The 57671-nt window shown below is 38.3% G+C and carries 51 protein-coding genes (2 of these 51 cut by a window edge); 45 read left to right on the top strand and 6 right to left on the bottom strand.

Features of this window, described 5'->3' with window-relative positions; translation table 11 throughout:
- The 5 genes from walK to QRX23_RS01370 all read left to right on the top strand — a co-directional run.
- On the top strand, nucleotides 1-1671 hold the 3' portion of the coding sequence (gene walK, locus QRX23_RS01350) for a cell wall metabolism sensor histidine kinase WalK (protein WP_330155671.1). 213 nt of this gene lie to the left of the window's left edge; 1671 of the gene's 1884 nt are visible here — the last part of the coding sequence; its start codon lies off the left edge, out of view; the stop codon is at nucleotides 1669-1671.
- Nucleotides 1658-2986 (top strand): two-component system activity regulator YycH, encoded by a 1329-nt coding sequence (yycH, locus tag QRX23_RS01355; protein ID WP_330155672.1) that lies wholly within the window; start codon nucleotides 1658-1660, stop codon nucleotides 2984-2986. Before walK ends, yycH begins: the two co-directional genes overlap by 14 nt.
- Nucleotides 2987-3808, top strand: a complete 822-nt coding sequence (gene yycI, locus QRX23_RS01360) for a two-component system regulatory protein YycI (protein ID WP_330155673.1) — start codon at nucleotides 2987-2989, stop codon at nucleotides 3806-3808. It abuts the gene before it with no gap.
- Nucleotides 3809-4020: 212 nt separating this feature from the next.
- Nucleotides 4021-4821, top strand: a complete 801-nt coding sequence (locus tag QRX23_RS01365; protein WP_002828716.1) for an MBL fold metallo-hydrolase — start codon at nucleotides 4021-4023, stop codon at nucleotides 4819-4821.
- Between the two features lie 108 nt (nucleotides 4822-4929).
- On the top strand, nucleotides 4930-6147 hold the full coding sequence (locus tag QRX23_RS01370) for a S1C family serine protease (RefSeq protein ID WP_330155674.1): 1218 nt from the start codon (nucleotides 4930-4932) through the stop codon (nucleotides 6145-6147).
- A gap of 398 nt (nucleotides 6148-6545) precedes the next feature.
- Here the strand turns inward: QRX23_RS01370 and QRX23_RS01375 are convergent, their stop codons facing one another.
- Nucleotides 6546-6983 carry a DUF1934 domain-containing protein gene (locus tag QRX23_RS01375; protein ID WP_330155675.1) on the bottom strand — a complete coding sequence of 146 codons (438 nt, stop codon included), beginning with the start codon at nucleotides 6981-6983 and terminating at the stop codon, nucleotides 6546-6548.
- A gap of 104 nt (nucleotides 6984-7087) precedes the next feature.
- Here QRX23_RS01375 and QRX23_RS01380 point away from each other — a divergent pair, with 104 nt between their 5' ends.
- The 11 genes from QRX23_RS01380 (at nucleotide 7088) to QRX23_RS01430 (ending at nucleotide 21850) form a co-directional block, all read left to right on the top strand.
- Nucleotides 7088-8464 (top strand): HD domain-containing protein, encoded by a 1377-nt coding sequence (locus QRX23_RS01380; protein WP_330155676.1) that lies wholly within the window; start codon nucleotides 7088-7090, stop codon nucleotides 8462-8464.
- Nucleotides 8465-8479: 15 nt separating this feature from the next.
- On the top strand, nucleotides 8480-9316 hold the full coding sequence (locus tag QRX23_RS01385; RefSeq protein WP_330155677.1) for a Cof-type HAD-IIB family hydrolase: 837 nt from the start codon (nucleotides 8480-8482) through the stop codon (nucleotides 9314-9316).
- Between the two features lie 79 nt (nucleotides 9317-9395).
- Nucleotides 9396-9989: a DNA-directed RNA polymerase subunit delta gene (gene rpoE / locus QRX23_RS01390; RefSeq protein WP_330155678.1), complete on the top strand. Its 594-nt coding sequence runs from the start codon at nucleotides 9396-9398 to the stop codon at nucleotides 9987-9989.
- 174 nt (nucleotides 9990-10163) lie between these two features.
- Complete coding sequence (locus QRX23_RS01395) at nucleotides 10164-11774, top strand: CTP synthase (RefSeq protein ID WP_330155679.1); 1611 nt, start codon at nucleotides 10164-10166, stop codon at nucleotides 11772-11774.
- Between the two features lie 386 nt (nucleotides 11775-12160).
- Entirely contained in the window at nucleotides 12161-13423 is a 1263-nt protein-coding gene (locus QRX23_RS01400; RefSeq protein WP_330155680.1) for a UDP-N-acetylglucosamine 1-carboxyvinyltransferase, read from the top strand.
- 290 nt (nucleotides 13424-13713) lie between these two features.
- Nucleotides 13714-15252, top strand: coding sequence for a DEAD/DEAH box helicase (locus QRX23_RS01405; protein ID WP_002828707.1), 1539 nt, complete (start codon nucleotides 13714-13716; stop codon nucleotides 15250-15252).
- Between the two features lie 249 nt (nucleotides 15253-15501).
- A complete protein-coding gene (gene alr / locus QRX23_RS01410) occupies nucleotides 15502-17022 on the top strand; it encodes an alanine racemase (RefSeq protein WP_330155681.1) in 1521 nt (506 codons plus the stop codon).
- Between the two features lie 10 nt (nucleotides 17023-17032).
- Nucleotides 17033-17395 carry a type II toxin-antitoxin system PemK/MazF family toxin gene (locus QRX23_RS01415; RefSeq protein WP_330155682.1) on the top strand — a complete coding sequence of 121 codons (363 nt, stop codon included), beginning with the start codon at nucleotides 17033-17035 and terminating at the stop codon, nucleotides 17393-17395.
- A gap of 80 nt (nucleotides 17396-17475) precedes the next feature.
- On the top strand, nucleotides 17476-19761 hold the full coding sequence (helD, locus tag QRX23_RS01420) for an RNA polymerase recycling motor HelD (RefSeq protein WP_330155683.1): 2286 nt from the start codon (nucleotides 17476-17478) through the stop codon (nucleotides 19759-19761).
- Nucleotides 19762-19870: 109 nt separating this feature from the next.
- The gene (trpS, locus tag QRX23_RS01425; protein WP_251939801.1) at nucleotides 19871-20890 is read left to right on the top strand and encodes a tryptophan--tRNA ligase; all 1020 of its coding nucleotides are present in this window, start codon (nucleotides 19871-19873) and stop codon (nucleotides 20888-20890) included.
- A 30-nt stretch (nucleotides 20891-20920) separates the two neighbouring features.
- Nucleotides 20921-21850: a Ppx/GppA phosphatase family protein gene (locus QRX23_RS01430; RefSeq protein WP_330155684.1), complete on the top strand. Its 930-nt coding sequence runs from the start codon at nucleotides 20921-20923 to the stop codon at nucleotides 21848-21850.
- A gap of 764 nt (nucleotides 21851-22614) precedes the next feature.
- On the opposite strand, the gene QRX23_RS01435 is transcribed toward QRX23_RS01430, so the two are convergent.
- Nucleotides 22615-23670: a Gfo/Idh/MocA family oxidoreductase gene (locus QRX23_RS01435; protein ID WP_330155685.1), complete on the bottom strand. Its 1056-nt coding sequence runs from the start codon at nucleotides 23668-23670 to the stop codon at nucleotides 22615-22617.
- 158 nt (nucleotides 23671-23828) lie between these two features.
- Between QRX23_RS01435 and QRX23_RS01440 the strand changes: the two genes are divergently transcribed.
- The 18 genes from QRX23_RS01440 to QRX23_RS01525 all read left to right on the top strand — a co-directional run bounded on the left by QRX23_RS01440 (nucleotide 23829) and on the right by QRX23_RS01525 (nucleotide 43407).
- A complete protein-coding gene (locus QRX23_RS01440) occupies nucleotides 23829-24674 on the top strand; it encodes an NAD(P)H-hydrate dehydratase (RefSeq protein ID WP_330155686.1) in 846 nt (281 codons plus the stop codon).
- A gap of 76 nt (nucleotides 24675-24750) precedes the next feature.
- On the top strand, nucleotides 24751-26169 hold the full coding sequence (gene pepV, locus QRX23_RS01445) for a dipeptidase PepV (protein WP_330155687.1): 1419 nt from the start codon (nucleotides 24751-24753) through the stop codon (nucleotides 26167-26169).
- 273 nt (nucleotides 26170-26442) lie between these two features.
- Nucleotides 26443-27018 (top strand): AAA family ATPase, encoded by a 576-nt coding sequence (locus QRX23_RS01450; RefSeq protein ID WP_002828697.1) that lies wholly within the window; start codon nucleotides 26443-26445, stop codon nucleotides 27016-27018.
- A 6-nt stretch (nucleotides 27019-27024) separates the two neighbouring features.
- On the top strand, nucleotides 27025-27504 hold the full coding sequence (locus QRX23_RS01455) for a hypothetical protein (protein ID WP_330155688.1): 480 nt from the start codon (nucleotides 27025-27027) through the stop codon (nucleotides 27502-27504).
- Nucleotides 27504-28301, top strand: a complete 798-nt coding sequence (locus tag QRX23_RS01460; protein ID WP_330155689.1) for a DUF6681 family protein — start codon at nucleotides 27504-27506, stop codon at nucleotides 28299-28301. The genes QRX23_RS01455 and QRX23_RS01460 overlap by 1 nt, the downstream gene beginning before the upstream one ends.
- 176 nt (nucleotides 28302-28477) lie before the next feature.
- The gene (locus tag QRX23_RS01465; RefSeq protein ID WP_002828694.1) at nucleotides 28478-29212 is read left to right on the top strand and encodes an amino acid ABC transporter ATP-binding protein; all 735 of its coding nucleotides are present in this window, start codon (nucleotides 28478-28480) and stop codon (nucleotides 29210-29212) included.
- A gap of 11 nt (nucleotides 29213-29223) precedes the next feature.
- Nucleotides 29224-30072 carry a transporter substrate-binding domain-containing protein gene (locus tag QRX23_RS01470; RefSeq protein ID WP_330155690.1) on the top strand — a complete coding sequence of 283 codons (849 nt, stop codon included), beginning with the start codon at nucleotides 29224-29226 and terminating at the stop codon, nucleotides 30070-30072.
- A complete protein-coding gene (locus QRX23_RS01475) occupies nucleotides 30069-30722 on the top strand; it encodes an amino acid ABC transporter permease (RefSeq protein ID WP_251939821.1) in 654 nt (217 codons plus the stop codon). Before QRX23_RS01470 ends, QRX23_RS01475 begins: the two co-directional genes overlap by 4 nt.
- Nucleotides 30719-31375 (top strand): amino acid ABC transporter permease, encoded by a 657-nt coding sequence (locus tag QRX23_RS01480; protein WP_330155691.1) that lies wholly within the window; start codon nucleotides 30719-30721, stop codon nucleotides 31373-31375. Before QRX23_RS01475 ends, QRX23_RS01480 begins: the two co-directional genes overlap by 4 nt.
- A 280-nt stretch (nucleotides 31376-31655) precedes the next feature.
- A complete protein-coding gene (locus QRX23_RS01485; RefSeq protein ID WP_251939827.1) occupies nucleotides 31656-33272 on the top strand; it encodes a peptide ABC transporter substrate-binding protein in 1617 nt (538 codons plus the stop codon).
- Nucleotides 33273-33665: 393 nt separating this feature from the next.
- A complete protein-coding gene (locus QRX23_RS01490; RefSeq protein ID WP_150176817.1) occupies nucleotides 33666-34586 on the top strand; it encodes an ABC transporter permease in 921 nt (306 codons plus the stop codon).
- Nucleotides 34587-34600: 14 nt separating this feature from the next.
- Nucleotides 34601-35632, top strand: a complete 1032-nt coding sequence (locus QRX23_RS01495) for an ABC transporter permease (RefSeq protein WP_002828688.1) — start codon at nucleotides 34601-34603, stop codon at nucleotides 35630-35632.
- A gap of 17 nt (nucleotides 35633-35649) precedes the next feature.
- A complete protein-coding gene (locus QRX23_RS01500; RefSeq protein ID WP_251939830.1) occupies nucleotides 35650-36753 on the top strand; it encodes an ABC transporter ATP-binding protein in 1104 nt (367 codons plus the stop codon).
- On the top strand, nucleotides 36753-37706 hold the full coding sequence (locus QRX23_RS01505) for an ABC transporter ATP-binding protein (RefSeq protein WP_002828686.1): 954 nt from the start codon (nucleotides 36753-36755) through the stop codon (nucleotides 37704-37706). The genes QRX23_RS01500 and QRX23_RS01505 overlap by 1 nt, the downstream gene beginning before the upstream one ends.
- Before the next feature lie 328 nt (nucleotides 37707-38034).
- Nucleotides 38035-40029, top strand: coding sequence for a DHH family phosphoesterase (locus QRX23_RS01510; RefSeq protein ID WP_330155692.1), 1995 nt, complete (start codon nucleotides 38035-38037; stop codon nucleotides 40027-40029).
- Between the two features lie 29 nt (nucleotides 40030-40058).
- Nucleotides 40059-40511, top strand: a complete 453-nt coding sequence (rplI, locus tag QRX23_RS01515) for a 50S ribosomal protein L9 (protein ID WP_330155693.1) — start codon at nucleotides 40059-40061, stop codon at nucleotides 40509-40511.
- Nucleotides 40512-40701: 190 nt separating this feature from the next.
- Complete coding sequence (gene dnaB / locus QRX23_RS01520) at nucleotides 40702-42117, top strand: replicative DNA helicase (RefSeq protein WP_330155694.1); 1416 nt, start codon at nucleotides 40702-40704, stop codon at nucleotides 42115-42117.
- Nucleotides 42118-42210: 93 nt separating this feature from the next.
- On the top strand, nucleotides 42211-43407 hold the full coding sequence (locus QRX23_RS01525; RefSeq protein WP_330155695.1) for an MDR family MFS transporter: 1197 nt from the start codon (nucleotides 42211-42213) through the stop codon (nucleotides 43405-43407).
- 110 nt (nucleotides 43408-43517) lie between these two features.
- On the opposite strand, the gene QRX23_RS01530 is transcribed toward QRX23_RS01525, so the two are convergent.
- Nucleotides 43518-43907, bottom strand: a complete 390-nt coding sequence (locus tag QRX23_RS01530) for a YbaN family protein (protein WP_140837169.1) — start codon at nucleotides 43905-43907, stop codon at nucleotides 43518-43520.
- Between the two features lie 143 nt (nucleotides 43908-44050).
- Between QRX23_RS01530 and ispE the strand changes: the two genes are divergently transcribed.
- The 6 genes from ispE to gpmA all read left to right on the top strand — a co-directional run bounded on the left by ispE (nucleotide 44051) and on the right by gpmA (nucleotide 50802).
- Nucleotides 44051-44908, top strand: coding sequence for a 4-(cytidine 5'-diphospho)-2-C-methyl-D-erythritol kinase (gene ispE, locus QRX23_RS01535; RefSeq protein WP_330155696.1), 858 nt, complete (start codon nucleotides 44051-44053; stop codon nucleotides 44906-44908).
- Nucleotides 44909-45087: 179 nt separating this feature from the next.
- Complete coding sequence (locus tag QRX23_RS01540; RefSeq protein WP_330155697.1) at nucleotides 45088-46143, top strand: BMP family lipoprotein; 1056 nt, start codon at nucleotides 45088-45090, stop codon at nucleotides 46141-46143.
- A gap of 289 nt (nucleotides 46144-46432) precedes the next feature.
- Nucleotides 46433-47668: an MFS transporter gene (locus tag QRX23_RS01545; RefSeq protein WP_330155698.1), complete on the top strand. Its 1236-nt coding sequence runs from the start codon at nucleotides 46433-46435 to the stop codon at nucleotides 47666-47668.
- Nucleotides 47669-48119: 451 nt separating this feature from the next.
- On the top strand, nucleotides 48120-48932 hold the full coding sequence (locus QRX23_RS01550; protein ID WP_140837163.1) for an SseB family protein: 813 nt from the start codon (nucleotides 48120-48122) through the stop codon (nucleotides 48930-48932).
- A 43-nt stretch (nucleotides 48933-48975) separates the two neighbouring features.
- Complete coding sequence (locus QRX23_RS01555) at nucleotides 48976-49986, top strand: NAD(P)/FAD-dependent oxidoreductase (RefSeq protein WP_131473885.1); 1011 nt, start codon at nucleotides 48976-48978, stop codon at nucleotides 49984-49986.
- A 96-nt stretch (nucleotides 49987-50082) separates the two neighbouring features.
- Nucleotides 50083-50802: a 2,3-diphosphoglycerate-dependent phosphoglycerate mutase gene (gene gpmA, locus QRX23_RS01560; RefSeq protein WP_002828672.1), complete on the top strand. Its 720-nt coding sequence runs from the start codon at nucleotides 50083-50085 to the stop codon at nucleotides 50800-50802.
- Nucleotides 50803-50954: 152 nt separating this feature from the next.
- On the opposite strand, the gene QRX23_RS01565 is transcribed toward gpmA, so the two are convergent.
- A complete protein-coding gene (locus QRX23_RS01565; protein WP_251939841.1) occupies nucleotides 50955-51338 on the bottom strand; it encodes a winged helix-turn-helix transcriptional regulator in 384 nt (127 codons plus the stop codon).
- 108 nt (nucleotides 51339-51446) lie between these two features.
- On the opposite strand from QRX23_RS01565, the gene QRX23_RS01570 reads away from it, so the two are divergent.
- The 5 genes from QRX23_RS01570 to argH all read left to right on the top strand — a co-directional run bounded on the left by QRX23_RS01570 (nucleotide 51447) and on the right by argH (nucleotide 56995).
- A complete protein-coding gene (locus QRX23_RS01570; protein WP_330155699.1) occupies nucleotides 51447-51953 on the top strand; it encodes a type 1 glutamine amidotransferase domain-containing protein in 507 nt (168 codons plus the stop codon).
- Nucleotides 51954-52309: 356 nt separating this feature from the next.
- The gene (locus QRX23_RS01575) at nucleotides 52310-53641 is read left to right on the top strand and encodes a gluconate:H+ symporter (protein WP_330155700.1); all 1332 of its coding nucleotides are present in this window, start codon (nucleotides 52310-52312) and stop codon (nucleotides 53639-53641) included.
- A 213-nt stretch (nucleotides 53642-53854) separates the two neighbouring features.
- Nucleotides 53855-54172, top strand: coding sequence for a SemiSWEET family transporter (locus QRX23_RS01580; protein ID WP_330155701.1), 318 nt, complete (start codon nucleotides 53855-53857; stop codon nucleotides 54170-54172).
- A 198-nt stretch (nucleotides 54173-54370) separates the two neighbouring features.
- Nucleotides 54371-55594 carry an argininosuccinate synthase gene (locus QRX23_RS01585; RefSeq protein WP_330155702.1) on the top strand — a complete coding sequence of 408 codons (1224 nt, stop codon included), beginning with the start codon at nucleotides 54371-54373 and terminating at the stop codon, nucleotides 55592-55594.
- Nucleotides 55595-55609: 15 nt separating this feature from the next.
- On the top strand, nucleotides 55610-56995 hold the full coding sequence (argH, locus tag QRX23_RS01590) for an argininosuccinate lyase (RefSeq protein ID WP_330155703.1): 1386 nt from the start codon (nucleotides 55610-55612) through the stop codon (nucleotides 56993-56995).
- Nucleotides 56996-57063: 68 nt separating this feature from the next.
- On the opposite strand, the gene QRX23_RS01595 is transcribed toward argH, so the two are convergent.
- On the bottom strand, nucleotides 57064-57264 hold the full coding sequence (locus tag QRX23_RS01595; protein ID WP_251939850.1) for a hypothetical protein: 201 nt from the start codon (nucleotides 57262-57264) through the stop codon (nucleotides 57064-57066).
- Between the two features lie 15 nt (nucleotides 57265-57279).
- Nucleotides 57280-57671, bottom strand: the end of a protein-coding gene (locus QRX23_RS01600; RefSeq protein ID WP_330155704.1) for an AraC family transcriptional regulator. It continues 538 nt past the right edge of the window; the window shows 392 of its 930 coding nt (coding positions 539-930); the start codon falls outside the window, past its right edge; its stop codon occupies nucleotides 57280-57282.

Consider the following 57671-nt stretch of genomic DNA (forward strand, 5'->3'; position numbering starts at 1 on the left):
CATTCAAAGGTGAATCAAGATGTTCATATAATTTTAACGTCAACGAACAATGCTGCTATTTCAGAAATTCAAGTTTTTGATACGGCAGGAGTTCTACGTGGAACGAATGATGTTAATAACCAAGATAAAATTGGGCAAAAGACAACAGACTCAAATATCAAGGCAGCTATTAATGGTAATAAATATAGAAAAAATCCAATCGTTACGGTTAACAGTACGCGTTATCAATTAGTGGTTAAACCACTGGTTAATACGGTAGATGGAGAAAGCAATGTTGTGGGTGTGGTCGTTGTTCGAGCTAGTTTAGAGTCAGTCTATAATAATTTAACAAAGATATCATACATCTATTTTGCATCATTAGTTTTTGCGGTTGTTCTTGGTATTATTATGGCGATTTTTATCTCACGTAGTATTACACGACCAATTGCTGAAATTAGTGCAAGAACGGCTAAGATTGCACAAGGTGATTATTCTGGTGGTATTGTCGTTCGGACAAATGATGAAATTGGTAAGCTCGCACAAGATGTTAACGTGTTAGCAGAACGTATTGAAGAAACGACTAATTCAATGGATTTTGAACGTCGTCGGCTTGACTCTGTTTTGGAGCACATGACTGATGGTGTTATTGCAACGGATCGACGCGGTAATATTAACATTATAAATATTGCAGCTTTACGGATGACTGGGTTATCTGAAAATCAAGAGGCTAATGGTCGCTCAATTTTGGATATATTACGTATTGCAGATCAATATAGTTTACGTGATCTGTTAGATAATCGGCACGAGTTGTTATTAGATTTTAGTACAGATGAACATCCATTAATGATTCGGGCATATTTTAGCCTAATTGAACGCGCATCAGGATTTATTTCAGGATTGGTTATTGTTTTACATGACGTTACTGAACAGCAGCGAACTGAACGTGAACGTCGACAATTCGTTTCTAATGTGTCACATGAGTTACGTACACCGTTAACTTCTGTTAAATCATATGTGGATGCTTTGCAAGATGGTGCAGTAGAAGATCCAGAAGTTGCGCATAATTTCTTGCAAGTTGCTCAAGATGAGACCACACGTATGATTCATATGATAAATGATTTGTTAGAATTGTCACGTATGGATTCAGGTACCATGAAGCTGGAGAAAGAGTATATTAACATTGCGGCATTGTTCAATTATATTTTAGATCGTTTTGATATGATTATTGCCAATGACGATAAACCAGAAAAATATTACACAATTAAGCGCATGATTCCGCAATTACAAATCTGGGTCGAAATTGATACATCGAAGTTTACGCAGGTAATTGATAATATCATGAACAATGCCATTAAGTATTCGCCTGATGGTGGCGTTATTACAGCACGATTAGAAGATCGTGATAGTGAAGTGGTTTTGAGTATTACTGATCAAGGATTAGGTATTCCAAAGTCAAATATGAAGCAAATTTTTGATCGTTTCTTCCGTGTCGATAAGGCTCGTTCTAGAGCGCAAGGTGGTACAGGTCTTGGATTGGCTATCTCGAAAGAAATTATTGAGCGTTTTAATGGTCGTGTATGGGTAGAATCGACTGAAGGTGAAGGATCAACATTCTCGATTGCATTACCATATGAGCCATATAATGAGTTAGACGATGATTGGGATGATGGTGCATGGGATGAAGAAGAATAAGCAATGGCGTGTTAATATAAGATATTTCAGACAACGTTATGGTGTGATTATTGCGCTCATTATTGCGATATTAATTAGTATTTTTTTATCAATCCAATTATGGCGCAGTCCTGGTCAATCGATGAAACAACAAAAAATAACTAATGACACAACCCAAGAAAATGTTAGTGGGGAGAATTTAACAAGTGTTTATAGTATTTCCCAATTAGTATTTAACCAATCAGATAAAGAACTTAGCGTCATTGATTATCGCACGTTATATTCAAAAATTGTTGATCGTGTGAAAGAATGGGATATTGCTTATAAAACAAGTGATGTTTTAAAAAAGACAACTTACCTAAATTCACTTTCTCAAAAAAATACGATTGTGATGAGCTTTCCTGATGCTGTTTCTGGTAATATCATACAGTCCATTTTTGGTAAACGCATTAAGATAGCTGGTAATGCGACAATTAATCATGTGCAAATATCGCAAGATGATAGTAATAAGCTTTTCTTTTACGATGATCGTCATCATAAGAGGTATGCTTACCAGGTATCGAATGCACCGCAAACAGTTCAACATCTAAAGCCTAGCAAAAAAACGGCAACCGTGAACTACCAGTGGGTTGGCAAACATGTCATGGCAGCAACAACAACTTCAGTTAAATTACAAAGTTATAGTTATTTGCTAGATGTTGATAGCACGGTATCACGACTAACAAAACTCTTTTCAGATAGTGGTAAACGTGATGTGAACAATGGCCAGGAAATTTTAACATATTCTAACGGTGATAACCGTCGGATGGCACATAATGTCACGACAGGTTCAATTAATTATGATGCATATAATGTTAATCACAACGCAAATACACTTAATCAGCGGCAACACGAGGGTTATCGTTGGCTAGTTAATTTACACCAAAATTCGGATAATTTATACTACTTTGAAGAACGTGACCAGGGTCAAACGCTGACGTATCGTTTGTTTGTTAATGGATTGCCTATTTTTGGACAAACATCATATGGTTCGGTACAAATAAAGCAATTACCTAATAAACATGCAAGAATTGGTATGTCACAATATTCACTACGAGTACCATTGCCAACAGATCAAAAGAATCAAATTAATATCGAGCCAATGGCTAGTGCGATGGCAGATTTAGAAAGTGTTGGTGTATCGCGGAATGATATCGAACAAATGGCAATCGGCTATCGTTGGCAATTGGATCCAGACAATCAAATTGTTACCTTGGATCCGGGATGGTATTTTGAACAGAATCATGTCTGGCGATCGGTAACGGATCAGGTTAAAAGTGAGCAAGGAGGTCATTAAATGGATTTTAGAAAAGTCTTGGCGGCCTTCTTAGCGGTGTTCATCGCGCTAGATATCTTTTTGGGTGTTCAATGGGTGCGAGAATATCCATTTAGTGATAACCGCACAACAGATCAACAAATATTAGATGAAATGAGTGATGATGGCATTTCGTATGGTTCTTTAGTACAAAATCGTCATTCAGGTTCATATTTAGCTGGTAAAAATGGCAAACAAGTTCTGGTTGATAAACAAAATGAACTTAAGCCCGGCTGGGAAACGTCGTTCTCGGATAATCAATTTGTTGTTATTCCCCAAAAGCCTGTGCAATTAGGTGTGGATGAAGCGAGTGATGTGATGGATTTGGATAAATTTGTTGCAAAAGATAATCAAGTGATTATGGGAAATGAATATCAATATAGTAAAAAAATGACCCAAATCGCACGAGCTAAAGAGAACAAACATACGACATCGAAACTCTATGTTTTCGTGGAAAAAATTCCGGCAGATAATCATGCATTTGTTTCTGACCTTGCACAAATAGTATTTGAAGTTGATAGTAATCATCGACTACAAAAGTATGAACAACAATACGTCAATCAAACGCAATTCTTGCGTGATGATATGCAATTGATTTCTGAAAAACAAGCGTTGATTAATCTTTATCAATATAATGAATTGCCTGATAATAGTACGGTTAAACTATCAAAAATAGGTTATGCGCCACTAACAACGGTTAAAAAAGATATCATCTTTATCCCCGTCTGGCAGTTCTTAGTATCTACTAACAAAGACACAACTTTGATTACCGTTAATGCGATAAATGGTTCGATAATGAAATAAATATGTCATCACGTGGTAGAATATTACTTGTGGTGGCATCATAATGAATAGTGTATGAAACATTGAAGGCATTGAAATAAATAATGCTTGATGTGTCTCTTCCTTTTCGCGGTTGCCCACAATCTCGTAGCATTTTGAGATTGTGGGTTTCTGAATATATTTGACAGTAAATCTGGATCACAACACAAGTTTTAGTTGGTGAGGAGTTAGGAATGGCGAACGATTTTAAAGTATCAATGTTAGCATCTGGTAGTAAAGGTAATGTGACGTTTATTGAAACGCCACAACACAATGTACTAGTGGACGCAGGCTTATCTGGTAAAAAAATAGCTGGTTTAATGGCACAGATAGGACGGTCACTAACAGATGTGGATGCTTTGTTTGTGACCCATGAACATAGTGATCACATTGCAGGAGTTGGTGTTTTGGCTCGTAAATATGGGATGGATATTTATGCTAATCAAAAAACATGGACTGCAATGCAAAATAAAATTGGAAAAATCAATCCGGAACAGGTGCAATTGTTTGAACCAGGGCAAACGAAACTGATGGGGGATTTGGATATTGAGAGCTTTAGTGTGTCTCATGATGCAGCTGATCCGCAATTCTACGCCTTCCATCATGATAATAAAACATTTGCTATGTTAACAGATACTGGTTATGTCAATGATCGTATTATTGGCATGCTTAAAAATTCAGATGCCATTTTGATGGAAGCTAATCATGATTATGAAATGTTGCGAATGGGTAGTTATTCTTGGCCATTGAAGCAACGTATTTTAGGTGATCAAGGTCATTTATCTAATGAAGATGGCGCCCTGGCTTTGACACAAATTCTTGGTAATCGTACAAAACATGTCTATCTAGGACATTTGAGCCAAGAGAATAATCAAAAACCGCTTGCTCATTTAACTGTCCAATCCGTGTTGGAAGAACACGATTTTGGCGTTGATCATGATTTTGGACTATTAGATACGGATCCTGCGGTCGCTACGCAACTGATTCAAATTTAAGGACAATGATTCGCGGTTAAGGCGGTTTAAAGGGGACTATTTTAAAATTGTTTTTACATAGACAAATAAAAAATTAGAACACGAAAACATAAGATATGGGGCATAAATATGAAATTATCATCTGAATCAAAAATTGTGGTAATTGGTGTTGTCGCTGGACTAATCGGTGGGGGTGTTGCTGCTGGTGGTGTGACATATTTTTCACAGGATGATCAGTCATCTGTGACTACTAGTAAAACAACAGCGGTTAAAGTAAAAAATAATAATGTTAAGGGAACTTCCAGTGCAACAAAAGCCTTTAAGAAGGTTTCTGGGGCGGTTGTTTCGGTTATTAATTTGCAAAAACAACAGTCCTTACAATCGGGGATTTATGGGAGTACAACAGACAGTTCTTCAAGTAGTGATTCATCAGATCTTCAAACGGCATCAGAAGGTTCGGGTGTCATTTATAAAAAAGACAATGATACGGCCTATATTGTGACCAATAATCATGTTGTTGCGGATTCAAATGCCATTCAAGTTTTGTTGAGCGACGGAACAAAATTAACAGCGAAACTAGTAGGAACTGATGAACAAACTGATTTGGCTGTCTTGAAAGTATCATCAAGTAAAATTAATGAAGTTGCTGATTTTGCGGACTCTTCTAAGACAGAAGCCGGCCAATCAGTATTAGCGATTGGGTCGCCTTTAGGATCTGACTATGCAACGTCAGTAACGGAAGGAATCATTTCTGCTACAAAGCGACAAGTTGATGCGACCGATGAAAGCGGCAACTCTTTAGGAGAGGCCACTGTTCTACAGACTGATGCAGCGATAAATCCTGGTAATTCGGGTGGTCCATTAGTTAATTTAGCTGGACAGGTAGTGGGAATCAACTCAATGAAATTAGCATCTTCTGAAGATGGTACCTCTGTTGAAGGTATGGGTTTTGCTATCCCTTCAAATACAGTTGTAAGTATTATTAACGAACTTGAGAAGAACGGAAAAATCGAGCGTCCTGCATTAGGTGTTTCAATGGTCGATTTGAGTAATGTTTCTACGAGTGACCAAAGTAATGTCTTGCACTTACCATCTAGTGTATCGGGAGGTGTCGTAGTTGTTGATACTGAGGATAACTCGCCAGCAGCTAATGCTGGATTGACTCAGTATGACGTGATTACCAAAATTGATGGTAAGAGCGTATCAAACTCAGGTGATCTACGTGATGCGCTATATAAACATAAAATTGGTGATTCTGTACAGTTAACTTACTATCACAAAGGCAAAGAAAAAACTGTAACAGTCAAGTTGAATAAGTCGACCAGTTCATTAAGTAGTGCACAATAAGTTTACGAGAAAGAGACAAAAGCCTGAAGCGTGTTTATGCTATAAAAATTACAGGTTTATAATTAATACAGTTTTTAGTAGGAAGAGGTTGGGATATTTTTTGTTCTAACTTCTTTTTTGTAAATAAAAAGAAATATTTTAGTAACTTTTTTGAAATTATCATCGCTTATATTATATATATCCGCTTTTGTTAGTGGAATTCATTACTCCCCAAAGTATATGAAAAATTACATAGTTCCCCAAACTATGTATCCCCCCTTCGCTGGTTGCGATAGTAGCCGGCGGCGGACCATCGCTGCGTTCCCCCTCTTGCACGATGGTCTTTTTTTTATCTAAAAAGTCGTTTACAAAAGATGATTTGACTTACTGTCAATTCTTTTGTAAACGACTTTTGCTTTTTATTGTGGAATAGTTAGTGTGAGTTGATAATTTCCGATTGGTTCATGATTATTTAATAGCGTGTATGCAATAGCCAATTTACCATAAGGATGGTCATTAGTGATTTCGTTGGTTAGTTGATTAGTTCTAACAGTGATCGGAATGTTTCCCTGTGAGGTGATGTAATGTGACTGGAACTCTTGATCTGGCGAAAAATGTAACTGAACATCGGTGAAATCGTTGTGACGATGTAGTAATATATCGTCAATTTGTGATATTTTAAAAGTAACCGGCGTGGCAATCTCATATTGATGTTCCGTGTAGCGTAGGTACACTGCATTGGGTGTTAGTGTCAATGTACCTAACTCTTTAAAGTCGAATGCTTCAGTTTGGTCATCTTGTTTAATTTGTGTTGATAGGGAGATGGTTGTTGACCATGTTTTTCTTGTAGGTTGCATATAAAGCTCCTTAGAATATGATTGTTTCAGTCCATTATACAGGGTTTAATAGGGTATAATGTAGTAAAAATATGTATTATTCGTCAGAAATTAGAAAGGAAATCATGACGCAATTTATTAAAACAGGTTCAGAAAAAGTTTTTAGGGATCCTGTCCTGAATACGATTCGGGTAAAAGATCAGGTAATTCTTGAATTAATTGGGACGTCTGAATTTCAACGTCTGCGCCGAATAAAACAACTAGGTGTGGCGAGTGCAGTCTTTCATGGGGCGGAACATTCACGCTTTTCACACTCGCTTGGCGTTTATGAAATAGCTCGTCAATGCGCTGAACATTTAGAACGATTTTATCCCTCGCGTGAGCCAGGGGATGGCTTATGGGATGTTAGCGAACGGCTTGTATTACTCTGTGCAGCGTTATTGCATGATGTTGGTCATGGACCATATTCGCATACATTTGAACACATTTTTAATACGGATCATGAAGCCTATACACAAGCAATTATTTTATCGCCTAGTACTGAAATACATCAGGTGCTGGTAAAGGTATCGCCTGATTTTCCTGAAAAGGTTGCCAGCGTGATTGCAAAAACCTATCCTAATCCACAGGTTGTTCAATTGATTTCTAGTCAAATCGATGCAGATCGGATGGATTATTTATTACGTGATGCTTATTATTCGGGGGCAACGTATGGACAATTCGATCTTTCAAGAATTATTCATGTCATGCGACCATATGCTGGTGGTATTGCCTTTGATGAAAAAGGATCTTACGCAATTGAAGACTATGTTGTTTCGCGTTATCAAATGTATGTACAAGTTTATTTTCATCCTGTATCAAGGTCGTTTGAAGTGCTATTGCAGCATTTGTTGGAACGGGCAAAAGTTGTTTATGATGAAGGTCAAAAAGATTCACGTGTCAGTACGGCGTTTATTTCGCCGACCTTACAACCATTATTTGCGGGTAATTTAACTTTACAGCAATACGTGATGTTAGATGATTCATTGATGTTAGCGAATATCAGTGCTTGGCGCTATGCTGAGGATGCTATTTTGGCTGATTTAGCAACGCGGTTTATTGATCGTAAACCATTAAAATCAATTGTTATTACGAATGAGACGAAAAAATTATTGCCAACAATAAAGCAGTTGATTGATTCGGCAGGATTCGATACCAGGTATTATACAGCTGAGAATGATAGCTTTGACCTACCATATGATGCCTATAATCCTAGAGATAAGAAACCCCGAACACAAATTGAACTGATGCAATTAGATGGTTCGCTAAAAGAACTATCAACCCAAAGCCCTTTGGTTGAAGCAATGACTGGGCGAATTTTTGGTAACGCACGGTTCTTTTTCCCACGAGAAATGTTAGTACAGCATGCGGTCGATGATATTATGGCGCCAATATATAGTGATTTTCAACGTTATGTGCATAATGAAACGTTAGTTGATCCGGTAGATGCCGAATCGAAATAGGAGTAGTTTTAAATAATGGGAATTAAATTAATTACAATTGATATTGATGATACGCTCGTTAACTCTGAGAAGCAGATTACACCGCGTGTTAAACAAGCGCTGCAGACAGCTACAAACCAGGGTGTTAAAGTTGTCTTAGCGACAGGTCGCCCACTATCAGGTGTGCAAGACTATTTAACACAGTTACATTTAGCAAATCAGTCCGACCAATTTGCAATCACGTATAACGGTAGTGTTGTACAAACAACGGCAGGTGAACAGTTGGGTGGTCATGAACTGTCTTTAGCAGACTATAAAAAGTTTAAAGCAATTGCTGAAAAATATAATGCTTACATTCAGGTGGAGTCACTATCATATGCTATTACAGCAAACACAATGGTAAATCGATTTGCTAATGGTGAAAATAATATGGTGAGGATGCCATTGAAATTTCAACCGGTATCAGATATGACGACAGATGAACATTACGTTAAATTTATGTTCATTGACGAAGCTGAAAAAATTGATGAACTTGCTGAGCATATGCCACAAGAGCTGAAAGATGAGTATTATATCGTAAAGTCAACGCCTAATTTCTTAGAAGTTATGCATAAGCAATCTACTAAGGGAAATGGTTTGCAGCTATTGGCTGATAAATTAGGCATTGACATGAGTGAGACGATGGCGTTAGGTGATCAACATAATGATTTAACAATGATTGCAGCGTCAGGGATTGGCGTAGCAATGGCTAATGCTGTACCTGAGGTAAAGGCAACAGCGGATGTGATGACAACTTCACAAAATGAAGATGGGGTTGGATTAGCCGTTGAAAAATGGGTTTTGTATCAATCTGTGCCAGAATTAGAAAATTAAAATGAAAAGTATTTGCCGAAATGACAGAAATATTGTAATATTAGACATTGAGTAAGACCGCGAAAGGACGTGCAGTGATTTGGCATTAACACAATTTGACGGCCAAAATAAGGATGAGCTTTCAATGATTGAAGTTGCTCGTGCAATTTTGTCTGACCGTCATGAAACCATGGGATTTAATGACTTGTTGAATGAAGTGCAAGCATTCACCGGTAAGTCGGATGAAGAAATTCGTACGCGCTTATCACAATTTTATACTGATTTGAATATTGACGGTTCATTCATTTCATTGGGTGATACAATGTGGGGACTGCGTTCGTGGTACCCAATTGACTCAATTGATGAAGCTGTTCACATGGATCTGGAAGAAGAAGTTGAAGGTAAGCCTAAGAAGAAGAAGCGTAAGAAGATTAACGCATTCTTGGCTGATGTTGATGACGATGATGATGTCATTGACTACAACGATGATGATCCTGAAGATGATGACTTTGATGTTGAAGATACCGACGATGATGACAGTGCTGATGATATCGATGACGATGATGACGACGACGATACGAGTGCTGATGATGATTTTGATCATGATGAGGTTTCTGGTGGTCTTGGTGAAGAGATTAGTGGCATCAAGACTGACGTAGATGATGACTACGGTTCTGGTGATATCGAACATTAAGCATCAATTAATTAATTGACAAATATGGGAATTTCATGTATTATTAAATTCCGGGCTCTTGTATTAAATTACAAGGCGTAATCAAAGTTGATTAATGCTCCCAACGCTACTATAAGCATTGGGAGTTTTTTATTTTTTATTGGCATTGGCACAGAACTCGGAGGATATATTTATATGACGGCTAAATACATCTTTGTTACTGGTGGTGTGGTTTCATCATTAGGAAAAGGTATTGTTGCAGCTTCACTAGGACGGTTATTAAAGAATCGTGGTTTCAAAATTGCGGTACAAAAATTTGATCCCTACATCAACATTGATCCAGGGACAATGTCACCATACCAACACGGTGAAACGTTTGTTACTGAGGATGGTTTGGAAACAGATTTAGATTTGGGACATTATGAACGATTCATTGATATTGACCTAAATAAATATTCAAACGTTACATCTGGACGTGTGTATTCAGAAGTTCTTGCAAAGGAACGTCGTGGTGATTATGATGGGGCAACAGTTCAAGTTATTCCACATATTACGAATGCACTGAAAGAAAAAATGATGCGTGCAGCTGAAACGAAGAATGCAGACATTGTTATTACCGAAGTTGGTGGAACGGTTGGTGACATTGAGTCATTGCCTTTCATTGAAGCTTTACGTCAAATGAAGCGGGAAGTAGGTCCTGAAAATGTGGCTTACATTCATACGTCATTGATTCCATATTTGCGTGCTGCAGGTGAGATGAAAACAAAGCCTACGCAACATTCAGTTGCTGAATTACGTTCATTAGGAATTCAACCTGACATGTTAGTTGTTCGTACCGAACAACATATTACGCAAAGTATGCGTGATAAGCTAGCATTATTTACTGATGTGGCCCCTGAAGCGGTCATCGAATCATTAGACGTTGATATTTTGTATGAAGTTGTCTTGAACATGCAAAAGCAGGGGATGGATGATGTGATCTTGAAGCGTTTGGGACTTTCTGCACCAGCTGCGGATCTAACGGAATGGCGTGCCATGATTGATAAGATTCGTAATCTTAAGAAGAAAATCAAGATTACGCTTATTGGTAAGTATGCCGACCTACAAGATGCCTATATTTCAGTGAATGAAGCCTTGCGTGCAGGTGGCTATGCAGTAGATGCTGACGTTGATATCAATGCAGTAAATTCTGAAAAAGTAACGGCAGAAAATGTTGCAGAAATTCTTGCTGATGCTGATGGTGTCATTGTTCCTGGTGGATTTGGTTCACGAGGAACCGAAGGTAAAATTGCTGCTATTCAGTATGCCCGTGAAAACAACTTACCATTCCTTGGGGTTTGCTTGGGTATGCAATTAGCGACAGTAGAATTCGCACGTCACGTCTTAGGGCATGCTAATGCTAACTCTATTGAGTTGGACGAAAATACAGATACACCAGTTATTGCCTTAATGAATGATCAGAAGGAAATTACAAACCGTGGTGGTACCATGCGTTTGGGATTGTATCCAGCTTCATTGAAGGAAGGCAGCTTGACGCAAAAGTTGTATGGTGGTCAATCAGAAATTCAAGGTCGTCACCGTCACCGTTACGAATTCAATACGACATACCGTCAAGAATTTGAAGATGCTGGTATGGTCTTTGCGGGTACTTCACCAGATCAAAGTTTGATGGAAATTGTTGAAATACCTACTAACGATTTCTTTGTGGCAGCGCAATATCATCCAGAGTTAACGTCACGACCAAATCGTCCAGAACCATTGTATGCTGGATTTGTTAAAGCTGCTTTGGCACATAAAGAAAAATAATTTAAAAAAGTGTTGGGTAAAATAAATTTTGAATTCAAACGTTAAATAAGGATTCAATCTTTTTGGACACGTAAAAAATGATTGATAAATTTAATTATCAGTCATTTTTTTAGGTTATTATAGTATTCAGTTGTTATAATAGTTTGTATAGTTATTTTTGAATATTTTATTACTTTTTTGTGTTTGTTTTTTGTAAAAAGATAAATAAACGACATCTTCTTGTAATTTAATTGTAACTACTGTAAACTTATTTAAGTATATTGTTAGCAATGGTATCTGACCATTATTGTTTGGCGATAGTCGAATGATTAATAACAATGAAAAATTTTGAATGAATGGACCTTAATGAAGGATGATAGAGTAGTAACTCTAAAAGGATTGATAAAATGAAGAAGTTGGTAATCCATGGTGGACGACGGCTCAGTGGTGAAGTAACCATTGGTGGCGCAAAAAATTCTACTGTTGCGCTAATTCCTGCAGCAATTTTAGCTGAAACACCGGTGAAATTTGATAGTGTACCCGATATCTTAGATGTTTATAATTTGCAGGCGATTTTGAATTCGATGAATGTCACCTCTACATTTAGAGGTGGCGAATTGATGATTGACCCAACCAACATCGTTGAGTCTGAGCTACCATCAACAGCAATTAAGTCATTAAGAGCCTCTTATTATTTTATGGGATCTTTATTAGGTCGCTTTGGACGAGCAACCGTGACATTCCCAGGTGGTGATAATATTGGACCGCGCCCAATTGACCAACATATCAAAGGTTTTGAGGCTTTGGGAGCCACTGTTCATGAAGAAAATGACACCGTATATATTAATGCAGAAAATGGGTTAAAAGCAGCTCGTATTTTCTTGGATGTTGTTTCGGTGGGAGCCACAATGAATATTATTATGGCAGCTGTTCATGCTGAAGGAACAACAGTTCTGGAGAATGCTGCTCGTGAGCCAGAAATTATTGATTTAGCAACCTTTTTGAATAATATGGGTGCCCAAATTCGTGGTGCTGGAACTGATGTTATTCGTATTACTGGTGTAAAAAAGTTAGAATCTAAAAATACGCATACGATTATTCCAGATCGTATTGAAGCTGGTACATATCTTGCCTTGGCAGCTGCACAGGGAGATGGTGTGCTGGTTAAAAATGTGATTCCAGAACATTTAGAATCATTTACAGCCAAATTATTAGAAATGGGTGTTGATTTAGAAGTACGTGAAGATAGTATTTATGTACCAAAGTCAGTTAATTTGCAGCCAATTCATATTAAGACGGCGCCGTTCCCTGGCTTTGCAACTGATTTGCAGCAACCAGTTACGCCGCTTTTGACTTTGGCTAATGGTACGAGTGTCATCCAAGAGACGATTTATCCTGAACGGACACGTCATATACCAGAGCTTCAGAAGCTTGGTGTTGATATATCGAATGATGTCTATGGACAAATTAATGTGACACAATCAAGCAATTTTCACGGGGCACGAGTGTCTGCTGCTGAGATCCGCGCAGGGGCCTCATTGGTTGCAACTGGATTGATGGCGGATGGTATAACTGAAGTTATTAATGCTGAACATGTTTTACGTGGTTATGACCATATTGTTCATAAATTAACGATGCTAAATGCTGACATTCAGATTGAAGAGGAATAGACAAATTTAGAATGTGAAAAATAAGATGTTGTGCAAAATTTGGACGGTAGTCTGATGAAAGCGCACACATTTATTTTTTGCATTTTTTTTGCAAATACTTAAAAAAAGCCAGCCTTAATGGTTGCTAATTACTTATTATCAGGATAAACTAGATAAGTTACGAAAATAAAGGACGATTACTAATGATAAACGCAGTATGGACGCCGGATTGTGTCTAGTTTGTTATTATGTTGATAAGTTCGCGATATTGAAGAACGATTGTTGCGGCAATCGTTACCGGAGGAAAAATTTTGAAGTTTTCAGAGTTAGGTCTTACGCAAGACCTGTTAACGGCCATCGAAAAGCATGGCTATGTAGAAGCAACGCCAATCCAGGAAAAGACAATTCCTTTGACTATGGCTGGTAAAGACGTTATTGGTCAAGCACAAACAGGAACTGGAAAAACAGCAGCGTTTGGATTGCCAATCTTAGAAATGATTGACAATGAAAATAAGGATGTGCAAGCATTGGTTGTTTCACCAACCCGTGAATTAGCCATTCAAACACAAGACGAATTATTTAAATTAGGACGTGATAAGCATGTTCGTGTACAAGCCGTTTTTGGTGGTGCAGATATTCGTCGTCAAATTAACGGATTAAACCACGGTGCTCATATTGTTGTTGGAACACCTGGACGTTTGATTGACCACATTCGTCGTGGCACAATCAATTTATCACATGTTAAGACATTAGTTTTGGACGAAGCTGATGAAATGTTGAACATGGGATTCTTAGAAGATATTGAGTCAATTTTGAAGGCTGTGCCTGATGAACGTCAAACGTTGCTATTTTCAGCAACAATGCCACCAGCAATTAAGCGAATTGGTGTGCAATTTATGACAAATCCTGAGCACATCCAAATTGCAGCTAAGGAATTAACAACTGACTTGGTTGATCAATATTACGTTCGTGTACGTGATTTTGAAAAATTTGATGTCCTAACACGTATTTTGGATGTTCAACAACCAGAATTAGCAATCATGTTCGGTCGTACAAAGCGTCGTGTTGATGAATTGACTCGTGGATTAACATTGCGTGGCTTCAAGGCCGCTGGTATTCACGGTGATTTGACACAACAGAAACGTACTCAAGTATTGAAGCAGTTTAAGAATCGTGAAATTAAGATTTTGGTTGCGACTGATGTTGCGGCTCGTGGACTAGATATCTCAGGGGTCACATACGTTTACAACTTTGATATTCCACAAGATTCAGAATCATATGTTCACCGTATTGGCCGTACTGGACGTGCCGGTGCACACGGTAATTCTGTAACCTTTGTAAGTAATTCAGAAATGGATTACTTAAAGGATATTGAGAAACTAACTAAGAAGCGCATGCAACCATTGAAGCCTTATACTCGTGAAGAGGCTTTGGCTGGTCGTATGAGTGTTGCAACTGATTCAATTTCAGATATTGTTAAGGCCACTGCTGGTGTTGCGAATTCAGAGCAAGTTGACCAATTGGTTGAACAATATGATGCAAAGGCATTAGCAGCTGCCTTATTAGGTGCTGTTGCTAACGTTGAGCAGATGGACGCTGAATTTAAGTTATCACATGAACGTCCATTACCACACAAGCATGGTAATTTCGGTGGCTCACGTCGTGGTGGTGGTTACCGTGGCCGTCGTGATGGTTCACGTAATGGTGGTTATCGTGGTAACCGTGGTCAACGCGAGCGACGTTCATACGATCGTGGTTCACGTACTGGATCAGGTGATCGTTCACAACGTGGACATTCAGGTGCACCACGTCGTCAATCACGTAATTTTGTGATTAAAAATAACGATTAATTAGGTATTAACGGCTTATTAGTCCGAAATGAATAATCGTGCCATTGTTGTTTCATCAAGGCATCAGTCTTGTGTAACATTTCTAAGAGGCATCAATCTACCAACTTCAATTGGTAGATTGATGCCTCTTTTGATATATTAGGTGATTTATAGCGTCATCTCGTTTTTGTATTTATTAAATAAAAAAATAGTCAAACATTGATGGGTTATAGAGGGTATAATGAATATAATATTTTGGGAGGTATGTACATGATTGTTGGACATGGAATTGATGCGCAGATTATTAGTCAGGTTAGTGCGGTTGCTGAACGACGTCCTGGCTTTGTAGATGTTATTCTGACGCCAGCAGAGCGTGCTGTTTATGATGCAAGAAAAGGCAAGCATCGCCAAGAATTTTTAGCAGGCAGGTTCTCAATAAAAGAAGCCTATAGTAAAGCAATCGGGACAGGTATTGGTTCACAAGCACATTGGCAAGATATTGAGATTTTACCTAATGACTCTGGCCAACCAATAATGGTCAAGCATCCTAAGCAGGACCAAGTTAATGTACATATTTCTATATCACATACAGGTGATACTGTTCATAGTTCTGTTATTTTAGAGGAAATGTCCGCATCCTCAACTAAGATAAGCAATCAACAGGATATCGCTAGTCAGGCGATTATTAGTACCAGACGACCTGCTTGGATCGAAATTTCAGAAAATGCGATCCAAAAAAATATTGCTGTGATTCGTGAATTAACAGGTGCACACCATTTCATTGCAATTGTTAAAGCAAATGCCTATGGCCATGGCATGGCACAAGTTTTAACGGCTGCTAAACATGCCAATGTTGATGGGTTTGGCGTGGCAACCATTGATGAGGGAATTTGGTTACGCCAATATGGCATATTGGAACCAATTTTTATATTAGGTGTAACACCTGTTACGTATGTTGATGATCTGGTGAAATATCAGTTAATACCAGTGGTAACGAGTGAAGCATGGCTAAACGCTGCAGTTAATAAATTATCGTCTCAAGCATCATTAGTTATTTCTATTGGTGTTGATACTGGTATGGGAAGAATCGGTATTCGTCAACATGACGAATTACAACGAGTTGTTGAAAAAATTAATCAGACTGATCAATTAATTCTTAAAGGAATTGGCATGCACTTTGCTACAGCTGATGAAAAAGATGAAGCCTATTATCAAAAACAAGTTCAGACTTGGCATGAGCTTGTTGATGATTTGCCATTGCCTCAGAATATCTGGTATCATTTAGCAAATTCAGCGACAGCATTATGGCATGAGCAACCAAGCCGAGATGCGATTCGGGTTGGTGCTGCGATGTATGGCTTTAATCCTTCTGGTAAGGAAATGAAGGCAAGTCAGTTGACACCAGTATTGACGTTGAAAGCGGAACTTGTTCATGTAAAGCAAGCAGAAGCTGGTGCGTCTATTTCCTATGGTGCAACGTATCAAACTAAGCAATCAGAGTGGATTGGTACACTGCCGCTTGGTTATGCAGATGGCTATGCACGCCAATTACAGGGTATGTATGGCTTGCTACCGGATGGTCGTCATGTTGAAATAATTGGACGTATCGCGATGGATCAATTAATGGTACGCTTACCAGAAGAAATGCCAATCGGTACAGTTATTACCTTGATTGGTAAGGCTGGTGACGAAGAAATTACATTGGTAGATTTAGCTGAGCGTTTAAATACGATTCCTTATGAAATTGCGACAAGCTTATCAACACGCTTGCCACGAAAATTAGTAAAGTAAAGAGAGATATATGGCTATTAAAAAGGATATTAAACGTGGTGATATTTTTTTTGCTGATTTATCACCCGTGGTTGGATCAGAACAAGGTGGTCAACGTCCAGTTGTTATTGTGCAAAATAATGTTGGCAATCAACACTCACCGACTGTGATTGTGGCGCCAATTACTGCTAAAATAGCAAAACCCAAGTTGCCAACGCACGTCGGTTTACCAGCGGAATCTGTGGATACAGGAATTGGTAAAGATTCGGTTATTTTGTTGGAACAGATTAGAACGCTGGATAAACATCGTCTACAGGATAAAATTGGGACAGTGCCAGCAGAATTAGTTGTTAAAATAGATCAAGCACTATTTATCAGCCTTGGCTTAGTATAAATAATTTGTGGGTGGATAAAACTTAATGGTTTTAGCCGCCTGTTTTTATGAGTAAAATTTGTTAAAAGGGAGGGGAGAACATGCATCAAGAACAAGCTGCTGAACAAAAAAGATTAGATACAGTCGTACAAAAAATAGATCAACAATTGTTAGAAGCAAGGGAAGCATATGCAAAGGCCCACTCTGAAACTCGAGCTGTTGAAAGTAACTATATTGCCAATACGTCTATTAATACCGTTGAAATTGATGATGCGATGGAGACAAATGCTGAGATTCAGCAACAGCGAAATATTGTGGCTCGTGTTACGGAAACCGAGAATATTATGGCGAAGACAGTTGATACATTAACATTGTTACGACCAAATCCATATTTTGGACGCGTAGATATTGTCGAAGATAATTTGCCAGAAACGCTCTATATTGGCTTAGCATCTCTTCAAGATGATCAGGGAGATTTTTTAATTTATGATTGGCGAGCACCAATTAGTGGTGTTTATTATAATGGTACGCTGGGAAAAGTTAGTTATTCGACACCAAATGGCGAACAGATTGTTGATTTAAAAAAGAAAAGGCAATTTGTTATCAGTGATGCTAAGATTACGAATATGTTTGATACTAACGAAACTGTTGGCGATGAAATGTTGCAATTTGCCTTGGGACAACAAAATGATGAAGTTATGCGTAATATCGTGGCAACTATTCAAAAGGAACAGAATCAAATTATTCGTGACACAACAAGTGATTTACTCGTCGTACAAGGTGTTGCAGGTTCTGGTAAAACATCAGCAATTTTACAAAGAATTGCCTTTTTGCTTTTTCACGCACGGGAAGCACTTAATTCTGATCAAATCGTGCTTTTTTCACCAAATCGCCTTTTTTCTAGTTATATCGCAGATGTTTTACCATCATTGGGTGAACGCAATATGCGTCAGGTAACATTAGCTGAGTTTTTTAGTGCTCGGTTGCAGGGACTAACTGTACAGACATTATTTGATCGTTATGAGCAAGAACAGCAGGTGATTGGACAGGCTAGTCAAAATATTCGCGAGGTACTTGAGAGCGCCGATATTGTAAAATTTATCCAAAGTTATGTTGACCAAATCCGAACGGATGATCTGCATTTCGTTGATATTTACTATGAAGATAAAGTTTTCTTTAGTGCGGAAGAATTGGCTAATTATATGTCAACTTTATCTGTAAATTATTCAATGCGTGAACGTGTTGACATGGTACAAAAACATTTCCTACAAGTTTTGACTGACCGAATTGATCGTCTGCAAGATGCGGACTGGGTATTTGAAGAATTAGACAATTTGACAGATCAAGAGTATCAAGAGTTGCTTGGTGATGAAGATATTGAGGAAACAATGGCCACAGAAAATGTTGATGATGTTATTTCATTGGTGGCGAAACGGTATTTAACGAAACATTGGCAGGTTATTGATGATGCCTTATATAACAGTTTCTTTCTTGATATCTATGAACAATATGTGGCATTTTTGACCTATATGGGTGAGCAGGATACTGATCATCGTGAGTGGTGGACAATAAAACTGGATCGATTTGCAAGACAATTAGAATACCATCGCATTGATTTAGAGGATGCCGCACCATTGCTATTTTTGCGGGATGCCTTGACCGGTGGTGGCACAAATCAGGCAATGTCATATGTATTTGTGGATGAAATGCAGGATTATGCACTCTCACAATTATTGTATCTAAAACATGCTTTTCCACGGGCAAAATTTACGGTGTTAGGTGATTCTGAACAGGCTTTGTTTCGTGCTGTTGAGACGCCACAAGCGTTACTCGATAAATATGCACAAGCATTTGTTGCCAAGCGTCCAACCTTGATTAAACTGAATAAGGCGTACCGCTCAACGCAAGAAATTATGAATTTTGCTAAGGCGTTACTGCCAGATGGTGAGGACATTATGACTTTTACAAGACATGGTGAGAAACCACACCTTATTCAAACAACTACTAAGGATGTTAGTGCGGTTTTGACAAATGAAGTGACCCGATTACGGCAAAAATTTCAAACAGTTGCCATATTAACTAAAACAGCGACACAATCTATAAAAGTAGTTGATGCTTTACGCAATTATCCAGAAACAGTACAATTGCTACATGCAACGGATCGGTCGCGGATGGCTAACGTCTTAGTTATGCCGATTTATTTGGCCAAAGGTTTGGAGTTTGACGCTGTTATTGGTTATGACGTGTCACAGGGGAATTATCCAGATGACCAGGCGACAGGATTGTTATATACACTAGCATCACGCGCGATGCACGCCCTTAGTTTAGTCAGCGTTGGACGTGTTTCGGGGTTAATTACTCGGGTGAACGACACCCTTGAAAAATAAACAATTGTATAATAACTTACTAAGCGCTTGTTATCGTCCCAAAAAACTTTTACAATTGATTTTGACGAATTTGATTTTGTGATATGGTCACAATAGAAAGAAGAAAAATATGACTGAAAAGAAAGTTTTGTTAACTGGTGATCGCCCAACCGGTAAACTACATATTGGGCATTATGTTGGTTCATTGAAAAACCGTGTTGACATGCAAAACTCTGGCCAATATGATCCTTACATTATGGTAGCTGATAAACAAGCATTTACCGATAATGCACGAAATCCTGAAAAAATTCAAAACTCTCTTTTGGAAGTTGTTTTGGACTATTTAGCGGTTGGAATTGATCCAGCGAAGACAACAATTTTTGTGCAATCTGCTGTACCAGAGTTATCTGAATTAACCGAATACTTTTTAAATTTGGTGTCAGTAGCACGTGTACAACGTAATCCGACTGTTAAGGCGGAGATTCAGCAAAAAGGATTTGGAGAAAGTATTCCTACTGGCTTCTTTATTTATCCAGTTTCACAAGCCGCTGATATTGCCTTATTTAAGGGACAAGTCGTGCCAGTTGGGGATGATCAAAAGCCAATGCTGGAACAGACACGTGAGTTAGTTCGCACATTTAACCGATATTATAATACCGACATTTTGGTAGAACCAGAAGGGATTTTTCCACCGGAAGGACAGGGGCGTATCCCAGGTCTAGATGGTAATGCGAAAATGTCAAAGTCTTTGGGAAACGCTATTTATTTAAGTGATGATGAAGATACACTTTGGGCTAAAGTAAAGTCAATGTATACCGATCCAACTCATATACGTTTGGCAGATCCAGGCCATGTTGAAGGAAATATGGTATTTACTTATCTTGATATTTTTGACGAAGATAAGGCGTATGTCGCTGATCTGAAGGCACAATATGAAGCTGGTGGATTAGGTGATATGAAGATTAAAAAATATTTGTTTGAAGTATTGAACAAAGAGTTAGCACCAATTCGGGAACGTCGTGCACAATTTGCAGCAGATAAAGCAGCTGTTTTGGATATTGTGAAGACGGGATCTGAAAAAGCCCGTATTGTTGGTCAACAGACTATGGCAGAGGTTCGCCATGCAATGGGAGTTGATTACTGGGGTTAATGATTAATTGATACCTTGAAGGAGCATTAAATGAGTTATTTGGCAGTCATTGACTTGGGTTCCAACTCAACCCGCATGGTGGTTGAGGAACTACAAGAGGATGGAAATTTTGTTGAATTACGCCGGCGCAAATTAGATACACGTTTGGCTGAAGGCATGGATGATAATGATGGTGAGTTGACAGATGCGGCGATGACCCGTGTTGTTGATGCGCTGTTAGAATTTCAGCAAGATTATATGATGTTTGATGATGTGACAGTAGTTGGTATTGCAACCGCTGCTGTTCGTGAAGCAGAAAATCAAGCTGAATTCTTAGACAAGGTTTTTCGGGCAGTCGGTGTCGAAATTCGCGTGTTGACGGGTGATCAAGAGGCTTATTATGATTATTTAGGAGCAGCATCAGCTTTGGATATTTCTGATGCTTGGTTACTGGATACTGGTGGGGCGAGTGTTGAATTAGTTGGCATTGAAGAACGCATGGCTACAAACATGATGAGTCTACCATTTGGTGCGGTCAATTTGTCTGAGAAGTTCAAGTTAAACGTTGATGGTGTGGTCTCACCTGATGCGATTGCTAAAGCAACGAAGTATGTAAACGATCAATACCTTAAATTACCTTGGTTGGATGATACGGTAACTTTACCAGTTATTTTGTTAGGTGGTGCTAATCGGTCATTGGCTAGATTAGACCGTGTCCAACATGGGTTAGCTGCTGACTCAGATTTTCATGGGTATGAAATGACGACGGCAGCAGTGCTTGCGACTTATGAAAAACTAGTAAAGATGACTAGAGCAGAACGAGAAGCATTATTAGGACTAGAAGCTAATCGTGCAGACATTATGATTAGTGGCTTATTACCATTGGTAGAGTTAATTAAACGTACAGGCTCAAATAAAGTTATTTTTTCATCGTCGGGTGTTCGCGAAGGGCTCTTGCAAGAGTATCGAATGAATAATTAAAGATGAAGTCGAGGGTTTCTGATATACATTGGAAATCCTCGGCTTTTTATATTGTGTTCATGTCTTATATTCACTTCCAAAAGCGAAAATTTATCAGCTCTGCATAAACGCGATAAATTTTCTTTCCAGTGAATATAAGTCATAAACACGCCGTAATGCCTACGCAGTCGCTACGGCGAATACGTCATGTTTACGTCTTATATTCACTTCCAAAAGCGAAAATTTATCAGCTCTGAACTAAAAAACCGCCGGTACGTTGACCCGCGGTTACTTTTGCTATACCCATAGGATACAACAAGGAGAGCACTTGAATTTGCTACCCTATATTCAATTGTAATGGTAATATCTAGAGGCTTAATCTGCAGATTTAAGCGACTGTCGCTAGTACTACCGAAACCACCAAATACATCTTGCTCGCAACTACTACTCATCCACATTTATCCGTTTAAAAAGCGAACCGTGTCGGGAGCAGCCTTCAAATCAACAAACATGTTTTCACCCGATGAAGAGATATCGTTCGTTATTGAAGAAACCGATGCTAATGACTGCAAGATTGTCAATTCATGACTTAATGTTTATCATTCAAAATTTGATACTAATAGTATCTTGCATCATTACTGTGACACGCCCATATGGATTTCAGTAGCTAAAGCGATGTTTGAGGTTGAAAAGAAATCATTTTTCAAATCATCTACCTACCTTTCCTTTGGTACACCATTATAATAACACGACTTGAAAGCGGTTACAAATATTTAGTGCCATAATTAATGATTAAAATTAACGATATGTGGATTAACGTCAGCTATACCAGCCTCTAGGATCTGCATGGTTGTTAATAGTTGTTCATCAGACACTAATTTTGGCCTTTTATTAACGATTGTTTCAAAAACTGAATCATAGACTGAACCGTAGTCACCTAAAATTGATGGCACAAACTTTTCTAAACGATCATTGTTTTGATTGTAGTAGGTAACCTTGCCATAGTCTTGGGGTGCATCTTGACCAAAGCCAACGTCTCCTGGCATGATACCAGCTTTTAGGTCGTATTCTTGTTGGTCAATGTTGTGCTTGATATATGAACCCTTGGTGCCATGAAGAATCCACTTTGGATAGTGAGTGACAGTCGTTTCGCTTGACTGAATGGTTGCCTTAAAAGCATCTTTATAAAATAAATTAGCCTCAAATTGGTCGGATAGAGTTGCTGATAAATCACGTGTTGCTCTTAAATCATAAGCTACGGCCTGTGGTGCACCCAATAAAGAGACAATTTGATCAACTAAGTGGGCACCGTGATCAAACCAGGTTGTTTCCATTGCGCTACCAGTTAATTTGGCATCGTTTGGTCGATAATGATCCATGTGTAATTCAAGTTCAATAGGACGACCGACATAACCCGTATTTAGGACATGCTTTAAGGTTAAGAAGTCACTATCAAAGCGTCGATTTTGGAAGGGCATAAAAAATAGCCCATTTTTATTTGCAAGCGCAATCAGTTCTGTTGCTTCTTGTGCCGTTGCAACTACCGGTTTATCAACCAAGACATTTTTGCCAGCCATTAATAGCTGTCGAACGACCGTAAAATGAGTTGGCGCTGGGGTAACAACAATGACTAAATCTACTGTCTTATCAGCAGTGATATCCTGTATATCTGTTGAAAAAACGGTGCCAGTTTTTTCAAGGGCAAGTCGATCATCGGGCCGTTTATTAATATGGGGCGCAACGACACGACCAATATGAAATTTGTCAGGTCGTTGACGGACATAAGGTATATGGTAACGATTAGTGCTTTTTCCAAATCCAACATAGGCGATATTAAGCATAGTTAGCCTCCAAATTTTATTCTCACTCTATTTTCATGTATTTCAAGTATTTGTGCAATAGATGTTAGAATAGTAATATGAAATAGAATAATAAACAAGTTTTTATACCATGACATGGCAGGGTATAGCATTATTTTAAGAAAAACTGGAGAATCACTATGGTTAGTGAATTAAAATCAGATATTTTACATGAAGTTATTTTAAGGCGACCTGATCAAAGCCATAAAGGGGACTACGGTCGTGTGCTACTGATTGGGGGAAGTGTGCAATTTGGTGGCGCTATTTTGATGGCTAGTCAGGCAAGCATTGGTGCTGGTGCCGGATTAACAACAGTTGCAACAGATCGGGCAAATTTGACGGCTTTGCATGCACGTACACCAGAAGCAATGTTTATCAACTGGCAAGATAGTGATCAGGTGGTCGAAAATATAAAAAAAAGTGATGTGATTGTTATTGGTCCAGGATTAGGAACGGACCAACAAGCAGTTGATTTGGTTAAACGCGTGTTTGCTACGGTTACGCAAGAACAAATTTTAGTGGTTGATGGTTCAGCATTAACCATTATGGCTGAAAATCATTTAATGTTTCCGCGTAAACCTTATACAATTGCAACACCTCATCAAATGGAGTGGGCGCGTTTGAGTGGTATTCAGTTGAATTATCAAACGGAGCATCAGTTAAATGAAGTCCAACGCCAAATTTTGAATTTAGATGTTTTAGTGCTGAAACAGCATCATACTTTAATTTATGCGCAAAATGAACTCCGTCAGTTGATGATTGGTGGTGCCTATCAAGCAACCGGTGGTATGGGAGATGTATTAGCAGGTACGATTGGTGGCTTTGTTGGTCAGTTCAAAAATAATCATTTAAAGGCAGTAGAGGCAGCAGTCTATGCCCATTCGATGATTGCGCAAGAAATGGCCAGTCATAGTTATGTTGTGAAGCCATCTTTTATAGCAGATGCTTTACCAAACTATATGGCACGTATTCAATCTAATTTATAAAGCATACTGGGTCGGTGTGCATTTTCATAAAGAAGTGTATAATTGAGAACAATGTTAATCGTGGAGGAATTAAAAAATGGCAAGACAATGGCGTGCTGAAGCATTGAAATATGAAGATGACTTACTAAAAGATTTGAAAGAAATGTTAGCAATCAAATCTGTCCGTGATGATGAGGCGGCAACGGCAGATGCACCTTTAGGACCTGGTCCTAAAGAAGCATTGTTGAAGTTTGAAGAATTTGCTAAGCGTGATGGCTTCCGTGTCGGTAATTATAAGAATTTAGTGGCTTATGCTGAATTAGGACCTGAGGACGCAGAAGAAACAGTAGCTATTATCGGTCATTTGGACGTTATGCCCGAAGGTGATGGTTGGACAAAGGATCCTTGGACACCAGTTATTGAAGATGGACGTTTATATGCTCGTGGTGCTTCTGATGATAAAGGGCCAACATTCGCGGCTTACTACGCACTTAAAATGATTAAGGAATTAGGCGTAGAGCTAAAGCGTAAATTAGTTTTGGTCGTTGGTATCGACGAAGAATCTGATTGGACCGGAATGGATGAATTCTTTGCTGAATATGGTGAACCAACTATGGGCTTCTCACCAGATGCAGAATTCCCAATTATCAATGGTGAAAAAGGAAATGTTTCGATTGTTACTCGTTTTACGGGAACGCAAGTTGGTTCATTGAAGCTGATTTCATTTACTGCTGGTCAACGTCCTAACATGGTGCCAGGTGTTGCAAAGGCATCAGTTGAAACAACGGATACAGATGCATTAGTTGGTGCTATGAAAGATTACTTAGCTGCTGAAACCCGTGTTAAGGGAGAAGCAACGGTCGCAGGTAATCAAGTAGATTTCACATTCTACGGTAAGCAAGTGCATGGTGCTATGCCTGAGACTGGGGAAAATGCCGGAACTTATTTGGCCAATTTCCTACAATCTCAAGACTTTGGTGGTAATGCACAAGGCTTCTTGACGTTCTTAGGAACTAAGCTACATGATGATACTGTTGCGGAAAAGATTGGTGCTAAGACACATGACGAATTGATGCACGATTTGTCTATGAATGTGGGAATCCAACGCTTTACTGACGGTCAAGATGGCTTTGTTAACACGAATTTCCGTTATCCACAGAATACAACGGCGGAAGAAATTGAAAAGCATGTTGCAGAGTCATTACCTGATGGCTTTGATGCTGTAGCTAAACAAGAAGGACATGCGCAAGTTCCTCATTATGTATCTGGTGATGATCCACTTGTTCAAACGTTATTACAAGTTTACCGTGAGCATACTGGTTTGCCAGCTGGCGAGCAAGTTATCGGTGGTGGTACATTTGGACGTTTGCTAAAGCGTGGTGTTGCCTTCGGTGCAATGTTTGAGGGTGTGCCAGATACGATGCATCAAGCAGATGAATTCTATCCAGTTGCTGATTTGACACGATCAATGGCTATCTTTGGTCAAGCAATGTATGAATTGGCAAACGTTGAATAATATTAAACAAGTTATATATAAAGTTGGCGAAAAATTTCGTCAACTTTTTTCATTTGCAATAAAAATATGTTACAATTATGTGACAGAGGTCTCGGCGATAAGGCGATAATAAGGTGTGTAAAAGCATGTACAATTAATGTGCATGCTTTTACTATGACGGATTAATGAAATTATAGTAATCTAAACACTGGTAAAATGTTATCAAATTGTTAGGGAACCTTAAGCATCAGACAGTATACTAATAACAGTAAAAAAAGAGAGTAGAAAAGAGTTATGAATCGAAAAGTTTTCGTTCTGACAGGTAATACGGGGACGGGCAAAACAACCGTTGCCAATTATTTAAATGAGTTTTATGAAATGCCCAAAGTAATCACACACACGACACGACCACCAAGAGAAGGTGAAATCGATCAGGTTGATTATTATTTTGAGTCAGAACAGTCTTTTAAAGAAAATCATTATTTAGAAAGTGTTGCTTACGCAAATTATCGTTATGGATCTTCCTATGAAGGACTTGAACGTGCTTGGGAGAAGAGTCCACTAATTACCATCGTCCTTGATACTGCAGGTGCCAAAACATACTCTGAAAAACTAGGGGATGAGGCAGTTGTTATCTTTTTAACCGTCACAAAACCTGATGAAATTTTAGGTAGATTATCAAAACGTGGTGATAATTTAGAGGAAACTCGCCGGCGGATGGCAAGCGAGGAATATAAACGTGATGTGCAGTTACCACAATCCTTGCAAGGAATTGCCCACGTTGTCGTTAACGATGATTGGTTAAGTACAAAAGAAGAAATTGACAATATTGTTAAGCAGGCCTTAGTTTTTGACCTGGAGGAGGAGTAGCACTATATGGCATATCGAACACCACCATTTATTACACCAGTTGCATTAGTTTCAATAATTTTGGCGCTGAGTGCTGGAAACGCAATTGTTAATGTTTCTACGCATACTTCAAACGGTGCAGCAAAATCATCATCAGTTGTATCAAGTAGTACAGTATCATCAAGTAGCATTAAATCATCAGTTAGTTCTTCAGAAAAACCTTCAAGTCGTTCAACTGAATCAGATATGACAAGTGACGATTCAGTTGATGATACAACGGTTAGTTCAGCATCAAAGTCATCTGCAAGTAGTTCAAGTTCATCAACAGATGAGGCGTCAACTGATACAACAACAGACGGTAATACTGATAACACAACAGGAACAGATACAACCACAAATAATACTACTGGTAATACAACCACCGATAATACAACGGGGACAGATACAACGACAAATAATACCACCGGTAATACGACCAATAATGCAACGCAAGGAGGAACTAATTAATGTTAACGATATTAGACTTACTTAATCATTATCTTGGTTTCTTCAATGTGAATGCTCGTTGGAAGGGGCAGGTATATACTGTCCTAGCCAGTGTTGGTAACTTTTATATTCTTTATTTAGCTGTGCGTCACATTCAAAATGGTGCCTATTTACGAGGTGCTCTGTTAGCATTAGCGTTTTTGTTAATACTGTACGGCGCAATTTTAAATATCGTTTACTATTATACGAAGAAAACAATTAAGTGGGATGTTTCACCAAAATTAGAAAAAATGTTGGGTGGTCCCCAAGCTGCCAAAACGGCCACAGATAATAAAGCAATGCCATATGTACCCGCAAATGGTCTCTACGATAAGAAGCAAGTCTTACCGGCAACTGCCATTTCCGATAATGATATGGCGGCAGAATTAACGAAAGTGGTTGATCAATTACGCGAGGGTGGTCTGATTACTGAGAACTACGGTGGTCTTTCAGAGAAAGAACAATTGGCCTTTTTAGCTACTGGTCAACCAGCAATCTTCGCTAACCATCCTGGTACACCGTTACCCTATTTTAAATTGGAAGAAGAGCGTGGTGGACTGGCCGTTTATGGTGGTATGAATGAGATGCTTTCATCACGTTTGGCACGGATACAGACAGTTGGGTTACAACCAGTAGACTTAGCATTGAAATCATACAATTTATATATTGCATCTGTTGTCGTGACTGGTGGACCGGGTAAAGCCCGTGGCCGTCATGCTTTAATGCCTGTTGAAAAACCTTATAAATTAGCAGTTGAATTAGCATATACGAAAAAATAGATAATCGTACGTAATTGAATGATTTTTAATGTTAACAAACTTAACAATATGTTTGACAATTAAGATAAACTAAGATTATTATTAGATTAGCGACCCGTCACGAATAAAATCGCGGCGGGTTATTTTTATATACTAAGATAATTTTTTAGGTAAATTATCTATAAGGAGGAACCACTATGTCGATGATCGAATTCAAAGATGTCAATAAATTTTATGGGGATTTTCATGCATTGACGGACATCAATTTAAAGGTAGAGGCTGGGGAAACGGTTGTTTTGATCGGACCTTCTGGTTCAGGAAAATCAACATTGATTCGTACGATTAATGGTTTGGAACCGGTTCAAGGTGGACAGTTGATTGTAAACGGGCAAGATTTAGCTAATCCTAAAACAGATATGAACCGTACAAGAAAAAATGTGGGGATGGTGTTCCAACATTTTAATTTGTATGCGAATAAATCAGTCTTAGAAAATATCATGTTAGCACCACGTTTGGTATTGCATCGTGATGAAGCAGAAAATAAAAAAGTTGCGATGGAACTCCTTGATCGTGTTGGGCTAGTTGATCAGGCTGAAAAGTCACCGGCAGCACTTTCAGGTGGACAACAGCAACGTATTGCGATTGCTCGCTCACTTGCAATGAAGCCAAAAGCATTATTATTTGACGAACCAACATCAGCCTTAGATCCGGAAATGATCAATGGTGTTTTGCAAATTATCCAAGACATTGTTAGTGATTCTTCAATGACAACCTTGGTTGTTACGCACGAAATGGGCTTTGCGAAGAAAGTTGCCGACCGAGTTATTTTCATGGATAAGGGACAAATTTTGGAAGATTCACCAACTAAAGAGTTCTTTGCTAATCCAAAGGAGCCACGTGCACGGGAATTCCTATCGCAAATTATTCGTTAAGGAGGCGCAACATGAAGAGTAAATTTCAAGTTGTAATGAAGTCAATTCTTGCAGCTGCTGCAGTCACCTTGTTCGCTGGGGCAACCGAAGGAACAGTTATTCATGCAGATACTGTTAAGAATCAGACATATGATCGGATTATGAAAACAGATCGTATGAATTGGGGTGTTAAGGGCGATACCAAACTGATGGGATTGATGAACATCAAAACGGGTAAACTTGAAGGATTTGATGTTGATATGGCTAAGGAAATCACGAAGCGTATCAACCCAAATGCTAAGGTGGAGTACACACAAATTACTTCAGGTACACGTGTGCCCATGTTATTGAACGGAAATATTGATGCAATTATCGCAACGATGTCGATCACGCCTGATCGTCAAAAGGTCGTTGATTTTTCACAATCATATTTTAATGCTGGTCAATCAATTTTGGTTAAAAAGTCAAGTAAGTATCATAATGTTAAGCAATTAAACACACCTAAGGCACGTGTGTTAGCTGTGCAAGGGTCAACGTCAATTGATGAAATTAAAGACTTTGCGCCAAAGGCAAAAGTTGTTGGGTTACAAGATTACGCAACAGCATTAACTGCTTTAAAGGCAGGTCAAGGAGATGCATTGACTACTGACAACGGTATTCTATATGGTATGGCTGCCGGATCGAAAACATTGGAAGTTCGTGGTGGTACCTTTACAAAGGAACCATATGGTGTTGCCATGCAAAAGCAGAACCCAAAGTTAGTTAAAGCTGTTAATAAAGCAATTGATGACATTAAGTCAGATGGTACTTATGCTAAGATGGCCAAAAAATGGTTCGGTAGTGTTAAGGGGATGGATTGGAAGGAGTTGGCTAAAGAATGATTTCATTATTTCAATCACACGCTGGTGAATTCTTGACTGGATTTGGCTGGACTATCGCTTCGTCAATTCTAGCATTGATTGGGTCACTAATCTTAGGAACAGCCTTTGCATTAATGGAAGTTGTTCCGAATAAACTGGTCAATATCATCGGACGTATCTATATCGAAGTTGTTAGAAATATTCCATTGTTGGTTATTACGATGTTCTTTTATGTTGTTATTGCAAACATCATTAAAATTAGTGGTTTTGCGGCAGGAACCTTTGGTTTAACATTATATACATCAGCATTTATTGCTGAAACTGTACGTGCAGGTATTAATGCTGTGCCTAAGGGTCAACTAGAAGGTGCCATGTCAAATGGCCTTTCATGGTGGCAAGGTATGCGTTACATTGTTTTGCCACAAGCATTTAAGCTAGTGATTCCACCACTTGGAAATCAGTTTATTAACTTAATTAAAAACTCATCCGTTCTAGCATTCGTTGCAGGACTTGATTTAATGTACCAAGCAAATCAAATTTCACAGATGACATTTGATACATTTGGTCCATTTATCATTGTTGGTATTTTCTATCTAATTTTGACAATGCCAATGAGTTATTATATGCGTTATTTGGAAACCAGACTTGAAAAGAATGGAGGTCGCGCATGAGTGAGTTCTTTTCAGCATTTTCGTGGGTAAATATGCGTTTCTTGATGATGGGACTAGGGGTAACGATTGAAGTTGCTGTGGTTTCAATTATCTTGAGTTTCATTATCGGATCAATTTTGGGTGTCATTAGATATGTCAAAATCCCTTACCTTTCACAAATTGTGGGATTTATTGTCGATTTGATTCGTAATTTACCATTGCTATTAATTATCTTTTTCACCTATTTTGCTTTGCCAAAAATTGGTATTCATTTTGGGGTTATCACATCGACAATTTTTGCATTAACGATTTTTGAGTCAGCAATGTTGGCTGAAATTATTCGTTCAGGTATTTTGGCAGTTCCTAAAGGACAGCTAGAAGGTGCCTTGTCAAATGGATTGAACTTTAAGCAAGCTTTGTGGCACATTATTTTGCCACAAGCGTACAAGAAAATGATTCCACCAATTGTGTCACAATTTGTTTCTTTGATTAAGGATACATCTCTAGCAACAATTATTATGTTGCCTGAGGTAACTTACCGTGCACAAATTGTTTATGCACAAGAGCCAAGTGCAATTATTTCAATGTTCTTTGCTTTGGCAGTGATTTACTTTATCTTGAATTTCATTATTTCAAAGATTGGCGATATGCTAGATCGTCGTATGACGGCATAAAGCTGTTTATAGAAGTTCCTAATTTACGATTGGGAACTTCTTTTTTATTTAGAAAAATGAGAAAATGGTGATTATTAAAAATGAGCTGATTATGAGAGCCAATGATATCCCTTTTTATATATAAATGCTGACTTATCAATAGTTATCGATAAAACATAAGACTTGTTGATATTGTTTTATTAAATTGAACTTAAATAAGTCGTTGACTATGGTTTAAGTTTATTATATGATTATGAAAAAGTTATCACGATATGTGAATATGAATAAGGGATGGGGAAATATGAATAAGACATTAAAGGTCAGTGCTTTGTTGTCTGGTGCAGTGATCCTAGGATCAACTTTCGTACCAGTGACAGCTAGTGCCGCTAAGTATAAGACAATTAATTGGACTGAAGGTGCAAATGTTGGAACGATGGATCCTTCAAAGACAACTGCAGCCATTGATTTTAATTACTTACAGGCCATTGGTGAAGGATTGTACCGTATGGACAAGTCTGGTAAGCCACAATTAGCTGGTGCAACTTCGGTTGATAAGTCAGATGATGGCTTGACTTTAACTTATCATTTGCGTGATATGAAGTGGTCTAATGGTGAGCCAGTGACAGCTAATGATTATGTCTATGGTTGGCAACGTACTAATGACCCAAAGACAGCATCACAATATGCTTACCTATATTCAGGTATTAAGAATGCCGATGCCGTTCAAAAAGGTGATAAGCCAGTCACAGACCTAGGGGTTAAGGCACTTGATGATAAGACTTTGCAAGTAACTCTTGAGCGTCCAATGCCACAACTTGAGTCAGTGTTGACCATGGCTACTTTTGAACCACAAAACAAGAAGTTTGTGGATAAGGTTGGTAAGAAGTACGGTACTGCATCTAAGTACACGATTTCTAACGGACCATTTACCATGAAGGGTTGGACAGGATCAAACAACAAGATTTCATTGGTTAAGAACCCTACTTATTGGGATGCTAAGTCTGTAAAGACACCAAAGGTTACCGTTCAAACTATCAAGGACCAAAATACTGGTTACAACTTGTACAAGTCAAAGAAGGTTGATTATACAACGCTATCACCTGACCAATACAAGGCTTCAAAGAACAAGAAGGACTACACTGTTATTGCACAAGCATCAACAGCGTTCATCGAATTTAATGAAAACAAGAAGCCTTTGAATAACACAAATATTCGTAAGGCTTTGTCAAAGTCAATTGATCGTAAGACAATGTCATCAAAGATTCTTGGTGGTGGTGGAACACCAGCAACTTCATTTACATCAACAAAGTTAGCTAAGGATCCAGCAACTGGTAAGGACTTTGCTAAGGTAGCTGCGGATAAGAATGCTGTTGGTTACAACTTGAAGGAAGCCAAGAAGTTGTGGAAGCAAGGATTGAAGGAAACTGGTAAGAAGAAGGTTACTTTGCAATACTTGACTGATGATTCTGATGGTGCAAAGCGTTCAGCACAATTTATCCAATCACAAATGGAAAAGTTACCAGGATTGAAGGTTACAATTAAGACTGTGCCATTCAAGCAACGTATTTCATTATCAGATGAAAAGAAGTTCGATATGGTTAACACAATTTGGGGTGCTGATTATGCCGATCCATCAACTTTCTTAGATTTGTATACCTCTGACTCATCATTTAACAATGGTAGCTGGAAGAATGCAGACTATGACAATGTTATGAAGGCTGCAAAGACAACTGATGTTAACGATGCAACAAAGCGTTACGCGGATTACGCTAAGGCTGAGAAGATTCTACAAGAAGATGCAGCGGTCGCACCAGTTTACTATCAAGCAAAGCCATCACTATTGAATACAAAGGTTAAGGGTGTTGTTTCAAATACTGTTGGAGCACCATTCGATTGGAAGTGGGCATACAAGAAGTAATTTGATTGTTTAATCAAATGAACCAATGCTGAAAAATAGAGGGGGTGTGGCAAATGGGTGTTTGTCACGCTCTCTCATTTTTTTATAGTCAAATTTGTGAAAAATAACTAAAAAAAGAGAAGTTTTCATTTTATGATGATTACTTACGAATGTCCTTTAAATACCACTAAAAAGCATACTTTCACCGTCAGTTATTTAAAATGTAAGCATTTACAATTTTTTCATAAGATTAAATATTTATGTGAGGTTTTATAACAAACTCTTTAACATTTGTGAAACCTCTGGTAAAATTAAAAACATCTAATTAATAGCTATGAGATATGAGAGTATGGTTATTTACGAAATGACTTTCTAGCATATTATGAGTAGAACTAAAATAGGGAAGGCATGGCCATGTTCAAATATATTATTAAACGGTTAGCAATTATTGTGTTAACTTTGGTCTTGATTATTTCAGCAACATTTTTCTTAATGAAGCTGATGCCAGGATCACCATTGGCAAACGCAGAACGTTTGTCTGCTAGTCAGCAAAAAATGATTGAGGCCCAATATGGATTGGATAAGCCTGTTATCGTGCAATATGTGACATATCTATGGGATGCATTGCACTTTGACTTTGGTGTTTCATTCCAATTTGCGAACCAAGAAGTATCAACCTTGGTAGCGCAACGCCTTGGTCCATCTGCACAACTTGGACTTCAAGCATTGATTTTCGGATTGATCGCAGGTACTGGTTTAGGAGCTGCCGCTGCAGTTCGTCGTAACACGAAGACTGATACATTTTTGTCAATCTTAGCAGTGTTGGGTATTTCAATCCCTTCATTCGTATTTGCGGCTTTGTTACAGTACTGGGTTGGATTGAAGTTGGGTTGGTTGCCAATCGCTGGTTGGAAAGGCTTTGCAGCAACAGTCTTACCAACAATTGCTTTGGGAATGAGTCCACTCGCTACGTCAGCACGATTTATTCGTACTGAAATGGTTGATGTGCTTGGCTCAGATTATATTGAGTTAGCCCGAGCAAAAGGATTGTCAAAGAATGAAATTATTTGGAAGCACGCATTACGTAATTCTTTGATTCCATTGGTAACGTTAATCGGGCCAATGGCGGTTAACTTGTTAACTGGATCAATTGTTGTTGAGAATATCTTCTCTATTCCTGGAATTGGTAGTCAGTTCGTTGACTCAATTTTGACCAATGATTACCAAATTATCATGGGAACGACAATCGTCTACTCAATGATGTTGATGGTTGTGTTATTACTAACTGATATCCTATACGGTATCATCGATCCACGAATTCGTTTGGCTAAATAAGGAAGGAGTAGCTAATGTCTGAAAAAGTAAATTTAACAGCAGATGATTTTCAATTGCTTCCCGCAGATCGTCAAACTGATAGTGAAAAAATTTTAAAGCCCTCAGTTAGTTTTTTGAAAGATGCTTGGCGTCGTTTGAAGAAAAATAAGGGTGCCTTCATCTCGCTTTGGGTGTTGGTCTTTGTTTTCATCGTTGCCTTTGGTTCAACGCCAATTGCCAATTCAAAAGTAACTGCACAACAAGATGTAACTGTTCAAAACTTACCAGCCCGTTTGCCAGGTGTGTTAGGTGATATTCCTGGCTTTACTGGAGAAGGTAAATTAGATGGTACAAAGGTTGACCAATATAAGTCAGCTGGTGTTTCTGATAAGAAGAACTTCTGGTTTGGAACTGACCAATTTGGTCGTGACATCTTTAAACGTGTTTTATATGGTACACGTATTTCATTGGAAGTTGCATTAATTGCAACATTAATGGACTTAGTCTTTGGTGTGACTTACGGTATCATCTCTGGATGGCGTGGCGGTAAAACTGATATTGTCATGCAACGTATTATTGAAATTGTTTCTTCAATTCCTAACTTGGTTGTGTTTGTGCTTTTGATTTTGGTGATGAAGCCAGGTATGTTATCAATTTCATTAGGAATCGCCTTAACATCATGGACATCAATGGCACGATTGGTCAGAGCGCAAGTTTTGACAGCTAAGGAACAAGATTATATTCTGGCTGCCCGAACACTAGGTTCTTCAACTTGGCGCATTGGTTTGCGACACTTGGTGCCAAATCTTAGCTCAACGATTATTGTGCAGTTGATGTTTACAATTCCATCAGCAATCTTCTTTGAGGCATTGCTTTCATTTATTGGATTAGGAATTCCAGTCCCAATGGCTTCATTGGGTACGTTGTTAAATGATGGACAAAAGGCAATGCAATTCTACCCATATCAGTTAGTTATTCCGGCTGTTATTTTGGGTATCATTATGATTGCGTTTAACTTGTTAGGTGATGGATTACGTGATGCGTTTGATCCACGTACAAAGGATTAATGGAAGTGAGTGGAAATATGGCAGAGAAAATTCTTGAGGTTGATGACCTTAAAATTAATTTCAATACTTATAATGGAAGTGTTCAAGCCATTCGCGACGTTTCATTTGATTTGTACAAAGGTGAAACGTTAGCGATTGTGGGGGAGTCTGGTTCTGGAAAATCAGTAACGACTCGTTCTCTAATGGGCTTGTTAGCTAAAAACGCACGTGTTGAAAAAGGTTCAATTACGTTTAAGGGTGAAGAAATTCTTGGTAAATCTGAAGCACAAATGCAAAAAATTCGTGGTTCAGAGATTGCGATGATTTTCCAAGATCCAATGACGTCATTGGATCCAACAATGAAAATTGGTCAACAAATTGCAGAGCCTTTAATTAAGCACCAGCATTACAGCAAGAAAAAGGCTTGGGCAAAGGCTTTGGAAATGATGAAGATGGTCGGTATTCCAAATGCTGAGGCACACATTAATGATTATCCACACCAGTTTTCTGGTGGTATGCGTCAACGAATTGTGATTGCGATTGCCTTGATTGATAATCCAGAGATTTTGATTGCTGACGAACCAACAACTGCGTTGGACGTAACGATTCAAGCGCAAATTTTGCACTTGATGAAAAACATTCAAGAGCAATCAGATACCTCAATCATTTTTATTACCCATGATTTAGGGGTAGTTGCTGGTATGGCTGATCGTGTTGCCGTTATGTACGCTGGTGAAATTATCGAAATTGGTAAGGTTGATGAAGTGTTTAACTTCCCACAACATCCATATACTTGGGGCTTGTTGAATTCAATGCCAACAACGAAAACAGAGCGTGGTAAGTTAGAGGCTATTCCTGGTACACCACCAGATTTGTTGAATCCTCCTGTAGGTGATGCTTTTGCTGCACGTAATCATTATGCAATTGCCGCTGATGAAAAGGTTAAGCCACCATTCTTTAAATTATCAGAGACGCATTATGCAGCAACATGGCTATTAGATGAACGTGCACCTGAAGTAGAACCACCGCTTGAAGTTCAAAAGCGTTGGGCACGTTTCCAAGCTGAACATCCAGAAGCAGATCGTTCAAAAGCTGTTCCGGTTGACAATGCTGCTGTTCTTGGAAATGGAGGTGGCAAGTAATGGCCGATGAACGTAAGAAATTAGTTGAGATCCAAGGATTAGATATAACCTTTAATGAGGGTAAATCTAATGAAACAAAGGCCGTACAAAATGCTTCATTCGATATTTATGAAGGTGAAACATTTGGACTTGTTGGTGAATCAGGTTCAGGTAAAACGACAATTGGTCGTGCAATTATGAAGTTGTACGAGCCAACAAACGGTAAGATTTTATTTGAAGGTGAAGACTTAGCCAAGTTAAAGAGACGTGGTAAGTTAAGCAAGTTTCGTCAGGCTGTCCAAATGATTTTTCAAGATCCACAAGCATCACTTGACTTACGTATGAAGGTTAAGGATATTGTTGCTGAAGGAATTGATGTTAATCATTTAGCAAAAAATGATGCTGATCGTTCAAAACAAGTTGAAGATTTGTTAGAAATTGTTGGCTTGAATCGTGATCACTCTAGTCGTTACCCACATGAGTTTTCTGGTGGACAACGTCAACGTATTGGGATTGCCCGTGCATTAGCAGTGCAACCTAAATTCATTATTGCTGATGAACCTATTTCAGCGTTAGACGTTTCTATTCAAGCCCAAGTGGTTAATTTGTTGAAGGACTTGCAAGTAAAACAAGGTTTGACTTATTTGTTCATTGCACATGATTTGTCAATGGTGAAGTATATTTCTGATCGTATTGGTGTGATGCATTGGGGAAAGATGGTTGAAATTGGAACTGCTGATGAAGTTTATAATCATCCATTGCATGATTACACGCGTTCATTATTAAGTTCAATTCCAGTACCGGATCCAAGTGTTGAAGAGCAACGTGTACCAATTGTCTACGATCCAACTGATGAATTAGATGGTCGTGACCGTCAAATGGTTGAAATTGCACCACAGCATTTTGTTTGGGCTGGTGAAGATGAAATTGCTAAGTACCAAGAGCGTGCTCGTGAATTTGGTTTAATTGATTAGAAATATAGAGAGCGAGACAAAAGTTGTTTTGAAGCCGGTGTGTAACGTGGTTTGTGCAATTTTTGTCCGTAGCAAAGCGAAGGACAGGGATTGCGCAAATTGCGTTACATTGAGGCTTCAGACTTTTGGAACGCGTTTACGCTATAAAAAATTATAGGCTTATAATTCATACAATTTTAGCAAACCGAGGTTGGAATATTTTCTTTTGTTCCATCCTCGTTTTTTTATGGTCAGAATTAAGATTCGCAATATGGGGCAATTTTATGGATATGTGGGTTTATGTTATAATGATACGATACAAACAAAAAGAATAGGCTAGGTGAGACGGGTGAGAAAAATTACGGCGTTACCGACATTCTTTAGAAATCAACGCCTTAGTGGCATGGCAGCCTTAGTATCATTTATTGCAATTGTTGGGGCATTTTTGGCCTGGCTAGTTAATTGGGTCGTAGGTATTATTTGGCTGGTATTAGTCGTTATTGCATTGATTGTTATTTTTAGGACACTTCAAGATTTAAGTGAACAAACAACGCATTATATTGAAAATTTATCGTATCGTATTAATCGTGGTGAACAAGAATCAATTATTCAAATGCCCTTAGGTGTCATCCTTTGTACAGACGAAGGTGACATTGAGTGGGTCAACCCATATATTCAACAATTATTGGGGAATGAAACGATTGTCGGTAGTGATCTACAACATGTTTCTGAACAATTAGCTGAAATTGTGGCATTATGGCCAAATGAAGAAAAGCGTGTTACCGAGCTTGAATGGCTAGGCCATGTTTTTCAGTTGCAGGTTCAGCCAGAATTGAATGCAGTCTACCTAATGGATCGGACAGCTGCAGCTAAAGTAACGGCAGATTTTGAAAATCACAAATTGTTTTTAGGAATTGTTTCGTTAGATAATTATGATGAAGTGACTGAGGGTATGAGTGATGCTGAGGCATCGACTTTGCGAACTTATGTGACTAAAACATTATCTGATTGGATGGCAGATCATGAAATCTATGCACGTCGCTTATCAGTGGACCGATATTTATTAATTGGTTATCGTGCCGCCTTGAAGAAAGCTGAAAATGATAAATTCAATTTATTAAAAACGATTCGTGAATCAACCTCTGTTCAAAATGCTCAAATTACATTGAGTATTGGTATTGCTTATAATGAAATGGCCATTGATACGTTAGCTGAAAATGCGCAAGCTAATTTAGACCTAGCATTAGGACGTGGTGGTGACCAAGTGGTTGTTAAGTCATCGACTGGTTCGGCCAGATTCTATGGTGGAAATACGAATCCGATGGCTAAGCGAACTCGTGTACGTGCACGAGTGATTTCACAAGCATTAGCTGATTTATTTGATCAGGCCGACCAGGTCTTTGTTATGGGACATAAGCGCCCAGATATGGATTCATTTGGTGGCGCTTTAGGTGTACGTAGGTTAGCAGAAATGTTGGGAAAACCAGCGTGGGTAGTTTACGAAGAAAACGGGCAAGAACATTCAGACATTCATTTATTATTGGAACAAATGTCTGAAGATGTTTCTGACGAGCATGCCTTATTAACACCGAATGAAGTTTTAGCACAAATGACGGATCAGAGTTTGTTGGTTATTGTTGATCACTCGAAACCATCATTATCTGAATCACAAGACGTCTATGAAGCATTAAAGAATCGGGTTGTGATTATTGATCATCACAGAAGAGGCGAAGAATTTCCTGAAGAACCACAGCTAGTTTATGTTGAATCTTATGCATCTTCAACTTCTGAGTTAGTCACGGAATTGTTCGAATATCAACCAAGACGAGCACAAGGATTAAGACGATTAGAAGCGACAGCAATGTTGGCGGGTATTCAAATTGATACGAAGTCATTTACATTGCGTTCTGGTACGCGTACATTTGATGCGGCCAGTTACTTGCGTGCGGTTGGTGCAGATGGTAACTTGTTGCAGGACTTTATGAAAGAAACGGTCGATTCATACCGTAATCGTGCGCATCTTATCGAACGTGCCCAGATTCATGATTCCGTAGCGATTGCAGTTGGTGAGGATGATGTGCAATATGATTCAGTTGTTGCAGCACAAGCTGCTGACTCATTATTGCAGATGATTGGTGTGACATCATCTTATGTTATTACTAGGCGTGATAATGATACAGTAGCTGTCTCGGCTCGATCAACAGGTATCGTTAGTGTGCAACTGGTAATGGAAGCGATGGGTGGTGGTGGCCATCTAAGTAACGCTGCAACTCAGGTTAAAGATACGTCAACTGAGGCAGTTTACGAGACATTGTTAGCCGAGCTTAATAAAGATAGTGATTAAAAATTTTAGTAAGAAGAAGGTATGAAACAATGAAGGTTATTTTCTTAGAAGATGTTAAAGGTCGCGGAAAGAAAGGCGAAGTAAAAGACGTTCCTGATGGTTATGCCAATAATTTTTTGATTAAAAACAAAAAGGCAAAGCCAGCAACGAATGCGAATGTTTCTGCCTTGCGTGGTCAAAAGAAAGCAGCTGATCGTGAAGCTGCAGAAGAAAAAGAAATGGCCATTGCATTGAAAAATAGGTTGGAGGATGACAATACAGTCGTTGAACTAAAAGCCAAGGCAGGTACAGATGGTCGTTTGTTCGGCGCTATTTCATCAAAACAAGTTGTGGCAGGATTACTTGACCAATTTAATATTAAGATTGATAAACGTAAAATGGATATGAAAGAGCCTATTCGAGCATTAGGTTATCGAAATGTGAAAGTTAAGCTTCACCGTGATGTTGAGGCAACTATTCGTGTCCATACAGAAGAGCAATAAATAAGTATTGAAAAAGCTCTTACTATATCAATAATTAGGCGATTCTGGCTTGCAAAAATGCAAAAAGCTAGAATCGCCTAATTATCGTTATATTCGAATTCAAACCATCTTTTGGCTAACTCTGATTTTTTAATCGATGGTTATTTGGTACAATGAACAGTAGACTATGTTGAAGGGAGGTTATGTTCACATGCCTGATCAAAATGAAGGTGCACCATTACGTGTACCACAAGATGTTGAAGCCGAGCAGGCAGTGCTGGGTTCGATTTTATTAGCAACGGATCCCCAAGATTTATTGGCGGATATTATGACCATTCTTGAGCCGAGTGACTTTTATCGCACGGCACATCGCTTGATTTATTCAGCTATCTTGGCGCTTGATGAAACACAAAGAGCGATTGATATCTTAACAATCACTGATGAATTGGATAAAGATAATCAAGTTGAAAATGTCGGTGGCATGGCCTACCTGACTGAGTTGGCATCAAGCGTACCAGTTGCTGGTAATGCCTTGTATTATGCCAGAATTGTGCGAGAACGCTCCGTACGTCGCAATATGATTGATACCTTACAGGATAGTTTGACACAAACTTATGAAGGTAGTGATTCAGTTGATGATGCGGTTGCAGACTTATCAACAAAGCTGGATTTAATTAATGGTGGCGAAAAAAGTGCAGACTTTAAAAATATCGCTGATGTTGTGAATAAATCCTTTGAACAAATTGAACAAAACTCACGCACCGACGAAACAGTTACGGGATTGGCTTCCGGTTTTCCAGCACTCGATAATTTGACTACCGGATTTCATGAAGGTGAAATGATTATTATCGCTGCCCGTCCTGCTGTTGGAAAAACTGCGTTTGTATTAAATATTGCGCAAAAAGTGGCGGTGGCAGACCCAACTTTACCAGTTGTTATTTTTTCATTAGAAATGCCAGATACTTCTTTGGTTAATCGTATGTTAGCGGCGGAAGGTAATATTAATTCGCAGCACATGCGAACGGGACAGTTGGAAACTGAAGAATGGAATTCTCTAGCAGTGGCGACAGGTTCGCTAGCACGAACAAATATTTATATTGATGACACACCGGGTATTAAGGTTACAGAAATCAGATCGAAGTTACGTCGATTATATAAACGTGAGGGTCGGCTAGGTTTAGTCATTATTGATTATTTACAGTTGATTGAAGGAACTCGTAGTGAGGGTCGTCAACAAGAGGTTTCAGCTATTTCACGTGCAATTAAGATGATGGCCATGGAAATGAATGTGCCAATCATTGCCTTGTCACAACTATCACGTAGCGTTGAGCAACGTCAAGATAAGCGTCCAATGTTGTCAGATATTCGTGAATCTGGATCTATTGAGCAGGACGCTGATATTGTTGCTTTCTTATATCGTGATGATTATTACGAAAAATCTAATGATGATCTGGATAATCAGAATGATCCACGTGATGAAGAGCAGCAAGATATTGGTGAAATTGAAGTTATCCTAGAAAAGAATCGTTCTGGAGCTCGTGGAACAGCACGGTTACTATTTGTTAAGTCATATAATAAGTTTTCAAACATTGATTTTCACAATGAAGAACCGGGTGGATTCGGTTAATTGTAAATAAAAAGGGTTGCTAAAGAACGAGGCTATTGATGGATTTCATTAGTCTCGCTCTATTTTTGTGAGTATGTTAAAAAGAGGTTTATCATGCAAAGTATGGGGCAAGGAATGTCGTTACGTTGGTTGTTAGCGGCAAGTTTTATTAATAGTTTTGCTTTTGGTTTTATTTGGCCATTAACATCAGTTTATTTATATAATGAACTGTATCAAACTTTAGTAACAATTGGATGGGTGATGATGGCTAATGCAGTTGGTCAAGCTATTGGGTCGATTGTTAGCGGTCGATTATTTGATCAATTTAAACCCTATCGCCTTATTCAGTTCGGTGTGTTAGCAATGATTGTGTTGCAAGTCGCCTTTATTATTTGGCATGGTTGGCCAACCTATGCTGTTATTTTGACATTGGTTGGCTTCTTTGGTGGCTGGTTAACGGCGGCTATTAATGCTTATGGCACACAAGTACGGTCTCATGACGGTCGTTTTGTGTTCAATATGCTTTATTTTATGAGTAATTTTGGTATGGTCTTTTCAACCGCATTAGTAGGACCAATTTATCCATTTGGTATAACATGGTTATTTCTATTAGCTTTAATACTATATGTTGTTTTATTTTTTATTGTACATACAAAGTTTCGCATTAATTTGGCAAATTACAGTCGTGAACAACAGACAACTAAAATTGCTTTACCAAAATGGAATTTATTACTGATTTATGCAGGTATATCAGGACTAGTTATTTTGTGGATTTCATATGCACAGTGGCAAGGGAATGTCTCTGTGTACATGAATAGTGTACTGAAATTACCACTCTGGCAATATTCAATGTTGTGGACGATTAACGGTATTTTGATTGCGATTATTCAATTGGGGATGAATGCCTTGAATTTATCAGCCAATCGACGATCAATGTTTATTCAAATATTTGCTGGCATTATCATGTTTGGTTTATCATTCTTGGTGTTACCATTTAGTCATCATTTCATGGGATTTGCTCTAGCAATGATTATTACGACGATCGGCGAAGCAACCGCATTTCCAATGATTCCAGCTTTGGTCAATGAACTAACACCATTAACTCTGAAAGGACGTTATCAGGGACTAACCGCTGCTGCGCCATCTGTTGGAAGAGCTGTCGGACCATTGGTGGGTGGATTCATTATTCAACAACAAGGGTATAATGCATTGTTTTATGCAGCATCAGCACTAACTTTCGTAGCGTTTATTGGTGTTTTAACTAGTATTGTTCTAGGATATCGTCGCACAGTACGCTATGAAGAAAATTAATATCATACGTTTAAAGGGGCAAAATCTACCGAAGTTAATGGTGGATTTTGCCCCTTTCAGTCTATAATGGCTAGTTTTGTACTGGCCTTTAAATATATCCCATTTGTGGTTTAATCTTCTTCGTCAAGGAACCAGTTATTTAACCACCAACCACGATAAAAGCCTTCCATGGCAATAATTTGCGAGAACGAAGCACAAATTAACGTTATTTGTAACCATAATTTACCAGAAGTAAAAAATGGTATGCTCATGAAGGCGGCAGTGACAAGGTAAATAATTATGCGATTCTTTTGGGTTAATTGGCGTTTATAAATGCCCTTATATACGTACTGCTGGTAGTATTTATTGCTTTCTAACCAAATTTGTAGGCGCGTTGATGAACGTCCCCAGAAAAATGCTGTTAATAAATAGAATGGCGTTGTTGGAATGCCGGGTACCCAAATGGTTAGAGTACCTATTCCAAAAGTGATCAAACCTAAAATAATGTAGATGAAACGCATGTAAACTCCTTATTGTTTATTCTGATTTAGTATATCAAGGATTAGTTAAAACCAACAGAAGTTATAATTCTTTATCTGTCTTTGTTTCGCAATTAAGGGCAACTTGCTATAATTAAAATAATCTATGAAAGGACTTGGTCGCGATGGAAGTATTAGAGCAAGCCTACGCAAAGTTAAATATTAGCCTAGATACCCCATTTATTCATAAAAATGGTGAACAAGAATGGGATATGTTAATGGTGGCCATCGACCTAGCTGATACGGTGACTATTCGAACGACGACTAATCATCAGAATATTGTTGTGGAATCAACAAGTGGTTTATTACCGCTCAATGAAAAAAACTTGGCCTATCAAGCGGCCAATTTGATGCGTGAAACAGCAGGTCGGACAGAAGGTATTGAAATTCACATTATGAAGCGTATTCCAGTTGCGGCAGGATTGGGTGGTGGTTCTTCAGATGCAGCGGCAGTCTTACGGGGATTGAATCGAATTTGGCAACTGAACTACACCGAAGACAAGTTGGCGGTAATGGGACTCCAAATTGATGCTGACGTACCGTTTTGTGTTTATTCACGACCAGCTCGTGTTCGTGGACGTGGTGAGGTAGTTGAACCACTAACAGAAGCAATGCCACCGTTGTGGGTGATTGTTTCTAAGCCTGGTATCAGTGTTTCAACGCCTAAAATATTAAAATTAGTTGATTATTCTAATATGCAGCATGGGGATATGGTTGGATTGATGACGGCGGTTAATTCTGGTGATTTTCAAACAGCTTATCACAAAATGTTTAATGTCCTCGAAGCAATTACGGGAGCTAAGTATCCAGAGATATTAAAATTGAAGCAAAAAATGTACGATTTTGGTGCTGATGCAGCCCAAATGTCAGGTACTGGACCGACGGTATTTGCAATTTCTGAAAAATCCTCGCGTGCAAAACGAATCTATAATGCGGTTAGAGGATTTGTGTCAGAAACTTACTTGGTCAGGTTAGTTAATTAAAAATAGTATAATGAGCCTTTATTGTTCGTGTTTTGTTGCATTTAAATAAGTGGTTCATTTTTTTTTGCAAAAAAAGCGAACGAAAAGCTTTACTTTTTGAACATTATCCATTATATTTAGAATGTAGTTCGTGATTGACGAACAATCTAGGTAATCTTTTTATAAAAGGGGATAGAAAAATGGCTTCAAACGCAAAGATGTGGGTGGCAGGTGCCGCGGTTGTAATTATTGCAGGTGGTGCATATGCTGCTTGGTCTGGAAACAAGTCAAGTGATGATAAAAGTAATAAGACTTCAGTTGCATTGATAACTGATGGTGGTGGAATTGATGATAAGTCATTCAACCAATCGGCTTGGGAAGGTATGAAGTCATGGGCAAAGGATAATAATGTTAAGCAAGGTAAGGGCGGCTATGCTTATTATCCTTCAAAGACGAACGCTGATTTTACAACAAATATGGATCAAGCTCGTTCTGATGGATTTAAGAATATTTATGGTATTGGATTCCAATTGGTTTCAACAATTAATGAACAATCAAAGAAACATCCAGATACGAACTATATGATTATTGACGATATTGCGAAGGCACGTAAGAATACAGTATCTGTTACTTTTAAGTCTGAACAATCATCATACTTGGCAGGTGTTGCAGCTGCTAAAACGACAAAGACAAACAAACTTGGTTTCGTTGGTGGTATGCAATCAGCTGTTGTTAAGACGTTTGAAGCCGGCTTTATTGCAGGTGCTAAGTCAGTTAACCCTAACATTAAGGTTGATGCGCAATATGTTGGTAGCTTTACTGATGCTGGTAAGGGTAAGACAATTGCCTCATCAATGTATCAAAATGGCGCTGATGTTATCTTTAGTGCTGCGGGTGGTTCCGGTGCTGGTGTCTTCACAGAGGCCAAGGATTTGAATGAAGAAAAGAATGCGGCGGACAAAGTTTGGGTCGTTGGTGTTGACCGTGATCAAAACGCTGATGGTGCGTACACTGCCAAGGATGGTAAGTCTAACTTCACATTGACTTCTGCAGTGAAGAAAGTTGGTAAGGCAGTCATTGATGTTACGAAAGATACATCTAAGGGTCACTTCCCTGGTGGTAAGCACTTGGTTTATGGTTTGAGTGATAAGGGTGTTGCTGTAACTCGTGGTAACATGTCAAGCGCTGCATGGCATTCAGTACAAAATGCACAAAAGAAGATTGTTGATGGGGATGTCAAAGTTCCTGCTAAGTAATTAAAAAGAAAATTGTTTCATTGAATAGCTTATAAATTGAGCAACTGAATTCTTTATGGATTTAGTTGCTTTTTTGATTAGAATGACAGGGTAAACAAGTATTGTTTTTACGATGCTTGTTTTTTTGCTGTCCTGAAAATAGGTTAAACTTAAAAATATTGACCACGTTAATGAATTTAAGCGCTTTCATTGTTTATTTTTTAAATACTTATAAATTACTTATTTAATAATATAAACTTGACTAATGCCGTTATAAAGTATTAATTTAGTAATGTAGGTTTTAATTAATATGTTGTTGTTAAGGAGAGTTCTGTTGGAAAGTAAAGATAAGTTGTTCAATAAGGGATTTCTCAGTATTACACTGATTAATTTCTTAGTTTATTTAGTTTACTATTTGTTAATGGTAATCATTGCAGTTGTTGCACAAGAAAAATTAGGTGCTACCTTAAGTCAGGCAGGGTTAGCATCGGGAATTTATGTTATTGGTACATTAGTGGCGCGACTTTATGTGGGAAAGAAGCTTGAAGTACTTGGACGTAAACAAACGTTGCGTGTGGGTATCATCTTGTACTTAATAACAACACTAATGTATTTGTATATGCCATCAATTGCGATCCTTTATGTTGTGCGTTTGTTGAACGGGTTCTTTTATGGAACCGTTTCAACAGCGACGAATGCAATTGTCACGGAATATATTCCACTATCACGACGTGGTGAGGGAATTAATTATTATGGCTTGAGCACAAGTTTGGCAGCAGCAATTGGACCGTTCTTAGGCATGTTGTTACTGCACGCAACTAGTATTAATTTCATTGTGGTCATGTCGAGTATCATCTTAGTGTTCACCGTTATTGGTTGTTTCATACTAAATGTAAACAACATGGCACTAAATAGTGATCAACGTGCATTGGCTGATAGTTGGAAGATCAATACATTTATTGATACAAAAGTTGTCTTTATTGCAGCAATTGCTTTTATTATGGGATTGGCTTATTCAAGTGTGTTATCATTTTTGGCATCGTATGTTGAGACCATTGATCTTGTATCAATTAGTTCATTTTTCTTTGTTGTGTATGCGTTAGTGATTACTGTCACTCGTCCAATGGCCGGCCGAATTTTTGATCGATATGGTGAAAATTCAGTTATGTATCCAAGCTATTTCTTTTTAGCGGTTGGCTTATTCGTGCTTAGTATCACAACTTCTTCCTGGGAATTATTGTTCTCTGGTGCCCTTATTGGTTTAGGGTATGGAACGTTTATGTCTAATGGTCAAGCAGTTGCCTTGCACTTAGAAAAGGATATTAGTCGGATTGGTGTTGCATTATCAACATATTTTGTTGGATTGGATTTAGGAATTGGTGTGGGTCCTTACTTGTTGGGTGCCTTACGCAATTTTGTTGATTTCAAGCAAATGTACTTAATGACAGCTGTATTGCCAATTATCTGCGCCGTCTTATACAAGTTGTTCTATAAAGGTGCTAAAACTGAAGAACGGCTGCCAGAAAACGGACAACATGCTGCTTAATGTTCGTGTTTTGTATAAAAATGATGTTTTAAAAAAGTATATTTGGTAATAAGAATAATATTAGCGGTTAATTATTTTTTATAGATGAATAAAACACGAATTATGTATTTACTTTGCCTCTTTTTTAAGCTATGATTAAGGAGTTGCTTGAGGGGAAACGCAAAGCACATTAAAATACATATAGAGGATACAATGATTTGGCATCTATTTTAATAGCTGAATGTTGCCTTTGATTTGTCATAATGTGAAAATTGAGATGATCATCTCAGCTTTATCAGCCCAAAGTTTTTTCGATATTATTTTGAAAAAATTTTGGGCTTTTAAAATGCAGAGAAACGTTTCCTGTCAGTTTGTTGATGCTGTGTTGCTAAAAGGTGAGCCCCTGACAAACACAGGGTTTTCCGTTATACTTGTTAGAAAGAGATGAGAAATTAAAGGAGAATGATTGCGCATGGATAATGATGATGAAGAACTACGTAATGATAAACTGCTGGATGCGATAGCGGTTTTTCGTGAGGAACAAAATGAGGTCACAGAGCATAACTTTATCCAGGCATTGATTGATGCAGTATTTATTGCCCCAGTTAATTTTTCAGAGCCACCAGTTGTAAAAGACGATGGTGATGTTGAAATCCCAGATGATGCACAAATGCAGTTAGTAACATTCGAATTAGAAAATGGTAACGGAGTTTTTCCAGTGTTTACTGATTTGGATGCATATAATGCACAACCCATTGAAGCTGAATTACCTGTTTATCCATGGGCAATGGCATTGTCGGATTATTTGCCAATCCTGCAAGATGATGAGACGCAGAATATTGAAGGTTTAGCATTAAATCCATTTACAAATGGGATGCCAATTACCCGTGATAATATTGCCTATATTGCGCAACAAGTTGCTGCCCAGCAAGAAGCAAATGATGATGAAGATGAAGGCAATAATGAAATGGAAATCACATCTGCTGAAGAGTTGATTCCAACACCACTTCGTTACGAGTTGATTGGTATTGCAGATGATGCAATGGGTACAATTGAAAATATGTATCTCCTTTGGTTGACTAATAATGATGCTGACACATCAAACTACCTACTTGTTGTAGATGGACCAGATCGCGAAGCTGTGCAAGCACTCTATCAACAAATTGCGACGGCATTTGAAGAAAAAGCAGGTGATGAAGGAAGTGCGGTAGACATTGTCTATGCACCTGACTTCCAAGTTGATTTGTCTGAATTTGAGAGTCTGTACAGTCGAACAATCGGCTAATAACATTTACCAAGCAAATAGTAATAGGAAGTTTTCAATAATAATGAATGAAGAAGTTGATTTAACAATTATTGGTGCCGGTCCTGTCGGCATGTTTGCCGGTTTTTACGCTGGATTACGTGAACTAAAAGTGGCGATTGTCGAAAGCTTGTCAGACTTAGGTGGACAGGTAACTAACTTTTATCCAAACAAGACTATATTGGATGTTGCTGGTTTTACGAATGTTTCGGGACAAGCATTGATTGATGATTTGAGTGAGCAACTATCTCAATTTGACCAAACGATGCGATTAGGTGCAACAGTAACGGATATCATCCCTGATGAAGATGGTTATCAAATACAGACGGATCAAAAGGATATTTTTCATACAAAGGGTATTGTTCTAGCAACTGGAGCAGGCGCTTTTGAACCTCGTCGTATTTCAGCGGATTTATTAGATGAGCAGGTTGAAGATAATATTCATTACTCAATTCATGAGTTAGAGTCGTTTGCGGGAAAACGTGTTTTAGTTGCTGGTGGTGGTGATTCTGCAGTTGATATGGCGCTACATTTAGAACCGGTGGCTGCAGAGGTTCGCTTAACTCACCGACGAGATAAGTTCCGGGCGTTGGAACATAGTCTAACGCGGCTTGAAAAATCATCAGTGACCCTTGAGACACCTTATACAATTAAGCATATTGCGCGTGATGTGTCTGGTGCATTGTCAGTGACATTACAGGTTGCCCGTGCGGAAGAAACAAAAGTGATTACAGTAGATGAAATTGTCGTTAGTTATGGTTTTCAGACAGAAAACAAGATCATGGCTGGCTGGACAATCAAGCCAGAGTTGAATGACCAAAATCAGATTTTGGTTTCACAGAATATGGCAACATCTGTAAAGAATGTTTATGCTATTGGGGATGTTGCTGCCTATAATGGCAAATACGATGTCATTGCGACCGGGTTCGGTGAGGCACCAACAGCGATTAATGATTTGATGACCCATATTCTGCCAGAAAAGAAGGGGCCAGCACACTCAACAGCATTGACTGTTGAAAATGGTACCGTCAAGTAGAATTGATTATTTTGTGAAAAGATTACCAATTACTACTAAATATCATGAAAATTTGTTACAATAAGAACGAACAAAATTAGAAAAAGAGGTGTACCAATGGCAAAGTTGGTTTTAATTCGTCACGGTCAAAGTGAATGGAATGCATTGAACTTATTCAATGGATGGGTTGACACAAAGTTGAGTGATAAGGGTATTGCTCAAGCTAAGACAGCTGGACAATTGTTGGCTAAAGAAGGTATTCAATTCGATCAAGCTTATACGTCAGTTTTGACACGTGCCATTACGACATTGCACTTGGCATTGGAAGAAGCAGATCAATTGTGGATTCCAGAGGTTAAGTCATGGCGTTTGAACGAACGTCATTACGGTGCTTTGCAAGGTTTGAACAAGGCTGATGCAGCAAAGAAGTGGGGTGACGAACAAGTTCACCAATGGCGTCGTTCATATGACGTTTTGCCTCCTCTACTAGAAGAGCAATCAGAAACAATGACGATTGATGGTAAGACTTATCCTGCATTGGATCGTCGTTACCATGATGTACCAGAAGGTGAATTACCAAAGGGTGAGAACTTGAAGGTTACTTTGGATCGTGTCTTGCCATTCTGGGATTCTGACATTTCAAAGGCATTGAAAGACGGTAAGAACGTTGTTATCGGTGCCCACGGAAACTCATTGCGTGCCCTAGTAAAGCACGTTGAGCAAATCTCAGATGCTGACATCATGGGTGTTGAAATCGCCAATGGTGAGCCATGGGTTTACGACTTGGATGAAGATTTGAACGTTGTTTCAAAGAAGATCTTGAAGCCAGAAGCTTAATTAGAAATATAAACAGAGACTACTGACAGTGATGTTGGTAGTCTTTTTTGTTGTACATCAAAATTTAGGCATAAAAATTCCCAGAAAATTAATTGGTTACTTTAACTTCCCAGGTTTGGTTTATAAATTCATGAAAATTTTAGAGTTCTTCATCATATTTTTGGTTCGTAATCAACGTTTAGCGTTGCTAATCGATTTGTTCCCCACGTAAACATCAATTCAATGATTGGCATCAAGCTCTCGCCAGTTGAGGTCAAAGAATAGAAAACAGCTTTACGATTTTTAATAAGTGTTTCATGGCGGGTTACTAACCCATCTTCAACTAATTCATTGAGTTGTTGTGATAGTACTTTGTGGGTTGCGTTATCCAAAAGTTGTTGAATTTGGCTAAAACGCATTTGGCCGTCGTGTGATAGATGATAGATAATGACTATTTTATATTTGCCAGAAAACATTGAAAGAGTGTATTCCTTGGCACAATTAAAATCTTTCTTTTGAATCTTGTTAATGGCATATTTTCTGATTACATCTGTCATAAAATTTTCTCCGTTAGTGTTAGATTTCATACGCACAAAAAAGTGCGTTATTGTATTGCCGTTCATTTAGGTATAAATTATATACCATAATAAAGGAGGTTGTTAATTATGACAAAGAAAGTTGCGGTTGTCGTCACTGATTTAGTAGAGGATGTTGAATTTACCGATCCAGTTGAAGCTATTAAGAACGCGGGACATGATGTTACAACTATTGGTTTTGAGGTAGGAACTATAAAAGGTAAGCATGGTACTAAAATTAACATCGATAAGTCTATTGCTGATGTAGTACCTGAAGATTTTGAAGCTTTGTTTATTCCTGGTGGTTTTTCACCTGACCAATTACGTGCTGACCAACGATTTGTCGACTTTGTAAAGTCATTCTTATCAAAGAATAAGTTGACTGCAAGTATTTGCCACGGTCCTCAATTGATGATTCAAACTGGTTTGGTACACGGTCGCACCATGACATCTTACCTAACTGTACAACCAGATTTGTATTATGCAGGAGCTCGTATTGAAGACCAACCAGTGGTTATTGATGGTAACTTGATTACAAGTCGTGAACCTAAAGATATTCCAGCATTCAATGAAGCTGTTGTTGCGGCTTTAGCGTAATGTAAATTTTAAAATTACAGAAACTATAAAGACTACTGACAGAAATGTTGTAGTCTTTTTTGTGTTATACGTTAAAATTTAGGCTATTCGTCAAATATATCAACATTAGAGACAAAATTATTTAATTGTATAGATTAAAAATCCATCAGCTAAGTTCTTCATAACTTTAATTCTTTTTTATAATTTAGCGAACAGAAAATGCCTGATTCTTTTCAAAATGTCAAGTTTTTAGTTAGCAGAATATAAAATATATGTGTTCCAAAATGGAATGATAAAATGCTAGCTAACGGCATTGTAAACGGTTACAATTAATGTGTGATAGATTTTATTATGTTTATTTATAGGGAGATTTTATTATGCCATTGTTTTGGGTATTGGTGGGCATTGTTTTATTGATTTTACTGATTGTAAAATTTAAATTAAATACATATGTCTCATTATTAGTAACCGCTGTATTTTTGGCCTTGGTGCTAGGAATTCCGGTCGATAAAATTGGGCCAGCTATCGAAACTGGTATTGGTGGTCAGCTAGGTCATCTTGCCATTGTTTTTGGGTTAGGATCAATGATTGGAAAACTAGTTTCTGATACTGGTGGTGGTTACCGTATTGCGCATACACTAATTCAGAAGTTTGGTCGCAAGCAAATTCAAATTGCTATTATTTTGGCTTCATTTATTGTTGGTATTGCGTTGTTCTTCGAAGTAGGATTGGTTGTCTTGCTACCAATTTTGTTCGTTATTGCTAAAGAGTTGCAAGTGCCATTGCTTTATTTAGGTATTCCAATGGCAGCAACCTTGAATACTGCTCATGCATTTTTACCACCACATCCAGCACCAACAGCTGTTGCCGGTGTGTTTAATGCAAGCATTGGTCAAGTATTGTTGCTAGGTATCATTGCTGCTATACCAACGATTATTATCGCTGGTCCAATCTTTAATATGGTACTCAAGAAGGTTTATCCAGGTGCATATCATAAAGAGACACCAAATGTCTTTGGTGAATTTAAGACATTTGAAATCGAAGAGACACCTGGATTTGGTATCAGTATTTTAACTTCAATGATGCCAGTTATCTTAATTGGGATAGCAACTATCTTAGATCCATTTTTGAACAAGCATTCAATTATTGGCCAAATAATTGGTTTTATTGGTAGTCCTGACATGGCGATGCTCTTGTCGCTGCTCTTTGCATTATTTACAATGGGCATTTTGCGTGGTATTAAAATGTCAGAAATTGGCAATACATTAACGGAGTCAATTAAGCAAATTGCCATGATGCTACTAATTATTGGTGGTGGTGGTGCCCTAAAGGAAGTATTGATTGAAGGTGGTATTTCTGACTATGTTTCGGCATTGTTTGCCCATACATCAATGTCACCAATCATTGCTGCTTGGCTAATTACTGCTGTACTACGTGTCAGCTTGGGGTCGTCAACAGTTTCGGGAATTACAGCAGCAGGATTGATTGCGCCATTAGTTGCTAGCTCTACTGTTAACCCAGCCTTAATTGTATTGGCAATTGGTGCGGGTTCAGTATTCGCTGACCATGTTAATGATGCTGGTTTCTGGATGATCAAAGAATACTTTGGCCTTTCATTAAAGGAAACTTTGCTATCTTGGACAACCTTAACTAGTGTGCTTGCACTTGCTGGATTGGGTTCAGTGCTATTACTATCATTGTTTGTATAATGATTTAAGCAATAGAAAATTAATTGATTATTTAAATCGTTTCGTAGCTAAATTCATTGTGAATTTAGCTACTTTTTTATATATAAAAGATATATATTAACATCCTGTTATAAATAAATAACATTTTAAAAATTGACCCTTGCATAATAAATAAATACGACTATCATATATGTCGTACATACTTTTAGCTTTAGGAGGCAATAAACAAGAAAAATGGACAGCGGAACCGATAAATCTAGTGATAGACGGCGCTTTATTGATGTAAGTAGTAGGGTTACTATCGTAAGGTTGATTAGTATATTAGCAACCATTATGTGTGTGCTCATGTATTTATCGTATATAACCGAAATTCAAAGTAACCTTGCTGGCAATCCAGTACCACTCGTTCAACCACTAACTATGATGTTAGATGCTATACTGTGGGCTGGGTATGGGTGGTTAAAAAAATATCGAGATTGGCCATTAGTGATATCAAATGTACCAGGCGTATTCTTAGGTATTGCTACTATCATTACAATATACGTTCATTAAATTTAAATATAATTAATAGGGACAAAAGACTACTTGAACTACCCTCCAAAAATTGGAGGGTAGTTCGGTAGCTTTTTTAGTTAAAATATGCATTTTAAAATGAATATACGTTTAATTTATGAATAAAAAACAAAAACTATTGCATTTTGTGTATATTTATTCTATTATTTAAAAAACGTCCAAAGAGGGGGAACGATTATGAGCAAAGAAAAAGTGGTTTTAGCATATTCTGGTGGATTAGATACGTCGGTAGAAATTGCCTGGTTAAAAAATGCGGGGTATGACGTGATTGCATGTTGTATCGATGTTGGGGAAGAAAAGGATCTGGTTAAGATTCAGGAAAAAGGTAAGCAAGTTGGTGCGATTGAATCTGTGGTGATTGATGCCCAACAGGAATTCGCCGAGGAATACGTGTTAGTGGCGCTACAAGCACATGCTTATTACGAAGGTAAATATCCTTTAATTTCAGCGTTATCACGACCATTGATTGCGAAGAAGCTCGTTGAAGTTGCAAAGCAATATGGCGCAACAGCCATCGCCCACGGTTGTACGGGTAAAGGTAATGATCAGGTTCGTTTTGAGACGGAAATTCATGCATTAGCGCCAGAAATGAAGATTGAAGATCCTATTCGTGATCAACATATGTCGCGTGAAATGGAGATTGCCTATGCAAAAGAAAATGGCATCCCCGTGTCAATCACAAAAGAGAGTCCTTATTCAATCGACGAAAATCTTTGGGGTCGTGCCAATGAGTGTGGTGTACTTGAGGATCCATGGGCAACAGCACCTGAGGATGCTTATGAACGAACAAATGCACTAGAAAATACGCCGGACACACCAGACTATGTAGAAATCACCTTTGAGCAAGGTGTGCCAGTCGCACTTAATGGTCAAGCATATGAATTGGCTGAGCTCATTAAAGAACTCAATCAAGTAGCTGGTAAGCATGGTATTGGCCGTATTGATCATGTGGAAAATCGTTTGATTGGTATCAAGTCACGTGAAATTTATGAAGCACCGGGTGCCGAGGTTTTGCTAAAGGCGCATAAGGATTTGGAAGATTTAACAACAACAAAGGATTTGGCACACTTTAAGCCAATTATTGAGAAGCAAATTGCTGAGACCATTTACAATGCATTATGGTACACACCATTATTTGATTCATTAAAGGCATTTATTGCTGAAAGTCAAAAAGAAGTGAACGGTGTTGTTCGTGTCAAGTTGTTTAAGGGTAATGTGATTTGTGAAGGTCGGCAATCAGACAACTCTCTATATAGCCTAGATTTGGCGACATATACTTCAGCAGATGCTTTTGATCAAGAATCAGCCGCTGGCTTCATTAAATTGTATAGTTTACCTTCAGTTGTTCATGCACAGGTGCAACAAAAATTAGCAGCAGCTGAACAATTAGTTTTAAAGTAGAAAGTAGGCAAATTGATGGCAACAAATCAAATGTGGGGTGGCCGTTTTGAAAAAGGCAATCGGTCAGATGTTGTGGCATTTAATGCATCGATTGCTTTTGACCAACGGTTAGCAAAACATGATTTAATCGGTTCGATAGCTCATGCGAAGATGTTGACCCACACCAAGATACTTTCAGAATTAGAAGGAACGCAAATCGTTGGGGGGCTTGAAAAACTACAAGAAAAATTAATGGCAGGGGAATTGGTTTTTTCGGACACGTTTGAAGATATTCATATGAATATTGAACATCTCTTGCAACAAGAAATTGGGGATGTGGCTGGTAAATTGCATACGGCTAGAAGTCGAAATGACCAAACGGCTACTGACATGCATCTTTTTATGAAGGATGAAATAGTGACAATCATGTCATTATTAGATGAGCTACTGGAAGTTGTTGTCACAAAAGCTGAAGTGAATGTCAACACGTTGATGGCTGGCTATACTCATTTACAACACGCACAGCCTATTTCATACGCCCACTACTTGATGGCTTATTATGAAATGTTTACACGTGACCGTGAAAGATTTCAATCGTCGTACAATAGCGCAGATCAATCACCATTAGGTGCTGCTGCCTTGGCAGGGACAACATTTCCGATTGATCGTGAGTATAGTGCGCAAGCATTGCATTTTGCGGGAAATTATCAAAATTCGATTGATGCAGTATCTGATCGGGATTATCTATTAGATTTCTTACATGCTTCAGCAACTTTAATGATGCATTTAAGTCGTTTCTGTGAAGAAATTATTCAATGGAATTCTTATGAATTTGATTATATTGAAATTAGTGATGAATTTGCGACGGGTAGTTCTATCATGCCACAAAAGAAGAATCCAGATGTCGCTGAATTGATTCGGGGTAAAACTGGCCGCGTTTATGGCTCATTATTTTCGTTGCTAACCACATTAAAAGGGTTGCCATTGGCTTATGATAAGGACTTGCAAGAAGATAAAGAGGGTATTTTTGACACAATTGATACCTTAAAAGCATGTGTTTCGCTGTTTACAGACATGTTAGCCACTATTCAAGTGAAATCAGATAAGTTACAGGCTGCATTAAAGGATGATTTTTCAAATGCAACGGAGCTTGCGGATTACTTAGCTGATAAGGGATTGCCATTCCGGCAAGCGCATCAGGTTGTGGGAAAACTAGTTCATTATGGCATTGCCAATAATGAGCCGCTGCAAGAAATGTCACTGACCCAGTTACAAGAGTTTGAACCATTGATAACAGATGATGTCTATGATGTTCTTGATCCAGAAAACGCAGTAGCACGTCGAATTTCTTTAGGATCAACTGGATTTGATCAAGTGAAGTATCAAATTAAACAGGCCAAAGAAACGTTGGCCAAAAAATGATATGAGTAAAAAACACATGCGTTAGATAATGTTGTCCAGCGAGACAAATCTAACGCATGTGTTTTTTATTATTTTTTGGACTGCCGTTGCCGATTATCATGAGCTAGGCTTAAGTAGATCAAAATCAATAAGACGGCGGCACCACTGATTGTATAGAGATTGTTAGCAATTTTATGGTCAGCGACTTCCCAAGCTAAGTAAATGAGAATGAGCTGTAAACACCATGAAATTAAAGATTGCCCGGCAAATATTTTAGTGAATAATTTCATGAATTGAGACTCCTTTTATTGATGGAAATTTGTATCTGGTAGATCGCCATTTTCTGGAATGTAATCAAGCATATCCTCAATTCGTTTAGGAATTGGAATTTGAGGATCAATGTGGGGGTTGTTTTGATGCACCAGACGATATGATTGCCGATAATCAGTCGGTGATAAGCCAGTTGTTGCTTTAAACTTATGTGTAAATATTTTAGGATCTGTAAAGTAAGCAGCAGCTGCAATCTGTTTGATCGACATTTCTGTGCGAATTAATAATAACGAGGCAACCTCAATTTTTAAATGATTCAAATACTGTAGGGTTGTCATGCCAGTATATTTTTTGAATAACCGAGTTAAGTAATCTGGATTTAAATGAACATGGTCAGAAATTTCTGCAACCGTCAATGTTGCAGAAA

Source organism: Weissella paramesenteroides (assembly GCF_036327715.1).
GTDB classification, from domain to species: domain Bacteria; phylum Bacillota; class Bacilli; order Lactobacillales; family Lactobacillaceae; genus Weissella; species Weissella paramesenteroides.

Excerpts from the sequence above, each read along its gene's own strand:
- yycH (WP_330155672.1), top strand. The coding sequence starts at position 1,658 with ATGAAGAAGAATAAGCAATGGCGTGTTAATATAAGATATTTCAGACAA.
- yycI (WP_330155673.1), top strand. The coding sequence starts at position 2,987 with ATGGATTTTAGAAAAGTCTTGGCGGCCTTCTTAGCGGTGTTCATCGCG.
- QRX23_RS01365 (WP_002828716.1), top strand. The coding sequence starts at position 4,021 with ATGGCGAACGATTTTAAAGTATCAATGTTAGCATCTGGTAGTAAAGGT.
- QRX23_RS01370 (WP_330155674.1), top strand. The coding sequence starts at position 4,930 with ATGAAATTATCATCTGAATCAAAAATTGTGGTAATTGGTGTTGTCGCT.
- QRX23_RS01375 (WP_330155675.1), bottom strand. The coding sequence starts at position 6,983 with ATGCAACCTACAAGAAAAACATGGTCAACAACCATCTCCCTATCAACA.
- QRX23_RS01380 (WP_330155676.1), top strand. The coding sequence starts at position 7,088 with ATGACGCAATTTATTAAAACAGGTTCAGAAAAAGTTTTTAGGGATCCT.
- QRX23_RS01385 (WP_330155677.1), top strand. The coding sequence starts at position 8,480 with ATGGGAATTAAATTAATTACAATTGATATTGATGATACGCTCGTTAAC.
- QRX23_RS01395 (WP_330155679.1), top strand. The coding sequence starts at position 10,164 with ATGACGGCTAAATACATCTTTGTTACTGGTGGTGTGGTTTCATCATTA.
- QRX23_RS01400 (WP_330155680.1), top strand. The coding sequence starts at position 12,161 with ATGAAGAAGTTGGTAATCCATGGTGGACGACGGCTCAGTGGTGAAGTA.
- alr (WP_330155681.1), top strand. The coding sequence starts at position 15,502 with ATGATTGTTGGACATGGAATTGATGCGCAGATTATTAGTCAGGTTAGT.
- QRX23_RS01415 (WP_330155682.1), top strand. The coding sequence starts at position 17,033 with ATGGCTATTAAAAAGGATATTAAACGTGGTGATATTTTTTTTGCTGAT.
- helD (WP_330155683.1), top strand. The coding sequence starts at position 17,476 with ATGCATCAAGAACAAGCTGCTGAACAAAAAAGATTAGATACAGTCGTA.
- trpS (WP_251939801.1), top strand. The coding sequence starts at position 19,871 with ATGACTGAAAAGAAAGTTTTGTTAACTGGTGATCGCCCAACCGGTAAA.
- QRX23_RS01430 (WP_330155684.1), top strand. The coding sequence starts at position 20,921 with ATGAGTTATTTGGCAGTCATTGACTTGGGTTCCAACTCAACCCGCATG.
- QRX23_RS01435 (WP_330155685.1), bottom strand. The coding sequence starts at position 23,670 with ATGCTTAATATCGCCTATGTTGGATTTGGAAAAAGCACTAATCGTTAC.
- QRX23_RS01440 (WP_330155686.1), top strand. The coding sequence starts at position 23,829 with ATGGTTAGTGAATTAAAATCAGATATTTTACATGAAGTTATTTTAAGG.
- pepV (WP_330155687.1), top strand. The coding sequence starts at position 24,751 with ATGGCAAGACAATGGCGTGCTGAAGCATTGAAATATGAAGATGACTTA.
- QRX23_RS01450 (WP_002828697.1), top strand. The coding sequence starts at position 26,443 with ATGAATCGAAAAGTTTTCGTTCTGACAGGTAATACGGGGACGGGCAAA.
- QRX23_RS01455 (WP_330155688.1), top strand. The coding sequence starts at position 27,025 with ATGGCATATCGAACACCACCATTTATTACACCAGTTGCATTAGTTTCA.
- QRX23_RS01460 (WP_330155689.1), top strand. The coding sequence starts at position 27,504 with ATGTTAACGATATTAGACTTACTTAATCATTATCTTGGTTTCTTCAAT.
- QRX23_RS01465 (WP_002828694.1), top strand. The coding sequence starts at position 28,478 with ATGTCGATGATCGAATTCAAAGATGTCAATAAATTTTATGGGGATTTT.
- QRX23_RS01470 (WP_330155690.1), top strand. The coding sequence starts at position 29,224 with ATGAAGAGTAAATTTCAAGTTGTAATGAAGTCAATTCTTGCAGCTGCT.
- QRX23_RS01475 (WP_251939821.1), top strand. The coding sequence starts at position 30,069 with ATGATTTCATTATTTCAATCACACGCTGGTGAATTCTTGACTGGATTT.
- QRX23_RS01480 (WP_330155691.1), top strand. The coding sequence starts at position 30,719 with ATGAGTGAGTTCTTTTCAGCATTTTCGTGGGTAAATATGCGTTTCTTG.
- QRX23_RS01485 (WP_251939827.1), top strand. The coding sequence starts at position 31,656 with ATGAATAAGACATTAAAGGTCAGTGCTTTGTTGTCTGGTGCAGTGATC.
- QRX23_RS01490 (WP_150176817.1), top strand. The coding sequence starts at position 33,666 with ATGTTCAAATATATTATTAAACGGTTAGCAATTATTGTGTTAACTTTG.
- QRX23_RS01495 (WP_002828688.1), top strand. The coding sequence starts at position 34,601 with ATGTCTGAAAAAGTAAATTTAACAGCAGATGATTTTCAATTGCTTCCC.
- QRX23_RS01500 (WP_251939830.1), top strand. The coding sequence starts at position 35,650 with ATGGCAGAGAAAATTCTTGAGGTTGATGACCTTAAAATTAATTTCAAT.
- QRX23_RS01505 (WP_002828686.1), top strand. The coding sequence starts at position 36,753 with ATGGCCGATGAACGTAAGAAATTAGTTGAGATCCAAGGATTAGATATA.
- rplI (WP_330155693.1), top strand. The coding sequence starts at position 40,059 with ATGAAGGTTATTTTCTTAGAAGATGTTAAAGGTCGCGGAAAGAAAGGC.
- dnaB (WP_330155694.1), top strand. The coding sequence starts at position 40,702 with ATGCCTGATCAAAATGAAGGTGCACCATTACGTGTACCACAAGATGTT.
- QRX23_RS01525 (WP_330155695.1), top strand. The coding sequence starts at position 42,211 with ATGCAAAGTATGGGGCAAGGAATGTCGTTACGTTGGTTGTTAGCGGCA.
- QRX23_RS01530 (WP_140837169.1), bottom strand. The coding sequence starts at position 43,907 with ATGCGTTTCATCTACATTATTTTAGGTTTGATCACTTTTGGAATAGGT.
- ispE (WP_330155696.1), top strand. The coding sequence starts at position 44,051 with ATGGAAGTATTAGAGCAAGCCTACGCAAAGTTAAATATTAGCCTAGAT.
- QRX23_RS01540 (WP_330155697.1), top strand. The coding sequence starts at position 45,088 with ATGGCTTCAAACGCAAAGATGTGGGTGGCAGGTGCCGCGGTTGTAATT.
- QRX23_RS01545 (WP_330155698.1), top strand. The coding sequence starts at position 46,433 with ATGTTGTTGTTAAGGAGAGTTCTGTTGGAAAGTAAAGATAAGTTGTTC.
- QRX23_RS01550 (WP_140837163.1), top strand. The coding sequence starts at position 48,120 with ATGGATAATGATGATGAAGAACTACGTAATGATAAACTGCTGGATGCG.
- QRX23_RS01555 (WP_131473885.1), top strand. The coding sequence starts at position 48,976 with ATGAATGAAGAAGTTGATTTAACAATTATTGGTGCCGGTCCTGTCGGC.
- gpmA (WP_002828672.1), top strand. The coding sequence starts at position 50,083 with ATGGCAAAGTTGGTTTTAATTCGTCACGGTCAAAGTGAATGGAATGCA.
- QRX23_RS01565 (WP_251939841.1), bottom strand. The coding sequence starts at position 51,338 with ATGACAGATGTAATCAGAAAATATGCCATTAACAAGATTCAAAAGAAA.
- QRX23_RS01570 (WP_330155699.1), top strand. The coding sequence starts at position 51,447 with ATGACAAAGAAAGTTGCGGTTGTCGTCACTGATTTAGTAGAGGATGTT.
- QRX23_RS01575 (WP_330155700.1), top strand. The coding sequence starts at position 52,310 with ATGCCATTGTTTTGGGTATTGGTGGGCATTGTTTTATTGATTTTACTG.
- QRX23_RS01580 (WP_330155701.1), top strand. The coding sequence starts at position 53,855 with ATGGACAGCGGAACCGATAAATCTAGTGATAGACGGCGCTTTATTGAT.
- QRX23_RS01585 (WP_330155702.1), top strand. The coding sequence starts at position 54,371 with ATGAGCAAAGAAAAAGTGGTTTTAGCATATTCTGGTGGATTAGATACG.
- argH (WP_330155703.1), top strand. The coding sequence starts at position 55,610 with ATGGCAACAAATCAAATGTGGGGTGGCCGTTTTGAAAAAGGCAATCGG.
- QRX23_RS01595 (WP_251939850.1), bottom strand. The coding sequence starts at position 57,264 with ATGAAATTATTCACTAAAATATTTGCCGGGCAATCTTTAATTTCATGG.